Origin of the sequence: Aequorivita aquimaris (genome assembly GCF_001573155.1) — a bacterium.
In the GTDB taxonomy this organism is placed as follows: domain Bacteria; phylum Bacteroidota; class Bacteroidia; order Flavobacteriales; family Flavobacteriaceae; genus Aequorivita; species Aequorivita aquimaris.
This window is the reverse complement of the sequence record NZ_JRWG01000004.1, coordinates 173,015-230,685: the sequence shown is the minus strand read 5'-3', so window position 1 is coordinate 230,685 and position 57,671 is coordinate 173,015. Positions and strand designations below refer to the sequence as shown.

General features: G+C 40.4%; 48 protein-coding genes and 2 tRNA genes (2 of these 50 running past the window's edge). 20 read left to right on the top strand and 30 right to left on the bottom strand.

Annotated features, from left to right (window positions below; genetic code table 11):
• The 6 genes from LS48_RS08410 to LS48_RS08385 all read right to left on the bottom strand — a co-directional run.
• Positions 1 to 1,972 carry the 5' portion of an aminotransferase class III-fold pyridoxal phosphate-dependent enzyme gene (locus LS48_RS08410; RefSeq protein WP_062621931.1) on the bottom strand. Its footprint begins 1,034 nt before the window's first position, so only the first 1,972 of its 3,006 coding nucleotides appear in the window; its start codon is at positions 1,970 to 1,972; its stop codon lies off the left edge, out of view.
• Between the two features lie 297 nt (positions 1,973 to 2,269).
• Positions 2,270 to 3,370, bottom strand: a complete 1,101-nt coding sequence (locus LS48_RS08405) for a DUF4407 domain-containing protein (protein WP_062621929.1) — start codon at positions 3,368 to 3,370, stop codon at positions 2,270 to 2,272.
• Between the two features lie 144 nt (positions 3,371 to 3,514).
• Positions 3,515 to 5,848, bottom strand: coding sequence for a T9SS type B sorting domain-containing protein (locus LS48_RS08400; RefSeq protein WP_062621927.1), 2,334 nt, complete (start codon positions 5,846 to 5,848; stop codon positions 3,515 to 3,517).
• A 228-nt stretch (positions 5,849 to 6,076) separates the two neighbouring features.
• Positions 6,077 to 6,466, bottom strand: coding sequence for a hypothetical protein (locus LS48_RS08395; RefSeq protein ID WP_062621925.1), 390 nt, complete (start codon positions 6,464 to 6,466; stop codon positions 6,077 to 6,079).
• Positions 6,467 to 6,633: 167 nt separating this feature from the next.
• A complete protein-coding gene (locus tag LS48_RS08390; RefSeq protein ID WP_076692443.1) occupies positions 6,634 to 8,223 on the bottom strand; it encodes a T9SS type A sorting domain-containing protein in 1,590 nt (529 codons plus the stop codon).
• A 204-nt stretch (positions 8,224 to 8,427) separates the two neighbouring features.
• Positions 8,428 to 9,897 carry a T9SS type A sorting domain-containing protein gene (locus LS48_RS08385; RefSeq protein WP_062621921.1) on the bottom strand — a complete coding sequence of 490 codons (1,470 nt, stop codon included), beginning with the start codon at positions 9,895 to 9,897 and terminating at the stop codon, positions 8,428 to 8,430.
• Positions 9,898 to 10,062: 165 nt separating this feature from the next.
• Between LS48_RS08385 and LS48_RS08380 the strand changes: the two genes are divergently transcribed.
• Positions 10,063 to 11,145 (top strand): diphosphomevalonate decarboxylase, encoded by a 1,083-nt coding sequence (locus tag LS48_RS08380; RefSeq protein WP_062622127.1) that lies wholly within the window; start codon positions 10,063 to 10,065, stop codon positions 11,143 to 11,145.
• On the opposite strand, the gene LS48_RS08375 is transcribed toward LS48_RS08380, so the two are convergent.
• Together LS48_RS08375 and LS48_RS08370 are read right to left on the bottom strand one after the other, a co-directional pair.
• Positions 11,142 to 14,393 (bottom strand): CHAT domain-containing protein, encoded by a 3,252-nt coding sequence (locus tag LS48_RS08375; RefSeq protein ID WP_062621918.1) that lies wholly within the window; start codon positions 14,391 to 14,393, stop codon positions 11,142 to 11,144. The two genes, LS48_RS08380 and LS48_RS08375, sit on opposite strands and share 4 nt — an antisense overlap.
• Before the next feature lie 107 nt (positions 14,394 to 14,500).
• Positions 14,501 to 15,631: a hypothetical protein gene (locus tag LS48_RS08370; RefSeq protein WP_062621916.1), complete on the bottom strand. Its 1,131-nt coding sequence runs from the start codon at positions 15,629 to 15,631 to the stop codon at positions 14,501 to 14,503.
• Positions 15,632 to 15,847: 216 nt separating this feature from the next.
• Here LS48_RS08370 and LS48_RS08365 point away from each other — a divergent pair, with 216 nt between their 5' ends.
• From LS48_RS08365 to LS48_RS08345, 5 genes are all read left to right on the top strand, one after another.
• Positions 15,848 to 16,786 carry a mevalonate kinase family protein gene (locus tag LS48_RS08365; RefSeq protein ID WP_062621914.1) on the top strand — a complete coding sequence of 313 codons (939 nt, stop codon included), beginning with the start codon at positions 15,848 to 15,850 and terminating at the stop codon, positions 16,784 to 16,786.
• A 118-nt stretch (positions 16,787 to 16,904) separates the two neighbouring features.
• A complete protein-coding gene (locus LS48_RS08360) occupies positions 16,905 to 19,376 on the top strand; it encodes a T9SS type A sorting domain-containing protein (protein WP_131807711.1) in 2,472 nt (823 codons plus the stop codon).
• 70 nt (positions 19,377 to 19,446) lie between these two features.
• Positions 19,447 to 20,895: an MBOAT family O-acyltransferase gene (locus tag LS48_RS08355; protein ID WP_062621910.1), complete on the top strand. Its 1,449-nt coding sequence runs from the start codon at positions 19,447 to 19,449 to the stop codon at positions 20,893 to 20,895.
• A 5-nt stretch (positions 20,896 to 20,900) separates the two neighbouring features.
• Positions 20,901 to 21,797 (top strand): SGNH/GDSL hydrolase family protein, encoded by an 897-nt coding sequence (locus tag LS48_RS08350; RefSeq protein WP_062621907.1) that lies wholly within the window; start codon positions 20,901 to 20,903, stop codon positions 21,795 to 21,797.
• A gap of 25 nt (positions 21,798 to 21,822) precedes the next feature.
• Positions 21,823 to 22,734, top strand: a complete 912-nt coding sequence (locus tag LS48_RS08345) for a geranylgeranylglycerol-phosphate geranylgeranyltransferase (protein WP_062621905.1) — start codon at positions 21,823 to 21,825, stop codon at positions 22,732 to 22,734.
• Here the strand turns inward: LS48_RS08345 and LS48_RS08340 are convergent.
• Positions 22,717 to 23,268, bottom strand: coding sequence for an RNA methyltransferase (locus LS48_RS08340; RefSeq protein ID WP_062621902.1), 552 nt, complete (start codon positions 23,266 to 23,268; stop codon positions 22,717 to 22,719). The two genes, LS48_RS08345 and LS48_RS08340, sit on opposite strands and share 18 nt — an antisense overlap.
• A 132-nt stretch (positions 23,269 to 23,400) precedes the next feature.
• Here LS48_RS08340 and mutS point away from each other — a divergent pair, with 132 nt between their 5' ends.
• The 3 genes from mutS to LS48_RS08325 all read left to right on the top strand — a co-directional run bounded on the left by mutS (position 23,401) and on the right by LS48_RS08325 (position 26,385).
• Complete coding sequence (mutS, locus tag LS48_RS08335; RefSeq protein ID WP_062621900.1) at positions 23,401 to 26,016, top strand: DNA mismatch repair protein MutS; 2,616 nt, start codon at positions 23,401 to 23,403, stop codon at positions 26,014 to 26,016.
• Between the two features lie 98 nt (positions 26,017 to 26,114).
• Positions 26,115 to 26,187: transfer RNA gene (locus LS48_RS08330), tRNA-Gly, on the top strand.
• Positions 26,188 to 26,301: 114 nt separating this feature from the next.
• Positions 26,302 to 26,385: transfer RNA gene (locus tag LS48_RS08325), tRNA-Leu, on the top strand.
• A gap of 534 nt (positions 26,386 to 26,919) precedes the next feature.
• Here LS48_RS08325 and LS48_RS15585 read toward each other — a convergent pair.
• From LS48_RS15585 to LS48_RS08305, 3 genes are all read right to left on the bottom strand, one after another.
• Positions 26,920 to 27,090, bottom strand: coding sequence for a hypothetical protein (locus tag LS48_RS15585; RefSeq protein ID WP_235811020.1), 171 nt, complete (start codon positions 27,088 to 27,090; stop codon positions 26,920 to 26,922).
• Positions 27,091 to 27,247: 157 nt separating this feature from the next.
• Positions 27,248 to 28,015, bottom strand: coding sequence for a TIGR03915 family putative DNA repair protein (locus LS48_RS08310; protein ID WP_062621895.1), 768 nt, complete (start codon positions 28,013 to 28,015; stop codon positions 27,248 to 27,250).
• Positions 28,012 to 29,295 (bottom strand): putative DNA modification/repair radical SAM protein, encoded by a 1,284-nt coding sequence (locus LS48_RS08305; RefSeq protein ID WP_062622126.1) that lies wholly within the window; start codon positions 29,293 to 29,295, stop codon positions 28,012 to 28,014. The genes LS48_RS08310 and LS48_RS08305 overlap by 4 nt, the downstream gene beginning before the upstream one ends.
• Before the next feature lie 103 nt (positions 29,296 to 29,398).
• On the opposite strand from LS48_RS08305, the gene LS48_RS08300 reads away from it, so the two are divergent.
• Entirely contained in the window at positions 29,399 to 30,181 is a 783-nt protein-coding gene (locus LS48_RS08300) for a LexA family transcriptional regulator (protein WP_062621893.1), read from the top strand.
• Between the two features lie 34 nt (positions 30,182 to 30,215).
• Here LS48_RS08300 and LS48_RS08295 read toward each other — a convergent pair whose 3' ends face one another.
• From LS48_RS08295 to LS48_RS08280, 4 genes are all read right to left on the bottom strand, one after another.
• Positions 30,216 to 30,467 carry a hypothetical protein gene (locus tag LS48_RS08295; protein WP_062621890.1) on the bottom strand — a complete coding sequence of 84 codons (252 nt, stop codon included), beginning with the start codon at positions 30,465 to 30,467 and terminating at the stop codon, positions 30,216 to 30,218.
• A gap of 45 nt (positions 30,468 to 30,512) precedes the next feature.
• Positions 30,513 to 30,764, bottom strand: coding sequence for a hypothetical protein (locus LS48_RS08290; protein WP_062622124.1), 252 nt, complete (start codon positions 30,762 to 30,764; stop codon positions 30,513 to 30,515).
• Positions 30,765 to 30,786: 22 nt separating this feature from the next.
• Positions 30,787 to 31,008 carry a hypothetical protein gene (locus LS48_RS08285; protein ID WP_062621888.1) on the bottom strand — a complete coding sequence of 74 codons (222 nt, stop codon included), beginning with the start codon at positions 31,006 to 31,008 and terminating at the stop codon, positions 30,787 to 30,789.
• 153 nt (positions 31,009 to 31,161) lie between these two features.
• Complete coding sequence (locus LS48_RS08280; protein ID WP_062621886.1) at positions 31,162 to 32,397, bottom strand: 3-deoxy-D-manno-octulosonic acid transferase; 1,236 nt, start codon at positions 32,395 to 32,397, stop codon at positions 31,162 to 31,164.
• A 114-nt stretch (positions 32,398 to 32,511) separates the two neighbouring features.
• Here LS48_RS08280 and LS48_RS08275 point away from each other — a divergent pair, with 114 nt between their 5' ends.
• The 5 genes from LS48_RS08275 (at position 32,512) to dsdA (ending at position 36,962) form a co-directional block, all read left to right on the top strand.
• A complete protein-coding gene (locus LS48_RS08275) occupies positions 32,512 to 33,669 on the top strand; it encodes a DegT/DnrJ/EryC1/StrS family aminotransferase (protein WP_062621883.1) in 1,158 nt (385 codons plus the stop codon).
• Positions 33,669 to 34,688 carry a UDP-glucose 4-epimerase GalE gene (gene galE / locus LS48_RS08270; RefSeq protein WP_062621881.1) on the top strand — a complete coding sequence of 340 codons (1,020 nt, stop codon included), beginning with the start codon at positions 33,669 to 33,671 and terminating at the stop codon, positions 34,686 to 34,688. The genes LS48_RS08275 and galE overlap by 1 nt, the downstream gene beginning before the upstream one ends.
• A gap of 102 nt (positions 34,689 to 34,790) precedes the next feature.
• On the top strand, positions 34,791 to 34,982 hold the full coding sequence (locus LS48_RS08265; RefSeq protein WP_045081214.1) for a hypothetical protein: 192 nt from the start codon (positions 34,791 to 34,793) through the stop codon (positions 34,980 to 34,982).
• Positions 34,983 to 35,212: 230 nt separating this feature from the next.
• Complete coding sequence (locus LS48_RS08260) at positions 35,213 to 35,557, top strand: cupin domain-containing protein (protein ID WP_062621880.1); 345 nt, start codon at positions 35,213 to 35,215, stop codon at positions 35,555 to 35,557.
• Between the two features lie 76 nt (positions 35,558 to 35,633).
• The gene (dsdA, locus tag LS48_RS08255) at positions 35,634 to 36,962 is read left to right on the top strand and encodes a D-serine ammonia-lyase (RefSeq protein ID WP_062621878.1); all 1,329 of its coding nucleotides are present in this window, start codon (positions 35,634 to 35,636) and stop codon (positions 36,960 to 36,962) included.
• Between the two features lie 78 nt (positions 36,963 to 37,040).
• Here dsdA and fabD read toward each other — a convergent pair whose 3' ends face one another.
• Genes fabD through LS48_RS08235 form a run of 4 tightly spaced genes read right to left on the bottom strand, consistent with a single transcriptional unit; the run spans position 37,041 to position 39,785 of the window.
• Positions 37,041 to 37,922, bottom strand: coding sequence for an ACP S-malonyltransferase (fabD, locus tag LS48_RS08250; protein ID WP_062621876.1), 882 nt, complete (start codon positions 37,920 to 37,922; stop codon positions 37,041 to 37,043).
• A gap of 37 nt (positions 37,923 to 37,959) precedes the next feature.
• The gene (locus LS48_RS08245) at positions 37,960 to 38,805 is read right to left on the bottom strand and encodes a fructosamine kinase family protein (RefSeq protein WP_062621874.1); all 846 of its coding nucleotides are present in this window, start codon (positions 38,803 to 38,805) and stop codon (positions 37,960 to 37,962) included.
• Positions 38,806 to 38,865: 60 nt separating this feature from the next.
• Positions 38,866 to 39,351 carry a dihydrofolate reductase gene (locus LS48_RS08240; protein WP_062621872.1) on the bottom strand — a complete coding sequence of 162 codons (486 nt, stop codon included), beginning with the start codon at positions 39,349 to 39,351 and terminating at the stop codon, positions 38,866 to 38,868.
• Complete coding sequence (locus LS48_RS08235; protein ID WP_062621869.1) at positions 39,348 to 39,785, bottom strand: 2TM domain-containing protein; 438 nt, start codon at positions 39,783 to 39,785, stop codon at positions 39,348 to 39,350. Before LS48_RS08235 ends, LS48_RS08240 begins: the two co-directional genes overlap by 4 nt.
• A 75-nt stretch (positions 39,786 to 39,860) precedes the next feature.
• On the opposite strand from LS48_RS08235, the gene LS48_RS08230 reads away from it, so the two are divergent.
• Positions 39,861 to 40,952, top strand: a complete 1,092-nt coding sequence (locus tag LS48_RS08230; RefSeq protein WP_131807710.1) for an aminotransferase class V-fold PLP-dependent enzyme — start codon at positions 39,861 to 39,863, stop codon at positions 40,950 to 40,952.
• 50 nt (positions 40,953 to 41,002) lie between these two features.
• Here LS48_RS08230 and LS48_RS08225 read toward each other — a convergent pair whose 3' ends face one another.
• From LS48_RS08225 to LS48_RS08205, 5 genes are all read right to left on the bottom strand, one after another.
• The gene (locus LS48_RS08225; protein WP_062621865.1) at positions 41,003 to 41,971 is read right to left on the bottom strand and encodes an L-histidine N(alpha)-methyltransferase; all 969 of its coding nucleotides are present in this window, start codon (positions 41,969 to 41,971) and stop codon (positions 41,003 to 41,005) included.
• Positions 41,972 to 41,987: 16 nt separating this feature from the next.
• Positions 41,988 to 43,151, bottom strand: coding sequence for an ergothioneine biosynthesis protein EgtB (egtB, locus tag LS48_RS08220; RefSeq protein ID WP_062621863.1), 1,164 nt, complete (start codon positions 43,149 to 43,151; stop codon positions 41,988 to 41,990).
• Between the two features lie 100 nt (positions 43,152 to 43,251).
• Complete coding sequence (locus LS48_RS08215) at positions 43,252 to 43,755, bottom strand: energy transducer TonB (RefSeq protein ID WP_062621860.1); 504 nt, start codon at positions 43,753 to 43,755, stop codon at positions 43,252 to 43,254.
• A 1-nt stretch (position 43,756) separates the two neighbouring features.
• A complete protein-coding gene (locus LS48_RS08210) occupies positions 43,757 to 44,191 on the bottom strand; it encodes an energy transducer TonB (protein ID WP_062621858.1) in 435 nt (144 codons plus the stop codon).
• A gap of 20 nt (positions 44,192 to 44,211) precedes the next feature.
• Positions 44,212 to 45,036, bottom strand: coding sequence for a thymidylate synthase (locus tag LS48_RS08205; protein ID WP_045081202.1), 825 nt, complete (start codon positions 45,034 to 45,036; stop codon positions 44,212 to 44,214).
• Between the two features lie 143 nt (positions 45,037 to 45,179).
• Here LS48_RS08205 and LS48_RS08200 point away from each other — a divergent pair, with 143 nt between their 5' ends.
• Positions 45,180 to 45,545, top strand: coding sequence for a hypothetical protein (locus LS48_RS08200; protein WP_062621856.1), 366 nt, complete (start codon positions 45,180 to 45,182; stop codon positions 45,543 to 45,545).
• Here LS48_RS08200 and LS48_RS08195 read toward each other — a convergent pair.
• The 4 genes from LS48_RS08195 to LS48_RS08180 all read right to left on the bottom strand — a co-directional run bounded on the left by LS48_RS08195 (position 45,542) and on the right by LS48_RS08180 (position 49,866).
• Entirely contained in the window at positions 45,542 to 47,251 is a 1,710-nt protein-coding gene (locus tag LS48_RS08195) for a NupC/NupG family nucleoside CNT transporter (protein WP_062621855.1), read from the bottom strand. The two genes, LS48_RS08200 and LS48_RS08195, sit on opposite strands and share 4 nt — an antisense overlap.
• A gap of 97 nt (positions 47,252 to 47,348) precedes the next feature.
• Positions 47,349 to 47,972, bottom strand: a complete 624-nt coding sequence (locus LS48_RS08190; RefSeq protein ID WP_062622123.1) for a bifunctional nuclease family protein — start codon at positions 47,970 to 47,972, stop codon at positions 47,349 to 47,351.
• A 165-nt stretch (positions 47,973 to 48,137) separates the two neighbouring features.
• Positions 48,138 to 49,106, bottom strand: coding sequence for an electron transfer flavoprotein subunit alpha/FixB family protein (locus tag LS48_RS08185; protein WP_062621852.1), 969 nt, complete (start codon positions 49,104 to 49,106; stop codon positions 48,138 to 48,140).
• Positions 49,107 to 49,125: 19 nt separating this feature from the next.
• A complete protein-coding gene (locus LS48_RS08180) occupies positions 49,126 to 49,866 on the bottom strand; it encodes an electron transfer flavoprotein subunit beta/FixA family protein (protein WP_062622121.1) in 741 nt (246 codons plus the stop codon).
• Between the two features lie 219 nt (positions 49,867 to 50,085).
• Here LS48_RS08180 and LS48_RS08175 point away from each other — a divergent pair, with 219 nt between their 5' ends.
• The 3 genes from LS48_RS08175 to LS48_RS08165 all read left to right on the top strand — a co-directional run bounded on the left by LS48_RS08175 (position 50,086) and on the right by LS48_RS08165 (position 54,636).
• Positions 50,086 to 51,066 (top strand): pyruvate dehydrogenase complex E1 component subunit beta, encoded by a 981-nt coding sequence (locus LS48_RS08175; protein ID WP_062621850.1) that lies wholly within the window; start codon positions 50,086 to 50,088, stop codon positions 51,064 to 51,066.
• Positions 51,067 to 51,104: 38 nt separating this feature from the next.
• Positions 51,105 to 53,597, top strand: coding sequence for a DUF5686 and carboxypeptidase-like regulatory domain-containing protein (locus LS48_RS08170; protein WP_062621848.1), 2,493 nt, complete (start codon positions 51,105 to 51,107; stop codon positions 53,595 to 53,597).
• Positions 53,598 to 53,883: 286 nt separating this feature from the next.
• Positions 53,884 to 54,636, top strand: a complete 753-nt coding sequence (locus LS48_RS08165) for a hypothetical protein (protein ID WP_062621846.1) — start codon at positions 53,884 to 53,886, stop codon at positions 54,634 to 54,636.
• A 248-nt stretch (positions 54,637 to 54,884) separates the two neighbouring features.
• Here LS48_RS08165 and LS48_RS08160 read toward each other — a convergent pair whose 3' ends face one another.
• Positions 54,885 to 57,671: the 3' portion of a choice-of-anchor B family protein gene (locus LS48_RS08160; RefSeq protein ID WP_076692432.1), read on the bottom strand. 402 nt of this gene lie beyond the right edge of the window; the window shows 2,787 of its 3,189 coding nt (coding positions 403-3,189); its start codon lies beyond the right edge, outside the window; the stop codon is at positions 54,885 to 54,887.

Sequence of the window (57,671 nt, the reverse complement as noted above, 5' to 3'; positions counted from 1 at the left end):
CCGCGTAAGCGATAATTTCTTCGTGCAGATAGCGTGTATTGGTATTCAAAACCGCCATTTGCCGTTGTCCGGCTGCAACTACTTTTGGATGCTGATGGCCAACGTGGTTTACGTTGTTTACCGTGTCCAAATATTTTCGGCCTTCAATATCAATCAAATAAACCCCTTCGCCGCGCACGATGTGCAACGGTTTATCATAGGAAAGACTCAAGCCTTTTCCGAGGTGCTCTTTTCTGAAACGAATCATTTTTTCTTCTGAATTCTTTGTTTCGACGGTTTCTAATTCCTCTTCAAAAATAAAATTTGGGTCTGGGCAGATGCTTTTCCAAACTTCAACTTTTGAGGGCAAAGCCACGCCATTGAAGTTTTCATTGTTTTCCAATAAATCCAAGATAAGCTGAAAGTGAAGGTGCGGCGCCCAATTGCCGTTTTCATTTGGGGCGCCAATATAAGCGATGAGGTCGCCCTGTTTGACGGTTTGTCCCACTTTGAGAATATCAAGTGAAGAAAGCGTTAAGTGGCCATAGAGTGAAAAGAATTTTTCCCCTTCAAAAACGTGTTCCAAAATGAGCATCGGCCCGTAATCCTTATCATAATTGTTGTGGTGTATTATTTTTACGACGCCCTCGAAGGGAGCGTGAACAGGGGTTTGGGCGGGCACCCAAAAATCGGTTCCCAAATGGACGGTGCGGTATTGCGGGCCGTTGTTGCCCTCACTTTTAAATGCTGCGGTGGTGTAGAAAGGACGTGTTTCCAAGTATCCGTTGAGCAAAATGGTTTGTGGGTGGTGCTTTTGAAATTGCTTTAATTTGAATTCGGAAACCTCGGGGTCGTTGTATTCCGAAAGATTGCCGAGAAGCGTGCTGCCCACGCTCATATCGAGATTTACAACCTTTTGCGAAGCAATTGTCGGGAACATTGTTTTTAAAGAAATTTGATTCTTTTTTGCCCAAGTTTCAAACTTTTTTTCCAAGGGATGCGCCGGATATCCACAGGTATTTCGAAAGGAATAATAGGCAAAGTTTTCATTCACTTGAAACCACTTTTCCAATAAATCCCACGCAGGTTTTTCGCTTATTACGAAATATTCCTCGTCAGGAAACTCCTCTTTTTTAAGGGAGGCGCTCGTAACGGTGGTAACGAGGCGCATTCCGACCAAAGTATATAAACATTGCAGTTCGTTTTCCGATAGTTTGTAGTGTTTGTTATACCCTTTTACAACTTCCAAAGCCGCTGTAAGCGGGTCGGGAAGGTTCATGGCGGCATAGGCCAAAACTATGGCGAGGTCGTTGACGGTCTGGGTAAAAACTGCGTCGCCAAAGTCAATCAAAGCTGAAACTTTCGGGTTTCGCAAATCGTCAGAGACCAAAATGTTGTAATCGTTTACATCGGCGTGGACGATGCTTTTGGGAAGGGTTCCGTATTCCTTTTGAATTTCCGCAAAACGATTTTGGAAATGCTGTACGATTTCCTTTTGCCTTCCGGAAAATCGATTGCTGTGTTTTGAGGTCCAAGCTGAGTTTGCCAAATCCCAGTCCAGATTTCTGTGGGCGGCGGGATGTTTAAAATCCTGCAAAGCGTTTGTCAAACTTCCGGCGGCATCGCCCAAACTGTTTCGCAAGGATTCGGTTTTGGGGTTGACGGTTACCCATAGCCTGCCGGGAAGCCAACTCAATATTCTTGCAGTACTGCTTTTTTCAAGGGGAGTCAGTGGGTTTCCTGCTTTATTTGGGACAACTTCTGAAAGGGAAACATCCAGTTTTTTTTCCGAAAGATGTTTCAGGATTTGGAGTTGAAAATCTTGTTGCTCGCCATCTTCTTCGGAAGAAATTTTTAGAATAAATTTTTCCCCGGAAGCTGTTTTCAGCAAAAAGTTTTCATCGACATAGCCATCAAGTTTTGAGGCTTCGGCTGAAATGTTATAATATTCTTGGGCGATTTTTGAGGCTTGCTCGGGAGTGGTTTTGGACATAATATACCGGAAAAATATAATTTCAAAATTACTGAATGTTGGGCTAAAGCCCTTCCCAAAATTCCATATTAATTGTTCCCCCAGATGAATCTGGGGGCAATTAGGGGTAAATCTGGAGTAATTACGGAAATGGTATATTGAAAATGGGTTTAAACCTGTACCCCCTCCGTCATTTCATTTTGCTTTATGGCAAAATGAAATGCCACCTCCCCCTATCAGGGGAGGAGCCATTAAATTAATTATAATAGCGCAGTTTTGAGCCTAAAGAAAAGTTCCCCCTTCGGGAGTTAGGGGGCTTTACAGCACGCTTTTCTGTTTTTTGTAGAAGGCATCGGCCTGCATTTGCATCAGCTCTCTTGCCTTTTTTCGTTTGTAATCGTAAAGTTCCTGCTCCTCGGCTATGTCTGCGTACACTCTATTGTTTATATCGCGGTCTGTGGTTACGAGTATATCGCGTTGTGTTTTCTGTTGGACAACCCAGGACTTTAATGCACTTTCCTGTTCTTCCAACTTTAAATCATAAGCGCCTTTTGGAGAAAGGAGTTTTGCCAAAATGGGAGAAGTTTCTATGGCGAGGAAGAGCAAAAAGATAAACAGCGAAGGCAACAGCGGAAGTTTGTTCAACGCATTTACGCGTGCCATCAGACCATCGAAACCGTCGATGATGGGTTGGGTGTCTGCGACCTTTGTTTGGTATTCGGTGGCGAGGGTTGCTATCTGTGCTTCGGCAGCGGATATTTTTTCGGCATTTGTTTTCTTTAAATCTGCCAAAGCTGCAAGTTCGGTGTCGTGTTTTTCGCGTTTTTCTTTGTAAACTGGGCCTTTGCCCAATTTTTGCGTGCCCGCAGTGCCTTCAGCTTCTGAAATGTAGGTGTTATAAAGGGCGTTTACTTCGGTTTCCTTATCGGTTATTTCCTTTTTTAGACCTGTAATTTCCGCTTCCAAAGCATTCACGGAAGGTGTATATTGAAGTGCCAATTGGTCTTTGTTGGCGAGGGTCATTTCATTCTTCTCGGTGAGCAAAACTTGGTTGATTTCCTTTTCAAAAATCTTCATTTCCAAGGGTTTTGAGATAACGATGGCGATGATTATTGCCAAGGCAATTCGCGGGGAGGCCTGAATCAATTCATCAAAGAAGTTGTTTCGTTTTTTGATGGTGGAAACGATGAACCTATCTAAATTGAAAATCAACAATCCCCAAATTATTCCGAAGAAAATGGCGGAAAAGTAATTGTCGAAAACTGTGTAAAGCGCATAGGCGGCAGCAATGGTGGCCATAACGGCGGTAAAGAAAACTGTGGCGCCAATGCCGGCGTATTTGGTGCGTTCGCCGGGCGAACATTCGTCAAGGATGGCGGTATCTGCGCCGGAGCAGAAGATGAAAAAGCGTTGTAGCATAAATTTTTTTGGATTGATGAGACTATATAACGCAATTTGGTTCAGAATGTTACATTTTCAATATTCAATGTTCAATTATGAATGTTCGATGTTCAATATTTAGGAGGCGTATTTTTTGGGTGGGGATTTTGATTTGTATTTCTTTTATCGTTTTAGGGTGAAGTGGCCGCGATAGGTGCTGCCGTTCTTGAAGATAGCCTTAAACCAGTAATCTGAGGAGGGCATTTGCTTGCCGTTATAGGTGCCGTTCCAACCGCTAGTGTTTTTGTTGAGAATGTATAGCAGCTTGCTGAAACGGTCATAGATTTCGATTCTCTGTAATTGGGGAGTGTCGGGGTTTTGTCCGGCAATTTGCCAGGTGTCGTGGTAGCCGTCGTTGTTTGGGGTGAAGAAGTTTGGGAAACCCAATACATACACCGTAATGATAGTGGTGCCGCAACCTTTTTTGTCCTTCACCATTAGCACATGTTCGCCGGGGGTGAGGTTTTCAAAGACCGGGCTTTGCTGAAAGGGGCCGTGGTCTATGGAATAAATGTAGTTTCCCACACCTTGTACGAGGACATTGAGGATAGGATTTTCAATGCTGCCCGTAAGCTCGTAGCTAACTTGGGCTATTTCGGAAGGGAGGACGGTAAAAGTGCGGGTGCTGGTGCATGAATATGCATCGCCGTTTATGGTTTTGCGGCGGGTGACCGTTAGGGTATAGCTGCCGGGCTCGTTTACTTCAATGGAACGAGTGGTTTCGCCTGTGGACCAAAGAAAGGTGGAATTTGTGATGATACCTATTAAACCGGAGTCTATTGTAATGGTATCTGGGTAGGTGTTAAGGCAATAGGTGTAGGTTTCCTCGCCTTCAAACTCTGGGGTGTTGATTACGCTGAGGTTGATTTTGGCAGTGCCGAGACAACCAAGGTCGCCACTGATGCGGGCGTGGATGGTTTGGACGTTTGCCTGGGTATTGGTGAAGGGATTTGGCAGCGGATTGGTTTGTGAAATGGCTTCTTCGTATGAAAGATGGTAGGTTATTTCGGTATTATTTCCGAAGATGACTTGCAATTCGGCGGTGGTTGCGGATAGATTGAAACTGGCGAAACCGGGGGTGCCTGGTGTGGAGCAATTCACCAAAAAGAAATCTGAAACGGTGTTTGTTGTGGTTTTTAGGGTAACTTCTGCGACGCCAATACAGCCGTAATCGGAAACTACACGGGCATAGACTATTTCATTTGGCTGGGTGTTAGTGTATCTTTCGGGGTTTCGTATGGGAGCTATGTTATTTTGGGCTTCATTAAAACTGCGGTGGAAGGAATATACGCGGAGTAACGGGTCTCCATTGATGATGTTTTCTTCCGAATCAAAAAGGTTGAAGGTCGCTAGGCCGTTGGCGTTTGGTTCGCACTGGTACAGGTCGGTATTTTGGACGGTTACGGGGCCTGTGTACTCAATCAACACTTGGTCTGTGGCGATGCAGTTGTTGCCGTAGTCTATTTCAACTTTATAGGTGCCGGGCGTGGTGACGGTAAGTTGGGCGGAGGTTTCACCGGGGATTAAGATATCGTTTTTATACCATTTGTAGCCGAGCGGAGTGGTGCCCTGGGGCGTGGCATCGAGGATGTAGGTTTCGTTTTCGCAAAGGGGATTGTTTGTTACAAAGCTGCGGTCTGGCCCGAGGTTGGCGGCGATGTTAAAACTGCCGCCTTCCAGAAATACCGCGGAATCGTAACGGTAATTGGCCTCGTCTGCGATTACGAGTTTTATGTGATAGGCTTGATTAACGTTTACAGGGGTTTCTGCAACGAGAATCTTTGTTTGTCCGTTGAAATTAATCGGCACGTTTGGGCCGTTCCAGCCTTCAAAATAGGTTTCGTTTATGGGCGGGCAGGCGCCGGGGATGCCGGAATGGACAGTAGTGACTAGTACGGGGGTGTTGGTGCCGGGAACGAGGGCAATGTTTGTGTAATTTCCGCCGAGGGGCTTGATTAAAAAGGCGAAGGCATCGCTATAAATGCAGGTGTTGGGGTCGCCTTCCTGATATTCCTCGGAAGCGAAGAGGTAGCGGAACTGGATATTGTCGGCATTTGGAACAAAATCGAACTCTATTATTGTTGCGTTGGTGGTGTTGGTGATGTTTAGGGCGGCCTCTAGGTCTGGGTCGCCGTTCCAGCCGGGGGCATTGTCGTCGCTGAGGGTTGTGTTGGGGCCAGGGACGTTGTTTAGCTTGCCGGTGCTCATTACAATACCTTTTTGGAAGGGGAAATTGCTGCCGTTTGCGCTAAAATAGCCAAAACTCTTGTCGCCATCGGGGAAGTTGCCGCTTGTGGTGGAGGTAATCTGTACATTGCTGATACAGCCGCTGTCTATAAGGACGTCCTCAACGAGTTGTTGGGGGGTGTAGGTGGTGGCATCTACCTGAATGTTTTGTGCGGGGACGAGCCGGATGCAGCACAAAACGAACCACAGAAAAAAAATATACTTATTCAAAGGATGCTCCTAACTTTTTTATAGCGGGTGCAAATTTATGGTTTCTGGGTGCTGGTTTCAAGTTTCTTTTATTAAAGTTTAGTCTTTTTCACTTTGGGTTGTGCACTTGGACTCCACTCTGGAGAAGCTACTCAGTGTCACAGTGGTAGGTTGTGGGATGTAAAAACCCCAAGGCACCATCCTGACGGATTTTGCAATGGGGTTTATATAAAAAGTCAGAATTTATTTCTAAATGGGTTTAGTGACCTCAAACTTAAGGCCGCTATCAGCATCTGCAAAATAAGTTTTGCCTCCGCTTTGTGAAACTTTAAGCGTCATTTTTGAGCGGGTGGTGCTTATGGTCTGGGTGCTTGGGTTGTAGCTCCAGGTGGCGTTTTTGTTTGTGGTGGTTTTATATGAATAGGTTCCATCATCTTGTTTCTCCTTTATTTCAAAACTGTTGTCGGCATAAAGATTTATGATGGCGTTCTTCATTGCAGTGGCCATTTTTAAGTTGCTACTGCTATTTTCAACATTCGTCACGAGCCAAGTGCCGGTGAGGTCTTTTTGGGTAAGCGACTGACTGTGCACCGAAGTGGCAAAAAGGGCGAGAACGAGTAGCATGATTGCATTTTTCATAGGTATATTTTTTAATGAATTGATTTATTGTGTTTTTAAACTTTTGTGAAGATAGGAATTTTTATGCTTTTTTAAATAGCGGAAGGTTAATATGATGGAAAAAGAGGAATGAAGAAAGCCCCTTGTAGTTGGGGCTTTCTTATTTAACTAATTATTGATTAAAAAAACTATTGTTTGACGATCTTTAGGGTAGCTTGATTCCCATCGTTAGTTTTCAAGGTTGCGAAATAGAGTCCCGCCGCGGCATTGATGTCCACAACCAGGGTTTGGGTGTTGGTATAGTTTGAAGTAGAAATTTGCTGCCCGAGTACATTGGTTATGGTGACATTGGTTTCTGAATAGCTTTGCCCCAGGTTTATGGTGAACTTACCGTTTGTAGGGTTTGGGTAGGCGCTGATGGGTAAAGGGAAGGTGCTTTGTGAAACGCCAAGAATTGCTGGTGTGGTTTTAAATATCCAATAATCGTCTAGGCCTCTGCTGTTTTCACTTTTGTCGCCAGAGATGTTTGAGTCTGAAGAGCAGAACATGGCAAAATTACCATCAGTAGTGGGGAGAATGTAAGAGCCGCTCTCATCGGCAGAACCACCGATGGAGTTTTGTGAGATAATTCCGCCAGCGGAATTAAGTTTTAAGAGCCAATAATCATAGCCGCCGTTGCTGTTTTGGGTTTTATCGCCACTTATGTTGCTGTTACTCCAGCAGGCAACCATAAAGGTGCCATCGGACAGTTGAATTACATCACGAGGGTAATCAATTCCGCTACCTCCGATAGTGTTTTGCCAAAGCATGTTTCCGCTACTGTCCAGTTTTAAAATCCAGGCATCATAATCGCCCTGTGAGTTTTCGGTCTTGTCTCCAGAAATATTTGATTTGGAATATCCGCCAACAAGATATCCGCCATCTGCTAGTTGTATCATATCCCGAAACACATCACTGTCATTTCCGCCAAAGGTGCGGTTCCATTGCAAGGTTCCGCTGGCGTCTAGTTTTACAATCCAGTAGTCATTACCGCCCCGAGTGTTTTCGGTTTTATCGCCCGAGCTTGGTGAGTTTGAAAAACCTCCGATTATAAAGCCCCCATCAGTGGTTTGAAACGCTGCTTGGGGACGGTCAACCAAACTGCCACCTATGCTGTTCTGCCATACTATGTTGCCGCTGCTATCCAGTTTTAATGCCCAGAAGTCGCGCTGTCCGTTGGTAGGGTCAGTTTTATCCCCATTTACATCACTGTCCGAATAACCACCCACGAAATAGCCGCCATCTGCGGTTTCTACTATATAGGTATCAAATTCTGGTTGGTTGCCGCCATAGGTTTTTTGCCAAGTGATATTGCCCGAAGCATCCAATTTTAATAACCAATAATCCAAACCTCCGCGGGAGTTTTCGGTTTTATCGCCAGAAATGTTTGAATCTGAACCGGCGCCTACTATATAACCGCCATCTGAGGTTTGTTGCATGGAAATTAGATAATCATCGCCAGCACCACCGATGGTGTTTTGCCATTGAATATTTCCGGAGCCGTCAATTTTTACGATCCAAATATCAATCTGGCCGTTGCTATTTTCGGTTTTTTCACCAGAAATGTTGCTGGTGGAATAGCCGCCAAGTATATAGCCGCCGTCTGTGGTAGCTTGGAATACTGTTGAAAAATCGGTATCGCTCCCACCAATAGTTTTTTGCCAAATAATGGCTGGATCCTGTGGATAAGAGTCAAAAATGCAGAAAAGTAATGCTAAAAGTGTAATTGAAGTTTTCATTTTTTTTGGTTGCCAAGGATTACTATTGGTATATCGGAAGGGTTGGGGAAATGTCATTAAGGAAGAGGGTAAAAGGAAGACGGGTGCTAGAAAAAATATTTCGATCTTAGAAATGATTTCTTCGCTTTTTTCAGGATAAAAAAATGCCTCCCTGTTTCAGGAGGCACTCCCGGTTGGTTTCCAACCTTACGAGCTATTGAACGATCATTGTTTTATAATCCTTAAAATTTTTGATCCCTCAATGCCAGTGCTTACCCTCACTATATAAACACCGGCGGCGCCAGTGATTTCTTGAGTTATTGAATTGGTAAAGTGGTATTGTTTTTCTGAAATTATCTCCCCAAGTTTGTTATATACCGTTATGCTAACTTCGGGATATGTTTTTCCCAATTTTATGATGAAACTGCCCCGGGTTGGGTTAGGGTAGGATTCAAAAATGAAATCCTCCGGAAGCTCAATGCCCAGAACCTCGTCGTTCCTAAAGATACGGGCGCGTTCGGGCAACCCGTAATTTCCGTACAAATAGGTAGGCGAACCTACAGTAATTATGTTTCCAGCGCCATTTAAACTAACGGAATAACCACAATATTCCAATGAGGTTTCTCCCGCAATGGTATTGCCCACTTGCGCCCAATCTGTACCGTTGTACATATATGTACGTGCCTCGCCCAAACCGCTATTTGCACCTGGCCCTCCCAAAGCCAGCACTTGGTTGTTATTGCTTAGGGCAGCGGAAAAGCCTATGCCCGAACCCAAGGGGCCCTCTATTAAAGCTCCCTGCATAATCCAAGATGAGCCGTTCCACATAAATACCTGTGCGCCCCCATTACCATTGATACCGGCACCCGAAACCACTACCATGTTGCCATTCATTCCGAGGGTAACGTCGTCGTAATCATAAGTGTTGAATAGATTGCCCTTTGGCGTCCAGTCTGACCCGTTCCAAGTGTAAACTTGAATGGCTTTGCCAAAATTCGTGGCAATGGTATTGGCATCATCGCTTAGATCCAAAACGTCGCCTGCTATATCATCTTCCAGACCGTTTATTGCGCTGCCGCGCTGCTGCCAGGAATTGCCAGTTAGGGTGTAAATTCTAACCTGTCCGGAATCGTTGCCGTTGGTGGAATTCCCAATATCGCCCAGGGCCAACGCGTCTCCACTTGAGCTTAGTTTTACAGAACCTTCATAGAGGGTAATGGAATTCCAAAATAAGCTGTTGCCCAATTGTTCCCAATCACTACCATTAAATTCATAGATCTTTACCTCGGCATCTTCCCCTTGTGCTCCACCAGAGGCGCAAATGGCAATTCTATTGCCGTCGGCGCTTAGGCAAACTTCAATACCGAAACCCCGATCCGTGGTGGTCCCTGTAAGTGGATTTCCCTTTAGGGTCCAATCTGTTCCATTGTATCTAAAGACTCGTACGCTTCCTGCCCAATAGCTATTGGAATCAACACTAAAGGGTGAGCTAATTGCCACTGTAAGACCGTCCTGGCTTGTGCTTACGCTCGCCCCGCATTTTTCGTCAGGCTCTTGTCCCGGGATATCACCCCCCAATTGCATCCAGTTTTGAGCGATCAAGGGTGTAGTGCTAATTAGTATAAAAAGAATAAGACACGTTTTTAAGGTACGGTTGTTTAAAAATTTTTTGGCGAGTATTTTTTTTGTTTTCATTATGGCTGTTTTTAATTGGTTTATGAAAAATATTATTAGGCAAAAGCCAACTTTATGCAATGCGGGTAGGTTGAGTGCTACCTATATATCGAATCTGGGTTTACATTGTCATCATTTCCATTACAATTTTTTTTGCATTACATTTGCTTCCTATCCCTAATGTATATGCCGCAGCACAAATTTATTGTTTGCAATTACCAACATTCTCTTACTTCCGGAATAGTAAGCTGGCAGGCTCCAAGTAATATTGCCCTAGTAAAATATTGGGGAAAGTATGGCGAGCAAATGCCCATGAATGCTTCGGTAAGTTTTACATTGAAGCATTGCAACACCAAAACTTCGGTCTCATTTGAAAAGAAGCAATCTGAAGGATTTCAATTTGAGGTCTTTCTCGATGGAAAAAGGGAAGAAGGCTTTGAACCGAAAATCAATAAATTCTTTGAAAGAGTGGAAGCGTATTTGCCATTTTTGAAGGATTTCAAATTTAAAATCGAAACTTCCAACAGTTTTCCGCATAGTAGTGGCATAGCTTCGTCCGCCAGCGGCATGAGTGCCTTAGCACTTTGTTTAATGGAAATGGAACAGCGCATGCAACCGTCAATTACCGATGATTATTTCAAGGAAAAAGCTTCCTTTTTAGCGCGGCTTGGCTCGGGCAGCGCCTGCCGAAGTGTGGAAGGGCCGCTAATAGTCTGGGGAGAGCATCCAGAAATTGACGGGAGCAGTAATCTTTTTGGCACAAAATATCCTTTTGATATTCACGAAAATTTCAGAAACTATCAAGACACCATTTTATTGGTTGACAAAGGTGAAAAGCAAGTGAGCAGCACACTTGGCCACGATTTGATGGTGGACCATCCTTTTGCTGCGGAGCGATTTCGGCAGGCAAAAGACAATCTTTCAAAGTTGATTCCCGTTTTTAAAAATGGCGATCTTCCTGAATTCATTAAAATTGTTGAAAGCGAAGCCCTGTCCCTGCACGCCATGATGATGACCTCCCTGCCCTATTTCATCCTCATGAAACCGAATACTTTAGAAATAATCAATCGTATTTGGAAGTTTCGGGATGAAACGGGTAGCAAGGTTTGCTTTACACTGGATGCTGGTGCCAATGTGCACGTACTTTATCCAAAGCTGGAAAAAGATAACGTTTTGCATTTCATTAAGAAGGAACTTTTGCAGTATTGTAAAAATGGTGAGTTTATTGAAGATGAGGTTGGTTTGGGAGCTACCAATATCCTGGTCTAATTCGTTTCTCCCTTTTTATTGCCTATTAGCAGCAATACAAGTATGAGGGCTACAATTCCAGCCGCCAAATACCACCACCAAGCAACGCGAGCTTTTAAATCTATTGGGGCGGTATCGCCAATAAGAACGAGTCCTGCCCAATATTGAGGGGCGGCAGTACGGCCTTCGGCAGTTTCAATATAACTTAATTTTGCTTGGCGCAGGGCTTCATCTTTTGGCATTCCTTTGGAAAGATTATCATAAAATAGTTTTACAATTTTAGCGCTCGATTCTTCATCAATTTCCCATAGACTGGTCAATATGCTTTCACTTCCTGCATAATTAAAGGCATGTGCCAATGAAATCATTCCTTCACCTGCTTGATAAGTGGGTTTCCCGGTTTCACAGGCCGTGAGAATGGCCAGGTTTGAAGAAAGGTCTATATTGTAAATTTCATAGGAATACAATGAATTTTCATCATAATTTTCTTTGTCTTCAACCTTTTTTGCAAATATAAGTCGGCTTAATTCTGGGCTTAGGTTATTGCTTTCTGCGTGGGTGCCTATGTGAATTATTTTGTGCTCCTTTGCTTGCTTGATAAATAAATCCTTGCTTGCATTTTCATTCACAAAATAACGGCCGTTGAAAATTTTGGAATACTGTTTTACCAATTCCTCACTAAAAGGTTGCGGCAAAAGGGTAAGATATGTTTTGTCCAGTTTTACTGAATCTTTAATGCCCAATTGGTATTCGTCCATCATCTTTTTGTTGAAACCTGGAGCAAAGGCGATAAAATCTGAAGAATAATCAGCTACGTTGCCTTTGTCCTTATAGAGCAACAAACTGAAATTGTATGAAATATCATATTTTGCCAAAAGACTGTTTGTGGCCATTTCCTGAAAATTCTTTATCGGTTTGGGAGTAAGCGTTTCAAAGCTTAGATTGAAAAGTTCCCTGTCCGGTACAATTACTACTTTTGGACTAAGCACATATTTTTCTAGAGGAAACCAAAGCGCCCTATAGAGTTCATAGAGTAACGGTCTGGTTTTTTCAACGGAAAATTCATCATTTTTTATTGTTGAAATGTGGTTTTTGACCGAAGAGTAATTTAAACGCATCATTTTTTTTATTGAGCGAGAAACCACAAAGGCGTACAATTTATTTTCGATAAAAATATAGCGTACAACCGTTGTGTTTTCAGGGATTTTTTGTTGAAGATCCATCAAGGATTCCTCCAAAGTGGCGTAACGCATTTTATAATATTTGGGGAAATGATGCTTGAGCGAATCCAAAAAGTGTTCCCAGTTTTCCGAAGCTTCAAAAAAGGATGAAAGACTGCTGTTTTCAGAATCATTTAAGGAAGACCTCATTTTGTTTTTTAAGGTGTTTTCGCGCTCTAATACCTGTGGTGGAATGTGCTGAAAACGTACATTGTCCCTTAGGTTGAGCCGTGAGCGTATGCGGTTGTATATACTGGATTCATGAAGGGCAATGAGCTTGTCTAAATATTGTGGGTCTTTGGTGGTTTCAAAGAGTTCCAGTCGTAACTTTTCAGCGAAATTTAGAAGTTCCTCATTTTCGGTTATTAGAAGAGTTACGTCTTCGTGGTTGGTAATTATTTTTTTGCGTTGGTCTAGAATTGATATTCCTTCTTCAATTTGCTGCAAAAGTTCTTTTAAAAGAAAAGGGTTCCGGTTTTCTGCCAAATAGTATTTTGAAGCAGCATTTATCAACAAAGCTTGGGGCTTTCTGTATTGGCTAAGTATGGAATCTGTAGTACTTATTTTTCCATTCTCACCCAAAATATTGAAACGCAGTGCTTCATCGCTAAATCTTTCTGCTTCCCTATAATTTTTTAAAAGGTAATGAACTTGAGCTAGGTTTGTTGTATGATAAAACTCCTGCAGGGTATTTTTGAAATCTCCGTTGTGGGTAAAATTATAGGTTTCATTAGCTAAGGCAAGCGCTTTTTCCTTTTTGCCATTTTTAGCGGCAAATAGGGAATATTCCAAAATATTGTCTAAAAAATCTTTTGTATAGGTGTTGCCCATAGTTTTTTGATAGACTATTCTTGCTTTTTCATAAAATAAGGCTGCGTTTTCTATATCTTCTGCGTGTTCATAAATAGTGGCCCGGGTGGAAAGTGCTGCTGCTTCCCAATACAAATCTGCACTACCACTACTTTTTAAAAGCTGTAAAGCGGTATCGGCATTTTCTGCGGCACCTTCAAAATCTCGACTGGCTGTTTTTGCTTCCGCAAGTATGATGTTTGAAATGATGATATTAATATCGTTTTCCTCAAAAAGTTTTTTCTTTTGCTGAAAGGAATATTCAATTAGTTCCTGGGAGCGGGAATATTCTCCCAAAGTATTATAAAAGGCAGCCATATTGTCTATAACAACACATTGGTGGTTTCTAGCTTTATAAGTTCTTGCTTCATCTGTGGAGCGGTTTATGTATTCTTGAAAACCTGCGATTGATTCTTCTGAAATGGCGATGGCTTCTTGGTTTTTTCCCAAGGCATTCCACAGCACGGCGAGGTTCATCTTTACTAATGCGGGACGATAATACCGATTCATGATATCGGTTTCGTCTGTTTTTTCGAGAACATTCACGGCTTCCTGAAAATAATATTTGGCGCTGTCCAGTTTTGCTTCTTGCCACATCATTCCGCCAAGGGCATTGTAAATTTGGTTGAAAAAAACATAATCCTTCTGTCCAGTTTTTAGCAACAGTTTTAATGCTTTGAGGTAATGTGATTTTGCCAAGGGGAAATCACCCAGTTTTGATGCGTAAAAGCCTTGACGATATTCAAGGCCTGCCAGATCGGTGTTATTGGGTTCTTTGTTTTTTTGGGCAAAGGGTATTGCAGTTTTAAGAAGTTCGTATGCTTCTTGGTGCTTCCCGGCATCATCATATATCCAGCACAGTTCGGTTATTGCTTCAACCACATAATGTGGACTGGCGTACTTTTTTATTTCTTCTGTAAGATTTTCGGCTTTTTTTACGGCCAGGTTTTTGTTGCCGCTGTTCAATTTAAAACTTCCTTCAAACTGAATGTAAGAATACAAACTGTCGTAATTCTTTTCTGCTTTATAGAAAGCTATATTTTTAGCCACTTCCGTTCGTGCCTCTGCCAAGGAATCTTGTTCAATAAGGGTTTGAATTTTCTTTACGGCAGTGTTTTTTTCCTGTGAAAATCCAAGGAAAAATGTAAAAAGGAAAAACAATTGAAGGACAAATGAAAGTCTCCGGTTTTTAGGCGCCATAATTGAATAATACTTCAAATAATAAAAAGTGTCCGGGGATATGGTAATGAAAGATACAATTTATTTTCTGGTGGCATATACTATGGTCTAAATTTTCATTGAAATCTTCAATTTTGTTCTTCGTATTCCGTCCAGGTTTGGTTATTTACATTTTGATCTAGATTTGGGTTATAAAGTGAATTATCACTTTTAATGTATTCCCCTTGGTTATTCATCCAGTATTGGTTTGCCCCTGCCTCAACTTTATAAGTTTGCCCGGTATTTGTATTGCTTACGTTTGTATTTCCGTGAATGTAATCTACAAATTGCTCTTGACTACGATCGCTTGCAGCTTGGTTAGCACGCCAGCTTGCCATGTTTTGGTCCATTGCGGCCATTCTATCATTGAAGCGAGCCGTGTTTTGATCGCCAAAAGATTTTATGTTTGCCATTCGCTGTTGGTGGGCGGCATTGCTTTGCTGTGCAATTTGCATATCTTTTTGATTAACGGCCTGTAGCCACTGCGGATTTATCTGCTGGTTTAAGAGACCGTTGATGTAGTGTGTTTTTGCTTCTTCAAAGGCACCTTCAGAAGCTTCCAATACCGAATATGTAATGCCCCAATACCCTCCATATTGATCGTAAGAAACAAAATGGTGCAGAATGGTTAAGAATGAAGTGCCGTCCGGATCACGCCATTCCAGCCCCATAACGTTGAAATTTTTTTGTGAAGGTACGCTCTTATACAATTGATCGTCGAACTGTTTGTCCCAAGCGGCAAACTGCGGCATTGGATATTTGCGCACCAGCTTGCGATTTATTTTGTTGGCATATTCCATAAACCCTTCGTTTATTACTTGGTCAATGGATTTCGGAAGCTGCACTTGCATCCCACTCTGCTGATACATTTGGTTCATTTGCGGATCGCTTGAAAACATATAGCTGCCACCGCGCTCGCCGTGCACTTTTATGCCATTGGGCCCAGTATAAAGGTACTGGCCGCCATTTTGTTTCTGCCAAGATGCAGGAAACGGAATGCGGGACATTACCATTCCGTTTCGGGAATCAATAGTGTTAAAATATTTCAAGGCATCGTTACTTGCAATTTGATTATGGTTGTTTCTATGATTTTCTGATGTGATTTCTTCATTGTAGTATTCTTGGAAGTTGTCATCTTCATCGTAATTTTGCTTTTCGCCATTAAAACAGGAAGCGAAAAAAATTGAAACAATGGCCAGAAAGAGAGGTGATGATTTCATAATAAAGCTATTTTGTAAGTATATCTTCACATCGGGAAGTTTTTTGAAATATCATCAAAAAAAGCTACTCTCTTCATTTATAGTTTCTTGGTGCGGTTTAATACTATATATTCACAAATATTTCTGAATATATATTTGTTAAAATGGTTATCTTTGCCACAGATTCAAGGTTTTAAAACTAAAATCTGTAATTTTATTGTTAGAATAATTAAGCTTATGCGCGGCCCCCTGTTTTACTCAAAAATTTTACTTTTCGGTGAATATGGAATTATTAAGGATTCCAAAGGATTATCAATACCGTATAATTTTTATAACGGTGCCTTAAAAATTGATAAACACCATACTGTTTCTACCCATAAGTCTAACGCAAGTCTTAAGCGCTTTGCGGAATATCTGGAAACCCTCCAAACCGAGAATCCAAAATTGGTTTCTTTTGATATGGAAGCCCTAAAAAAGGATGTGGAAAACGGATTGTATTTTGATAGCAGTATTCCACAGGGTTACGGCGTAGGTAGCAGCGGGGCATTGGTAGCCGCCATTTATGATAAATACGCAAATGATAAAATTACCGTTCTTGAGAATCTAACTCGCGAAAAACTACTAACGCTAAAAGCTATTTTTGCTGAAATGGAGTCTTTTTTCCACGGCAAATCTTCTGGGCTGGACCCTTTGAACAGTTATTTGAGCCTTCCTATATTAATCAATTCCAAAGATAATATAGAACCTGCGGGCATACCTTCGCAAACTGAAAATGGAAAGGGCGCTGTGTTTTTATTGGACAGTGGAAGCACTGGCGAAACCGCGCCAATGGTGCAGATTTTTATGGAGAATATGAAGCAGGAAGGATTTCGGAATATGCTCAAGGACCAGTTTGTAAAACATACTGATGCCTGTGTTGAGGATTTTTTACAGGGTGATGTAAAGTCACTGTTTGGAAACATCAAGCAACTCTCAAAAGTAGTGCTTGACAATTTTAAGCCAATGATTCCGGCACAATTCCACAAACTTTGGAAGAAAGGAATTGACAGCAATGCATACTACCTAAAACTATGCGGTTCAGGCGGTGGAGGCTATATGCTTGGTTTTACCGAAGATATCGACAAAGCCCGCAAAGCATTGAAAGATTATAAACTGGAAGTGGTTTATAGTTTTTAGAAATTTCTTTCCAACATATTTTTTTCTTTAAACCATTTCGGATGGTTAAATATTAATTGTTTTCAATTAATAAATATTTGGTATTTTGGCAACATTATTCAATTCTAAATTTCCAAAAATGAAAAGAAAATTATTATTACTGTTGCTCTCCTTCATTTTCCTAAATAGTTATGGTCAAATAGACTTTGTGGAAAAAGTTGTAATAGGAAATGAGAATGCAACAAATAATCCTAGTTCGGTATTTGGTGCAGATTTAGATGATGATGGCGACATTGATATGATTTCATCATCAATCTTTGATGGTAAAATTGCTTGGTATGAAAATTTAGATAGTCAGGGAGGTTATGGTAACCAACAAGTAATTTCTCTAGAAGCAACAAGTGCAAATGATGTATTCGCAATAGATATTGATGGCGATGGCGATATAGATGTATTATCAGGATCTGGAAATATGAATGAAGGCAAAGTGGCTTGGTACGAAAACATAGATGGACTAGGAAACTTTGGGGACCAAATAGTTATAGCAGAAGAGCCAATGGCATACCGATCTATCTTTTCAGCTGATCTTGATGGCGATGGCGATAATGATATTTTAGCATCTTACACCAATCCAAATGGAGGTAAATTAGTTTGGTATGAAAATTTGGATGGTTTAGGTACTTATGGTACAGAAAACATTCTCAATAACAATGCAATAACAGTAATTGCAATTTTTGCTGCAGATATCGATGGCGATGGAGATATGGATGTTTTGTCAGGAGCAGGAAGCAATAGTCCTCTTGGGTGGTACGAAAATATGAACTCTCAAGGACAATTTGGATCTATAAGAACAATTTCGAATTCTGGGATCGATAGTGATATTCATGCTGTAGATATTGATGATGATGGTGATCTAGATGTACTTTCCACAGGAGGCGAAAGAGTTTCTTGGTATGAGAATATTGATGGTATGGGAAGTTTTGGTGTCAGACAGATTATTAATGATTATATAGGAGGTCTTAATGCGGTTTTCCCATCAGATATTGATGGGGATGGGGATATTGATGTAGTATCAGGTTATTATTCTGATTCTAACCCTGCGATAGTTTGGAATGAAAATATAGACGGAATAGGCAACTTTGGCCCACCCCAGACTGTAAATTCCGATTCCTCAATTATTGTTTCTGTTTATAATGCAGATGTTGATAATGACGGAGATTTCGACATCCTATTTGCTTCAGAAGACAGAATTGGTTATCATGAAAACATAGACGGGATAGGCAATTTTGGGCCACAACATTTTTTTACATATAATGTAGATAGTCCCAGATATATAGACTTGGTTGATATAGATAATGACGGTTTTTTGGATGTGCTTTCAGCCTCTTATTTAGATGGCGAGATTGCGTGGTATAAAAAAAATGGTCGAAATGGAAATTTTGGCATTCAGAGGACAATATCAAAGAAAAACTTTGGGGCAAAATGTGTTCAAGGAGTTGATATGGATAATGATGGCGATATTGATGTTTTGTATTCAACGGATTTTATGGTGGCTTGGCATGAAAACTTGGATGGAAATGGAAATTTCGGCACAAAGCATATTATTTATGAAGATATAACAGGGCCATCAATTTATGAGATAAATGCGGCGGACATGGATGGTGACGGGGATTTCGATATTGTTTATGCATCTTATATAGCTTCTGAATTAATTTGGCAAGAAAACATAGATGGAAATGGGGCCTTTGGCCCAAGAAATATAATATACACGGCTTTTGGTTTCGCTCCAATTTCTATGGATTTAACTGACATTGATAACGATGGGAAAATTGATATTCTGTGCTCATCCATAGGAACATTTGGTGAAGAAGGGATAACTTGGATAAAAAACTTGGGAAATGGAACTTTCGGATCTCCTCAATCAATCACATTAGATATTCTGTATTATGTTGAAGCTGCAGATGTTGATGGTGACAATGATGAGGACATCGTTGCCACTAATAGAAATCAAAATAGTGTTATATGGTTTGAAAACTTAGATGGACAAGGCAACTTTAGCTCAGAAAAAAGTATAACATCAAATTTGATTAACCCGATAACGGCTTATTCGGCAGATATTGATAAAGACGGGGATCTGGATGTGATATCAGCATCCTATTATGATCAAAAAATCGTGTGGTATGAAAATTTAGATGGTTTAGGAAACTTTGGGACACAAAATATTTTAAAAGATGATGCCCATAGGACCAATTTTGTATATGCGGATGATGTTGACGCAGATGGTGATGTCGATGTTTTTGCTATTATAGGAGGGACGAATGAAATAATATGGTTCAAAAATTCCCTTATAATGGGTCTGGAGCAACAAAGCTTTTTTGATTTCTCTATCTATCCAAATCCCTCATCAGATTTCTTAAATATCGTTTCCCAACAGCAGTTGGCAAGTGTCGAGGTGTATAACAGTTTGGGACAGTTAATCTTAACCAATCAAATTTCTCGAGATACAGACAACCCAAAAATTGAAGTTAAAGGATTAACGGTAGGACTTTATTTTATTAAAATGAGAACTGTTAACGGCGAGATTGGGTTACTAAGATTTCTGAAAGAATAAGTTTTTGGGTAAACACCTTATTAGATTTTATTTTTACAGAAAAAATCACAAAATTAATTAAAGATGCTTCATGCTTTTTAACTCCATTGATTTTGCAATCTTTCTGCCCATTGTCTTTTTGCTGTATTGGTTTGGTGCCAATAAAAACTTAAAACTTCAAAATTTACTCTTACTCGTTGCCAGCTACGTTTTTTATGCATGGTGGGATTGGCGTTTTCTTTCGCTAATTATTTTTAGCTCTGCAGTAGATTATTTGGTGGGAATTGGATTGTCAAAAACCGAAAAGCATGAAAAGCGCAAAGCTCTTTTATTGCTGAGTATTTTTGTAAACTTGGGCTTTTTGGGCTTTTTTAAGTACTTCAATTTTTTTTCCGAAAGTTTTGCGGAAGCATTTACACTGTTGGGACATCCTTTTGAAGCCTCCCGATTAAATATTATCCTTCCCGTGGGTATTAGCTTTTATACCTTTCAAACTATGAGTTATTCCATAGATGTGTACCGTCGTAAAATGGAGCCAACCAAAGATGCCATTGCTTTCTTTTCATTCGTCAGTTTTTTTCCACAGTTGGTTGCGGGGCCTATTGAGCGGGCAACTAATCTTTTGCCGCAATTTTTTAAAAAAAGAAATTTTGAATATTCTTTGGCAATGGATGGCCTTCGGCAAATACTCTGGGGGCTTTTCAAAAAAATGGTGATTGCAGATAACTGTGCACAGTTTGTGAATTTGGCCTTCAGCAATCCGCAGGATTATACTGCGAGTTCGCTTGCAATCGGGGTAGTGTTTTTTGCCTTTCAGATTTACGGTGACTTTTCGGGTTATTCAGACATTGCCATCGGCACGGCCCGGCTTTTTGGTTTCAATTTGATGAAGAATTTTTCATACCCGTACTTTTCAAGGGATATTGCCGAGTTTTGGAGGCGTTGGCATATTTCGCTTTCCACTTGGTTTCGCGACTATGTTTATATTCCTTTGGGCGGTAGCCGTGGTAGCGATTGGTTAAAAGTTCGTAATATTTTTATCATTTTTATTGTAAGCGGGTTTTGGCATGGTGCCAATTGGACCTTTATTTTTTGGGGTGCGCTCAATGCCCTGTACTTTCTTCCGCTTTTACTTTTGAAACGAAACAGACAGCATATAGAAGTTGTGGCAAAAGATAGTTTTTTGCCCAGCGTGACAGATTTCTTCAAAATACTTTTCACTTTTACCATCACTTGTTTTGCGTGGATTTTCTTTCGGGCAAACTCACTCAGCAGCGCTTTTGAATATATTTCATTACTTTTTTCGCAATCAATTTTTGAAGTGCCCAATTTTTTGGCATTGAATAAAATGTATGTTCTTTCACTTTTAATTGTAGGGTTTTTGATGTTTGAATGGAAGGGGAGGGATGCAAATTACGCCATTGAAAACTTTGGGAAATCTTGGCCAAAGCCCTTAAAATATGTTTTTTACTATAGTTTGGCTATGCTCATCTTTTTCTTTGGCGGAAAAGAACAGGCCTTTATATATTTTCAATTTTAATAAGGATGAAAAAATTTTTGATAGAATCTTCATTGTTTTCCGTAGCAATTATCGCTTCGGTTTACTTTGTTTTTCTACAAGCCGATGGAAAGAGCGATCCGTTTTATTTAAGAACCACAACGCCAAAGCAATCCTCACTTATATTGGGAACTTCAAAAGCAGCACAGGGCTTGATGCCAGAGTTCATAAACCCTTATTTGGAAACTGATATTTATAATTTTTCTTTTACCGTGGCGCATAGTCCCTTTGGCCCAGCGTATCTCAGCGCCATCGAAAAGAAACTGGATCCAAGAACAAAAGATGGAATTTTTATTATCACGGTAGACCCGTGGAGCATTTCCAGTGATGGAATTGACCCCAATGATGAAAACCAGTTTGGCGAATCAAAATCGTTTATGGGCACGCTGTCTTCCTTTAGTTCAAAGCCGAATGTTTCGTATATATTGAATAGTTATGGCGATAATTACATTAAGATTCTGTTGAATTTTTCCCAAATGGAAGTACATGACGATGGGTGGTTGGAGGTTTTTCCGCCAATGGATTCTACTTCAGTAAAAAATAGAATTGCTGAAAATATTCAGGAGCAAAAAACAAAATTGAAAAACTACAAGTTTTCCCAAACACGATTTGAATACTTAAAAAAAACGATTGAAACACTAAAAACCCACGGCAAGGTATATTTGGTAAGACTTCCAGTTGATAATAGAATTGCAGCGATTGAGGCAAGACTGCTTCCCGATTTTGATAAAAAAATTGATGAATTGGCTAAATCTGAAGCCGTACCATATTTAAATTTAATGAATTCCGATACAAAGTTTACCTTTACGGATGGTATCCATCTTTATAAGGATTCGGCGAAAGATGTTTCTGCTGAAGTAGGAAAGTGGATATCCAAACAGTAAAAACTAAATACTTGTCTCTAAAAAAATGCTCAATAGAAAACAAAAACTCTTCCTTTTAAAGTTTTTTAGCCTGTTTTCTGTGGTTCGTGGTTACAATATTTTAATTATTGTAATCGCTCAATACCTTACCAGCATCTATATATTAGCGCCAGATTTGCCCGTTAGACAGGTTCTTTTTGATGTAAATTTATTGATGCTCGTTTTGGCATCCTCTTCTGCAATTGCAGGGGGTTATATTATAAACAGTTTTTACGACAGTGAAAAGGATTTAATAAACCGTCCGCGTAAAACCATGCTTGACAAGCTTGTGAGCCAGCGTACAAAGCTTTCAGCCTATTTTGTGCTCAACTTTTTGTCGGTCATTTTTGCAAGTTACGTTTCGTTTAGGGCGGTGCTATTTTTCTCAATTTATATCTTTTTTCTTTGGTTGTATTCCCATAAGCTCAAAAAATATCCTTTCATTGGTAATATTACTGCGGCCATACTTGCGGTAGTTCCCTTCTTTGCAATTTTTGTACACTACGCAAACTTTGACGTGGTGATTTTTGTACACGCTACTTTTCTGTTTCTGCTGATTTCTATGCGCGAATTGGTAAAAGACCTCGAAAACCTAAAGGGCGATTTAACACATGGCTATAAAACCATTCCAGTGGTTTACGGTGAAAAAACTTCAAAAAGGATGTTGACGGTTTTGAGCATACTAACGTTGGCGCCAACCATTTTGCTCATCACAAAATTTGAGGGAGAAATAGGCTATATGGATTATTATTTTTACGCAAGCATTGCCGGACTGGCTGTTTTTCTCGCAGTTTTGTGGTATTCAAAAAACAAAATCCACTATATGGTTTTGCACAATATATTGAAATTTGCCATCGTCATAGGTGTATTTAGTATTGTTCTTATTGATGTGGAATTGCTCTTAAATCGTTTTTCCTAAATCTGAAAGTTTAGTGAAAAAATCCCAAACCACAACGCCCACACTTACTGCAATATTTAATGAGTGCTTCGTTCCAAATTGTGGAATTTCAATTACGGCATCGCTTGCACTGACTACTTTTTGCTGTACGCCCTTCACTTCATTTCCAAAAACCACGGCATAGGTCATTTCTTTCTGTACCGAAAAATCGTTAAGGTTAACTGCAAGTTCGGCCTGCTCGATAGAAGCCACAAAAACACCCTCATTTTGAAGTTTTGAAACTACATCGAGTGTGTTTTCAGCATATTCCCAATCCACGCTTTCCGTTGCGCCAAGAGCGGTTTTTTGGATGTCTTTGTGCGGTGGTTGTGCAGTAATGCCACAGAGATAGATTTTCTTTACCAAAAAAGCATCAGCGGTGCGAAAAACGGAACCGATATTGTTCAAACTGCGGATATTATCTAGAATAATGATCAGCGGCGTTTTTTCCGAAGCTTTGTATTCTTCGGGATTCAGACGGTCCAGTTCGCTGTTTTTTAATTTGCGATTTTTCATAGGCGGCAAAGTTAATCGTTAGCTGGCTAAAAGTGAAGTCAATTGTTGATAAAACCCAATAAATCCTAATCACTTCATTTTAAAGAAAAGAGCATTTTAGTTACATTTATCGATTAAAGATTTTTTTGATTTATGGCGAAGAAGGAAACCCCATTGATGAAGCAGTACAACACGATTAAAGCAAAGTATCCCGATGCTTTGCTGCTGTTTCGTGTGGGCGATTTTTACGAAACTTTTGGGGAAGATGCCGTGCGTGCGGCTGGAATTTTAAACATTACGCTCACCCACCGCAACAACGGTGGCGATAGAACTGAGCTCGCCGGGTTTCCGCACCATTCCCTCAATACCTATTTGCCAAAACTGGTTATGGCGGGCTGCCGCGTGGCAATTTGCGATCAGTTGGAAGATCCAAAAATGACTAAAACCATTGTAAAGCGTGGTGTTACCGAACTTGTTACGCCAGGGGTTGCTTTTAACGATGATATTTTACAATCAAAATCAAACAACTTTTTGGCGGCCATTCATTTCGGCACTAAAAATCTCGGGGTTTCCTTTTTGGATGTTTCCACGGGCGAGTTTTTGGTTTCGGAAGGTTCTGCGGAATATGTGGATAAATTACTGCAGAATTTCAACCCTTCGGAAGTGCTTTTTTCAAAACAGAAACGAAAGCTTTTTTCTGAAACCTTTGGAAATAATTACCACGTTTTCCATTTGGAGGATTGGATTTTTCAAAGTGATTATTCCTTTGAAACGCTCACGAAACACTTCGATGTAAAAAATCTAAAAGGTTTTGGCGTCGATCATTTGGAAGAGGGCATAATTGCTGCCGGTGCGGCACTCCATTATTTAAGCGAAACGCGACACACGAAGCTTCAACATATCTCAAAATTGTCGCGAATTGCCGAAGACGAGTACGTCTGGATGGACCGTTTTACCATCCGCAATTTGGAGCTGTACCATTCCAACCAGCAAAACGCGGTTACGCTTTTGGATGTGATTGATAAGACCATTTCGCCAATGGGCGGAAGGCTTTTAAAGCGGTGGATGGCGCTTCCGCTAAAAAATGCTGAAAAAATAAATCGCAGACACGAAGTAGTAAGTTTTCTTTTGGACAATCCAGTTACTCTGGAAAAAATGCAACAATACACAAAACGCATCGGGGATTTGGAGCGACTCATTTCAAAAGTGGCGACCGGAAAAGTGAACCCGCGCGAGGTTATTCAGCTTAAAAATTCCTTGGAAGCGGTCGTTCCCATAAAAGCGTTGGCACTGAATTCCAAAAACGAATCGCTAAAAATTATCGGCGAACAACTGCACGACTGCGAATTGCTTCGGAACAAAATAAAGGAAACGCTTTTTGAGGAAGCGCCAGTAAATATTTTGAAGGGAAATACAATTGCCGAAGGTTTTTCGGAAACGTTGGATGAATTGCGGAATATTTCAGCAAATGGAAAGGAATATTTGGACGAGATGCTGGAGCGCGAAACCAAGCGCACGGGAATTTCTTCACTTAAAATAGCCTCGAACAACGTTTTTGGATATTATATTGAAGTACGAAACACCCATAAAGACAAGGTTCCGCCGGAATGGATCCGCAAGCAGACACTCGTAAGCGCTGAAAGATATATAACGGAAGAATTAAAGGAGTACGAAACCAAAATCCTGGGCGCTGAGGAAAAAATACTCGCCTTGGAGCAGGAGATTTTTGCGAAATTGGTTGAGTGGATGCTTCAGTTTATCGGTTCAGTGCAGCAAAATGCAGCCTTGATTGCGCAATTGGATTGCCTGTGTTCGTTCGCAACCCAAGCCAAAGAGGCAAATTACACACGACCATTGCTGGATGATACGTTTGATTTGGACATAAAGGAAGGCCGCCATCCAGTAATCGAAAAACAGCTTCCACCCGACGCTCCTTATATTGCAAACGATGTTTTTCTCGATCGTGAAAACCAGCAAATAATTATGATTACCGGACCCAATATGAGCGGTAAATCGGCCATTCTTCGGCAGACTGCCTTGATTGTTTTGTTAGCGCAGATGGGCAGCTTTGTTCCTGCTTCGGAAGTGCGAATGGGGTGTGTGGATAAAATTTTCACAAGAGTTGGCGCAAGTGATAACATTTCAATGGGCGAATCAACTTTTATGGTAGAGATGAACGAAACGGCGAGTATTTTGAACAATCTTTCGGAGCGGAGTTTGATCCTCTTGGATGAAATTGGCCGTGGAACCAGCACTTATGATGGAATTTCCATCGCTTGGGCGATAAGTGAATACCTTCACGAACATCCTTCGCGCGGGAAAACACTTTTTGCGACCCATTATCATGAATTGAACGAAATGACGGAGACTTTCGCGCGCATCAAAAACTACAATGTTTCGGTAAAGGAATTGAAGGATAACGTGCTTTTTCTTCGGAAACTGGTTCCGGGCGGAAGCCACCACAGTTTTGGAATCCACGTTGCAAAAATGGCCGGAATGCCGCAAGCAGTGCTTCAACGGGCCAATAAAATCTTGAAAAGGCTTGAAAAAAGTCACGCTTCCGAAGAATTGACCGAAGAAATGAAGGCGGTTTCCAAAGAAGAAATGCAATTGAGTTTTTTTAAACTGGACGATCCCCTGTTGGAAGAGCTGCGCGAAGAGATTTTGGATATTGATATTGATACACTTACCCCGGTAGAGGCATTGATGAAACTTAACGAAATACGACGTATGTTGCAACGGAATGCCTCAGTTAAAATGAAAAAGTAAATTTCAGTAATAATTTATCAAAAAAGACTTTGCTTTTGAAGTAAAATTTTTAAATTTGCTCCCGCTTTGAATGTGAAGCACCGTTCATTAAATATTCTGCGAAAATAGCTCAGTTGGTAGAGCGCCACCTTGCCAAGGTGGAGGTCGCGGGTTCGAATCCCGTTTTTCGCTCAACCTTGAATGCCGATGCAATTCGGCATTTTTTGTTAAGTCCAGATTGTAATAAACAATCTATCCGAGGCTTTTGCAGGCTGAAATTAAACCTGCAAGGAGCGCAGCCGAAATGCTCGAGTGGTGGAATTGGTAGACACGCCGGACTTAAAATCCTGTGACCATTTGGTCGTGCGGGTTCAAGTCCCGCCTCGAGTACTTAAAAGCTTCTTCTTTATTGAAGGAGCTTTTTTTGTGGCGTGATTTTTTTGCAGATATAACTTACTAACATATTGCCCAAGGGGAAGTAAATGGCAAAAAATAAAGTCATCGCCAAGGTTACATTATACGGGGTAAACAATTGTGATAGTATATTGTTTTGGTATACATAGGAAGTTTGAAAAGTATATCCGCAAAGTTCTAGAACCCCGACTGCTAAAAGGCCATAACAATACTGGTTGAAAAAGGAATACTCTTTTATTAATATTGATACGGGCACCATATACAAAGCATAACAGGTGATTATTTGCCACCAATTCTCAAATCGAACAATTTCAAAATAAATTCCTATGCTGTTCATTATAAAACCTGTCACTAAATACAGGATGATGTAAATGCACAATTCCATAAAGGAAACTTTTTTGAATTTTTCTGTTATGGTTTCTAGCATATCTGAAGTAATTGTGAATGCAAAATAAAAAAAAGCCCTTTCAAATTTGAAAGGGCTTTACATTTTTTTTTAGCAAAAAATGCTTATTGACCGTCAGTAGCGTCTTTTACAGCTTCTTCAGTTTCATCAGCAGCATTCTCGATAGCGTCACCAGTTTCCTCAGCAGCATTCTCGATAGCGTCACCAGTTTCCTCAGCAGCTTCTTCTACAGCGTCACCAGCTTCTTCAATAGACTCCTCAGCGTTATCCATCATAGTTTCAGCAGTCTCTTCTGCGTTTTCCTCAGTTTTAGTATCTCTGCAAGAGTAAACTGAAGCAACCAATGCAAGAGCGGCAAGTGATAAAAATAATTTTTTCATTGTTGAAATAGATTAGTGATTAATAGTGTGCAAAAGTAATTAAAAAATTAATTCAAAACTTTTTTTCGGGTAAATATTTCCAATACCTTTTCGGAATATGTTTTATATGCAAACGCATATTCTTTCGGGAAGGTATATTACTGTTTTTAAAGTAGATGCCCCAAAGCTGCTGAAAATTTATTTCGTCAAGTGTAAAATAGGTTGAAGCGTTGCTTGTATTGTTTGTGTTGGAGGAAATTTCCAACTTAACGGTTTGAACATTTTTAAGGTCATAATAGACGCCATATTTCCGTTTAACATCATATAAAAGCCATTTTTGATCGGCATATCTTTTTTTAAAATGATCTGCATTTAAGGGAAGAACATTGAAGTCTGGCTCTATGCTTGCAAAATAAATATCATCTTTTGTGAGCTTAAAACGCACAAAGGCGTCCATTCTGTGTTTTTCACGATCTACTTTTTTTGCAACTTTGTCTATTTCAAGGATCGATGGATCGCTGTAATCATTTTCAATAGGAACTTCGGAAGAAAACGTACGTTTTATAAAGTGTAATATGGCAGTTTCAATTGTTGGAATTTCACTCAAGAAAGCTTTGTAGATTTTTTGCCTCCCTCTTGCCGAAAGTTTTTTTGAAAGCCCTTTCCAAACGCGTGTTGCTTTTATTTTATCTGTTATAATTACTTCTTCAGCATCAAAGAAATTTTGTTGTGAGTGCTCTCGCTTTTTAATGCAAACATTTGTTAGCTTGAATTCAAAAACATAAAAGATAGCGGAAAGAAGTCCATCGAAACTCCCGTCATAAATCAAAATGGTTTTCATGTGGGCTGCAAACTTTGGTTATCAAACAAATTCAACTGGGTACTTAGTTCTTTTCTGAATTTGCTTCCGGAGCTATTCATTATCAATCCTTTCAATTGTGCGGCGGTTCTATCTTTTCCTTCAAAAATTCTGGAATCACAGGTTATGAAGTATTTTGCCCTATTCAATGCAGTGCCAATTGATTTAAGGTTTTCCCAATTAAGTTTTCGATATCTGCGTGCCGCAATAATTTTGTGGACCGATTTTACCCCAAGACCTGGTACGCGCAATAACATACGCATATCTGCCTTATTTATATCAACTGGAAATTGGTCCAAATTGCGCAGTGCCCAGCTTAACTTGGGGTCTATATCCGATTCCAGATTTGGGTATTCGGTATTCAGCAATTCACGTACATCAAAACCATAAAACCGAAGTAGCCAATCTGTTTGGTAAAGTCTATTTTCACGTAAAAGAGGAACCGCAGTGCCGATGGACGGTAAGCGATTGTCATGGCTTATGGGAACGTAGCCGGAGTAATAAACCCTTTTAAGATTAAATGATTTATAAAAAAAGGCTGAGGTGTACATTATTTCAGCGTCGCTTTCCCCACTGGCGCCTACAATCATTTGGGTGCTTTGCCCCGCCGGGGCATAGAGAGGGACTTTTTTCAAAAGTTTTTTTTCGTTTTTATATTGAATGATTTCATTCTTCACCTTTTCCATAGGTTTTATAAAATCTTTTCTGTTTTTTTCCGGAGCAAGTAATTTCAAACCTTTTTCTGTGGGAATTTCAATATTTACCGAAAGGCGATCTGCATACAGGCCAGCTTCCCGCATCAATTCATCGCTTGCGCCTGGAATGGACTTTAAGTGAATATATCCATTAAAATTCTCTTCCTCACGCAACTTTTTTGCAACCGCAATCAAACGTTCCATGGTATAATCTGCGTTTTTAAAAATTCCGCTGCTTAAAAAAAGGCCCTCAATGTAATTGCGTCTGTAAAAATTAATTGTCAAATCTACAACCTCTTGTACCTTAAAAGCTGCGCGCTTTATATCATTACTTTTTCGCGTTACGCAATAGGCACAATCAAAAATGCAATGATTGGTAAGCAGAATTTTTAATAGTGAAACGCATCTACCGTCTTCCGTGTAGCTATGGCAGATGCCCATTCCGCTACTATTGCCCAGGCCGTTGTTTTTATTTTGTCTCTTGCTTCCGCTTGAGGAACAGGAAACATCATACTTTGCAGCATCGGCTAAAATGCTGAGTTTTTCATTTATTCGATTAAAATCCATAGCAAAATTTGGAGTATTGCCAAAAATAAGGAAATACTCCAAATTATATGGATATAGTCCAAAATTTTATTTGGATATTTTCCAAAATATTATATATTTGGGTATGAAAACACAGCTACCCATTGAAGCGCAACGATTTAAGAAATTGCGTGAAGAACTTAGGCATACCCAGCAATCTTTCGCAGAATTGCTCGATATTGGCGCTACTACAGCTGATATTGAAAGAGGCAAGACCAAAATAACTGGAAAAGTGGTTATGGAGCTTATGGCCCAATTCAATATCAATCCCTTATGGATTTACGGTAAAAGTTTTGAAAAATATATAGACACTTCGCGTGGTGATGTAAGTCCGAAAGTTTTGACAATAGATTCCACGGGAAATGATAGTATTTTATTGGTAAACCAAAAGGCAGCGGCAGGCTACCCCAACAATATCCACGATACGGGATGGTACCAAACCTTGCCGGCTTTCAATATTCCATTACCTGAATATAGAAATGCTTCCTATCGTGGTTTTCAAGTAGAAGGTGACAGTATGTTGCCAAATATTAAACCAAATGAGTGGGTGTTGGGCCGTGCCGTACCAAGTATAAATGAAGCGACTGATAGTAAGATTTATATTGTGGTTTTGCGGGACTCGGTTTTGGTGAAAAAGCTTCAGAAAATTCCAAACAATCCGCAGAGCATTCGGCTCATTTCATTGAATGATGAATATTTGCCGATAGATGTAAAAGTGAAGGATATTCAAGAGCTTTGGATGGTAAACAGCAAATTGACCTTCGGGATTGATGAACCAGCAGAGAGTAATTTATTGCGTCAATTGCAGCAATCCATGGAAGAGCTCAAAGCTCAAATGAGAGATACGGTAAACAAAAAAACCGACTAATTGAAGTCGGTTTTTTTGTTTTTAAAGTTGGGGCTTAATTATTTTCGTCAATTTTTATTTTGGTATCCCCGTCTTCATCTTTTTTAATTTTTACTTCTTTTTCGTCGGTTTCCATTTTAATTTTAGTGTCGCCGCCGTCTTCCTTAATCTTTACTTCGGCGCCGTCTGCCTGCATTTCTTGGATGATGGCTTCTTCTTCCGTTACTTCTTCTTTGTTTTCGCGGCAAGAAGTAAAACTAGCAGCTATAAAAGCTGTGCTCAAAAAAAATAATGCTACTTTTTTCATATTTGTTGATTTTAAAAGTTAATTAGGCTGTTTTAAAGATTTTGTTTAAATATCATCTGTTCCACCGGTACCGGTATTTTCTTGAATTTCATTTACACCTTCCTGAATGGTGTTTTCTACAGGGTCTGTGGCATCGTCGTCGGTCATGTCTTTCACCTCATCTTCTACATCGTCCATAGCATCATTTACATCATCTGCAACATCTTCTATGTCGTCAGCTTTTTTGTTTTCACGACAAGAAATAAAACTTGTTCCAAAGGCAACTACCAATGCAAGACTTAAAATTAGCTTTTTCATAATAATGGGTTTTTGGTTTTTTTTAGTCATCGTTACCGATATCCTCAATTTTTTTATCAATTTCTTCATTTACTTCCTTGTCCACTTCTTTTGCGGCCCTTTCAAGAATTCCTTCGTTTTCTTGGGTTTCAGGTTCAACTTCAACCTCTACCTCTCGAATTACCTCTTTGGTTTCGGTCTTTTGCTCACGACACGAACCAAAGGCTATTGAAACTAATGCTAATGCAATAAAAAGTTTTTTCATAATTAGATTGTTTTTAATTGTTAAAACAAAGCTAGCTTTTTAAAATTGTGAAATGTATAATTATATACTAAAAATTGTGAAAATAGTATTAATTCAGTGAAATGTATTTTAAAAATGAATTGATTTTCTTAAAAATATCAGTTTTAAGTGTTTTCAATCTGCCTTAAGGTAATCAATTATTTTTTTGGTTGCGCCTGTGTTTTTATTGACAAAATGTCCAGCAATCATCCCTGTTTTATTTCGAAATGAATCATTTAGAATTAATTTGTTGAGAATTTCGGTGCATTCCGCAGCGTTTGAAATTGAAAACAAACCCGCTAAATCCCGAAGTCTTTTCGCCTCTGGGAATTCTTGAAAATTCTTCCCTATAACTATGGGCACCCCAAATGTAGCAGGTTCCAAAATATTATGAAGCCCCGTTTTGCCCATCGCCCCGCCTACAAACGCTATGTCTGCATAGCTGTATAATTTGCTCAACAAGCCGATACAGTCAATTATCAAAACAGAATAATCTGATATGTTTACTTCGTCTATACTGGAATGAAGCACCGTTTTTTTGACAACCTTTTTTGTAAAATCCTCAATTTTATCTGCTTCTATTTTATGGGGAGCAATGATGAATTTTACGTTTTCGGGAGCGGAATTTATATAATCCAGAAGTACGGCTTCATCTTCGGGCCAGGTGCTTCCGCAGACAACACAGAGCGAATTTCCTTTGAAATCCTCTGCAAATTTTAGGGTATTGTCCATTTCAATTTGGTGCGAAACTCTGTCAAAACGTGTGTCGCCACTTACGGTTGTGTTGCTAAAACCAATACTTTTTAAAAGCGCTTCAGAATTTTTATCCTGCAGAAAAAAGTGATCAAATGTAGCTAATGCCCTTCGCATAAGGCCTCCGTAAGGTTTAAAAAAGATTTGGTTTTCCCTGAAAACACCCGAAACCAATAGAGTGGGAATGTTCTTTTTCTGAAGTTCAAAAAGATAATTGGGCCAAAACTCATATTTCACAAAAAAGCTAAGCGACGGATGAACTTCAGAGATAAACTTTTTTGCATTGGCTGGCGTATCCATTGGAAGATACACCGCTACATCTGCCAAAGCTGTGTTTTTCTTTATTTCAAAACCCGAGGGCGAAAAAAAACTGACCACTATTTTATGGTCGGGTTTTAGTTTTTTTATTGCTTCCATTATCGGTACGCCTTGTTCAAATTCACCCAGCGAAGCGCAGTGAAACCAAATGGTTTTATCGGTACTGGAGATTTTTTGCTGAAGTGTTTTAAAAACGTTCTTTCTGCCATTTACAAAAAGTTTCATTTTATTGCTGAAAAACGCCACAATCTTCAAAAGAAAGGAGGAAAAGAGAATCAGTAAATTGTAGATGGTGTGCATACCGAACAAAAATACCAAATTTCAAGTACCAAATACCAAAACCTAATCTTATAACTTAACCCTTAACAAATATCATTTTCGTAATTTTACCGAATTCAATATTATTTCAGCAGCATGAAGAAAATACAAATGGTTGACCTAAAAGGTCAATATGAAAATATAAAGAAACGCGTAGACAGCTCTATCATGAATGTCATTGAAACCACCGCTTTTGTGAATGGTCCCGAGGTCCACGAATTTCAAAAGGAATTGGAGCAATATTTAGGTGTAAAACACGTAATTCCCTGCGCCAATGGAACGGATGCGCTACAAATAGCGATGATGGGCCTTGGTCTAAAACCCGGCGATGAGGTAATTACGGCCGATTTCACATTTGCGGCAACCGTTGAGGTTATTGCTCTTTTGCAATTAACCCCTGTGCTGGTAGATGTGGATCCTATAAATTTCAATATAGATATAGAAGCCATAAAAAAAGCAATCACCCCAAAAACCAGAGCGATCGTCCCAGTGCATCTTTTTGGCCTTGCGGCGAATATGGACGAAATTATGGCCATTGCCAAAGAGCACGACCTGTATGTAATTGAGGACAACGCACAAGGTATTGGCGCCGATTACACTTCAAAAGATGGTACTAAACAAAAAACCGGAACCATTGGGCACGTGGCTTCCACTTCTTTTTTTCCATCAAAAAATCTGGGATGTTATGGTGATGGCGGGGCAATATTCACTAACGATGATGATTTAGCCCACATAATTCGCGGTATTGTAAACCATGGTATGTATGTGCGCTACCATCACGATGTGGTGGGTGTAAATAGCAGGTTGGATTCCATCCAGGCAGCAGTACTTCGCGCTAAGTTGCCACATTTGGACGAGTACAACGCTGCCCGCAGAAATGCCGCCCGAAAATACAGTGAGGCCTTTGCGGGAATCGAAAACATAATTACGCCAACTGGTTTTTGCGACAATACCCAATCTATTTGTGATGTTTGTGACTGCCACGTTTTTCACCAATACACTTTGAAAATCTTAAATGCTGATCGAGATGCCTTGGTAAACCATTTAAACGAAAAAGGAATTCCTTGCGGGGTTTATTATCCCATTCCGCTGCATCTTCAAAAAGCTTACAAGGATGAGCGTTATAAAGAGGAAGATTTTGCGGTTACAAACCAATTGGTGAAAGAAGTCATTTCACTACCCATGCACACTGAGCTGGACAATGAGCAAATTAATTATATTACAGAAACTGTTATAAATTTCGTCACCAAATAATGAAAAAAATACTCGTTACCGGCGGTTTGGGCTACATAGGTTCCCACACAGTTGTTGAACTTCAAAATTCTGGTTATCAGGTTTTAATTATCGATAACCTATCTAACTCATCTTTGGATGTTTTAGAAGGAATTACAAACATTAGTAAATCTGCCCCGACTTTTGAACGGCTCGATCTGCGCATTAAAACCGATGTTTCAGATTTTTTTAAAAGAAATCAGGATATTGAAGGTATCATTCATTTTGCGGCCAGCAAAGCTGTGGGCGAAAGCGTTCAAAACCCATTGCTTTATTACGAAAACAATCTAAATACGCTTATATATCTACTTCAGGAATGCAATGCTTACGGAATTGAGAATTTTATTTTCAGTTCGTCCTGTACAGTTTATGGTGAGCCCGATTCGCTTCCTATTACAGAAAATGCTCCGGTTAAGCCTGCTACTTCACCCTATGGAAATACCAAGCAAATAAGTGAGGAAATATTAAAGGATACTTGTTCTATTTCAGCATTAAAATCAATTGCGTTACGGTACTTCAATCCTATTGGAGCGCACGAAACGGCAGAAATCGGAGAACTTCCGGCAGGAGTGCCGCAGAATTTAGTGCCGTTTATAACCCAAACGGCGGCTGGGGTTCGGGAACAACTTTCTGTATTTGGAGATGATTATCCTACAGAAGATGGTAGTTGTGTTCGCGATTATATTCACGTGGTAGATTTGGCAAAGGCTCACGTTATTGCCCTGCAGCGTTTACTTTCTGCAAAAAATGAAACCCAGTTTGAGGTTTTCAATTTAGGAACGGGTAGAGGAAGCTCAGTTTTGGAAGTTGTAAATTCTTTTGAAAAAACAACGGGCGAAAAACTGAATTATAAAATTGTGGATCGAAGACCGGGAGACGTTATAGCTGTTTATGCAGATACCCAAAAGGCAAATAAAGTATTGGGATGGAAAGCTGAAAAAACGATGGAAGACGCTCTTGAATCTGCGTGGAAGTGGGAAAAGAAAATCAGAAATATTTAATTATCAGCAAATTACAATAGTTTTTAAAAAAGGTTTAACGCTAATAATTTGGAATTGGCCCCAAGCCTTTGTTTCTTTGCCCAAAACCGATAAACAAAAGTTATGAAGTTAGTTTCAGTGAAACGACAAACAAAAACAGAAAAACGATTTACAGAAAAGATGGGAATGTTCACCACCAGTGTGATCTACATCAAAAAAACCTTTTTGAAAGTGCCATTTAAAACCCTTCACAAATACCGCGAAACCTATTATGGCGAGGTGAAGGACTGCGAAGATTGCAGGATTAGCGCATAGATATTTAAAATTTAAAGTATAATATTAAGGATTGAACCAATCTTTATACAAGTAGAAACACCGGATGATTAATTTCATTCGGTGTTTTCGTTTTTAATTTTGTGTGCATTATTTAGAAAAATAGCCGGTCCAATCATTTTCGGTAAAGTATGCGCTCGGTCATAAGTTTCGGTTTTTGCTATGCTTAATTTTGAAGAAATTTAAAAAAATGAAAATTTAAAAATATAACTATGAAAACAGCATCACTTATTAAAGATCTGCAATACAATGATACCAAACCGGCCATCCAAGTTTTAATTGATACCGAGGCCTGCAAGGAAATTAGAATTACATTTAGGGAGGGCCAGGTTATGAAGGAGCACAAAACATCGTTCCCCATAGTAGTCGAAATTTTTGAAGGCGCAATCGATTTTGGCGTAAACGGAACTATTTGCCATTTGAAAAAGGGAGATTTGGTTGCGCTTGAAGGCGGTGTGCCCCACGATTTAAAGGCATTGGAGACCAGTACGGTACGGTTGAGCCTCAATAAGGCAGATTCCACAAAACGGGTAGAAGATGTTGCACGCAATTCCTGATCTGTACAAAATACGAGGGGATTCAATTAATTGTTACATTTCGTAATGTCCTAATTTCATTTGTAAATTATAAAGGATGTATTCAAAAAATAAAATAAATTCTTTCGTAAAACAAGCTCCCATTTTAAAGGAGATTATAGCTTTAAAACCTGTGGTCTGGCTTAATCCGAACAATAAATTGAAAGTGGAAATGCCCACTTTTTCAATTAAAAAGGGAGATATGGAAGCTGCCGCCAAATTATGGGAACGATTTGCGCCATTTTTTGTGAAAGCTTTTCCCGAAACTGCGGGGAACAACGGTATCCTTGAATCACCGCTGACGGAAATTCACAATATGAAGGAACTTTTAAATCAAGAAAGCACAAAAATACAGGGGCGTCTTTTTTTGAAATGCGACAATGCCCTTCCCATCGCAGGTTCCATAAAAGCGCGAGGCGGATTTTTTGAAGTACTTCATTATGCCGAGGAATTGGCAATAAACGCAGGAATTCTAAGTAGGGGAGATGACTATGGCATTTTCACTTCAGATAAATTCAAGCAATTTTTCAGTAAATATAAAATCGGGGTCGGTTCTACCGGAAATCTCGGGTTGAGCATTGGAATTATTAGTGCCCAACTTGGTTTTCAGGCCATCGTTTATGTGTCTGCAGATGCCAAAACATGGAAAAAGGATTTGTTGCGTTCCAAGGGCGTGAAAGTAGTTGAGTTTACCGGCGATTTCAGCGAGGCCATTCTTGCGGGAAGACAAAAAACAAACGCCGACCCAATGGCGTATTTTGTGGATGACGAAAATTCAAACGAATTATTTCTTGGATATACTGTAGGCGCGCTCAGATTGGCAAAACAATTGGAGGAAGCCAATATCCGGGTTGATGCCGATAATCCCTTATTTGTATATTCTCCTTGCGGCGTTGGCGGCTCCCCGGGCGGAACGGCTTTTGGCCTGAAACAAATTTATGGGGACGATGTGCATTGTTTCTATGTGGAACCAACACATTCCCCCGCCGTTTTAACAGGTTTGGTTACGGGTGAAATGAGCAATATAAGCGTCCACGATATTGGAATAGACAATAAGACCGAAGCCGATGGATTGGCGGTTGGGCGCCCGTCCAATTTTGCCACAAATATCAGTAACCATATTGTAAGTGGAATTTATACCATTGAAGACAACCGTCTTTTTACCTTATTGGCACAACTGATGGACAGCGAAAAAATTTTCCTGGAACCTTCGGCAACTGCTGGCCTGATCGGCCCACAAATGGTTGCACAAATCGATTACGCAGCAAAACACAAAATAAATATGGAAAACGCGACCCATATTGTTTGGGCCACTGGAGGAGACCTTGTTCCCAAGGAGGAGCGGAAGCTGTTCTACAATAGAGGAACGGATAATTTGATCAATTGAGATGAAACAGTTTTTTAAATAAAAAAGTTCTGAATAATTAATTTTACCCAGAACTTTTTATTTTTCGAATCAACGAATTCACACCTCCGCTTTTTCGGTCTCTACAGAACCATCAATTTTTTTAACCAATCCCTGTAAAACATTTCCGGGACCTACTTCTATAAATTTCGTTGCTCCATCCTTTATCATATTTTGAACACTCTGCGTCCACTTTACTGGAGCCGTGAGTTGGAAGATGAGGTTTTCTTTTATTTCTGAAGGATCAGTCACGGCAAAAGTTGAAACATTCTGATAAATTGGGCAAGCAGGTGCGGTGAATTGGGTAGCTTCAATGGCGTCCGCCAGTTCTTCCCGAGCAGGTTCCATCAACGGACTGTGGAAAGCGCCGCCAACGGGCAGTATCAATGCTCTTCGTGCGCCGGCTTTCTTTAAACTTTCGCAAGCTTTTCCCACGGCATCCACATCGCCGGAAATTACCAATTGGCCGGGACAGTTATAATTTGCGGCAACAACAATTCCAGGTGTGGTTGCACATATTTCTTCAACTAAATGGTCTTCCAGCCCTAAAACAGCCGCCATTGTTGAGGGTGTTTCTTCACAGGCTTTTTGCATTGCCAATGCACGTTTGTAAACCAGTAGCAACCCATCGCTAAAGGCAAGCGTTCTGTTGGCAACTAATGCCGAAATTTCACCTAAGGAATGTCCTGCTACCATATCTGGCTGGAATTTATTGCCCATAACTTCCGCCAAAATGGTGGAATGAAGGAAAATAGCGGGTTGGGTAACTTTGGTTTCCTTAAGCTCGTCGGCACTGCCTTCAAACATTGTTTTGGAAATATCGAAACCTAAAATCTCATTGGCTTGTTGAAACATTTCTTTCGCTTTTGAAGAGTTTTCATAAAGATCTTTGCCCATTCCCGTAAATTGGGCACCCTGTCCGGGAAATATATATGCTTTCATTGTCGATTGGTTTAGAAATACAAAAATAGGATTAATTCTATGAATATTTTTTTATTGCTGAATTGACCGGCGATAAATAACCACTTCCGAAAAGGTTGAGGTGTACCAGCAAATAGTATAATTGCCAAAGGGGAAGCCGTTCTTTCCAGCCTTCGCCTAAAGCAAAAAGAGCATTGTAATTGGAGAAAATTTCATCTGAAAACCCACCGAACAATTTCATCATTGCAATATCCATTTCGCGCGGTGCAAAGGCTACGGCTGGATCTATCAAAACCGGCTTGCCAGTTTCTGAAACCATATAGTTGCCGTTCCAAAGATCGCCGTGGACTAAAGCCGGGGGCTCCTTCGGGATTGCTTCGGAAATATTCTTTAAAAATCCCACTAAATTCTTAAACTGAAAACCGTTTTCTGCGGCCATTTTAAACTGTGGCTCCAAACGCTGAGTGATGTAAAATTCAGAAGCCGAACTGCAAAAACCATTTCTCTGCGGAAGACTGCCAATATAATTGTCGTGGTCCAATCCAAATTTCCCGGCAGTTGTTTTGTGAAGGCTCGCAAGGGCTTCGGCAAATTTTTCCGAAAAGTTTTTCGATGGTTTTCCCGAGGGAATATATTCCAATATCAAATAGGCCGTGTTTTGATAGGTTCCTGTGGCAATCACCTTTGGAATTTTAAAATTACTGTTCTCTTTCAGCAATTGCAATCCCTTTGCCTCCGCTTCAAACATAGCGGGAAACTTTGAGGCACTGTTAATCTTGACCACAAAATTTCCTTCGGAACAATTTAGCAGAAATACTTCGTTGATGTCACCGCCCGAAAGGGGTTTGCTATCGTGACAATTGAAGTTATTTTGGGAAGCAATATGTTTTAAGATTGTTTTCAAAGAGCTTTTTTTGGAAGCAAAACCCCAAAGGTTTCAAAAACCTTTGGGGTTTGGAGTTCATTATTTTCGCACCCAAGTTTCGTACGTAAAGGAATAGTCATGCCTTTCGTCCTTGGGGTGTTCTTCTTGGGAAACAAGCTCCCACTTCTCCTCTGAAAATTCGGGGAAATAAGTATCGGCATCGGCAAAGGTGCCGTGTACGCGGGTAAGCTCAATTTTATGGGCAAAGGGAAGTCCCAATTTATAAATTTCGCCACCGCCAATTATATAAGGTTGCGCATCTTCTTTTGAAATTTTCAGGGCCTCCTCCAAATCGTGGACTACCACGGCACCTTCTTTTTTATAGTCCTTGTTCCGGGTGATTACCAGATGGGTCCTGTTGGGAAGAGGTTTCGGAAACGACTCAAAAGTCTTTCGCCCCATAATGATGTAATGGCCGGTGGTGAGTTTTTTGAAGCGTTTAAAATCATCCGGCAAATGCCAAAGCAGGTCGTTGTCCTTTCCCAATTCGTTGTTCTCGCCAGCGGCGGCAATCATGGTAATCATTGTACGTCTGGGGGTAGCGGGTTGTTCAGTTCGTTTTTTTTTGAAGTGTCCGGCGGGGTTGTGGGCAATTGCAGTTCCGTGTCCACTTTTTTCTGCAGTTCAACCATGCGTTCGGCTTGGCGGGCCTTCAGTTTCTCGAGTTGGCGGTCTTCCCATTCCTTGTCCATGAATTTGTTCATCACAAAAACGTTGAAAAGGTGCACGAGAAAGATAAACGTCCAAATTAAAATGGCCCAAATAAACCAATCCTTTATAAAGAAATCCTTCCCATAGCCCAGCAAAGGATTGATGATTATTAAAAGCACCGAGCCCACCAAAAACAATATGAAATGGCGCATCAGGTTTTTTTTCTGTTTGATGCGGCGGCGGGCGTACTCGTACTGCTCGCGCTGTTCGGCATCAATTCTTTCGGATTTTTTAGTTTTTGAAAACATAGTTGGTTACTTTCGTTGTAAATGCAACAATCGCTGCTAAAATCAGTCTTGTAAAAATACCGAAAATTCACCGTTTTGCCATTACTTATGGAAGATTTAAGAAAACACTTTCCCGCTCTGGAATCCTGCACTTACTTAAATACTGCCTCAAACGGCGTAATTCCAAAGCCTGTTATTGAATGGCGTAGGCAGCACGATATGGATTTAATGAACCATGCGAGCGTTTTTCGAGATAAACACAAAATTCATATTGAACAAATCAGAAAGACTGTTGCCGAGTTTTTTAATGCTGCTATAGCTGAAACTGCCTTGGTTCCAAATATATCCTTTGGAATAAATACCGTATTGGAAGGATTGCCAAAAGGTCAAAAAATACTTCTATTAAAAAACGATTATCCATCTATCAATTGGCCGGTGGAGACCCGCGATTTTGATGTTTGCTATGCCAAAATTGATGAGAATTTAGAACGGAATATAGAGGAGGCCGTGGCAAGGCACCGGCCCGATATTTTTATGTTCAGCATCGTGCAGTGGCTGAACGGAATAAAAATAGATTTTGAATTTTTGAAACAGTTAAAAAGCTATCACCCCAACATACTTTTAATTGCTGATGGTACTCAATATTTGGGAACGGAAAATTTCAGTTTTACCGAAAACGCGATTGATGTTGTGGGAGCAAGTGCCTATAAATGGCTAACGGCGGGCTATGGCAATGGATTTATAATGGTGAAGGAAGTTGCGCGTGAAAGGATTTTTCCAAAGACCATCGGGTTCAATTCTGCCGAACGTTTTGAAAGTCTGGCAACGGAAACCGCTTTTATAAAGCATTTTGAACCAGGCCATCAAGACACCTTGAATTATGGCAGTTTGGAGCAGGCTATGTTGTTTCAGGAAAAATTGGGAAGGGAAGATTTATACCAAAAAATCGCTTCCATTTCAGCAAAGGCGAAGGAACGTTTCGCCGAAATGGATTTATTGGGAAATGATACGCTGCTCCGCGAAAAGCATTCGTCCATTTATAATGTGAAAGGGGATAAAGCGCTTTTTCAGAAATTGCAGCATAATAATATTATCAGTTCGCTTCGGGGTGGGGGGATTCGCGTAAGTTTTCACTATTACAATACCGAAGATGAATTGGAAAAACTTGTTGAAATTTTAGGTCGATGAATAGAAAAAATCAGAGGTTATAACATCTATCATTCCACACCCAGCAGCCATCAAACCTTCCGAAAGGCATAATTTTTATAATACCCCTTTTCGTCCGTAAAGGAGGTTTCAATTTCGAGTCCCGATTGTTCCGCGAGCCACTGCACTATCTTATCGTCGTATTTCTGTGAAATTTCGGTGTGGATGGTTTCCCATTGTTCAAAATTTACCGTTAACCCCAACTTTTCGATGCTTGCCTGCATTGCTTCGGTTGCCACCAAAAAACTTTTGGCAGTGCCTGTCTCTGGATTGTACGCTTCCCAATGTTCGAATTTATCCACATCAAAATTTCCGCCCAATTCCCGATTTATTCGGGTGAGAATATTTTTGTTGAAAGCTGCGGTAATTCCGGCTTCATCGTTATAGGCATCGAGGATGGTCTGCGGGTTCTTCTTTTGGTCGAAACCCATGAAAAGCAAGTCATCGGGCAACATGGCGTCTTTCAATTTTGTGAGAAATTCGATGGCCTTTGGGTGTTTTAGATTGCCGATATTGCTTCCCAATACCATAATTACCTTTTTGCGTTTGTTGAAACCTTTCAGCCTTTCGAGGACTTCAAAATATTCGCCCACTTCGGCATCCACCGTTAGGGCGGGCATTTCGGTAGCGAGATTTTCCGAAAGCATTTCCACCGCATTTTCACTGATATCGATGGGTTTGTAAACGAAATTGAAGTTGTGGTCTGCCATATATTTTAGCAACACCTTTGTTTTTTTGCCGTCGCCGGCGCCAAGTTCAATTAAATCCAAACCATTTTCGCGATCGCGAAAGAGCTCTCCGATGGTCTCCGTATGGGAGGAAAGTATCTGAAATTCACAGCCCGTGAGATAATATTCCGGCATGGCCATGATGTCCTGAAAAAGTTTGTCGCCTTTTTTGTCATAAAAATATTTGGACGATAAATATTTGGGAAATGCACTCAGACCTTCAAAAACTTCTTTTTTAAAAGGGGTGTCCAATAGTGTTGCGGTAGTTGCCATAGGTGGGTAGTCGTTTTTATTGTGCCAACCTTAATCCCGTGAATTGCCACCGCAGATTGGTCTGGAAAAAATTTCTATAAGTTGGTCGCGTATGTTTATTGGGAGTTGCCACGGAACCGCCGCGCAACACTTTTTGGTTTACCATAAATTTCCCGTTGTATTCGCCGATGGCGCCGGGGGCTTTTTTATAGCCGGGATAGGGTAGGTAGGCGCTTTCAGTCCATTCCCAACGGCTGCCCCATTCAAAGTTTTGTTGGGCGGCCTCCCATTCAAATTCTGTGGGCAGGCGGCATTCTTTCCATTGGGCAAAGGCGAATGCCTCAAAATAGGAAATGTGCGAAAGCGGTGCGTCAGCATCTATTTTTTGAAGGCCTTGCAAAGTATATTGGTGCCATTCCCCGTCAATATTGTGCCAGTACATTGGGGCTTCAATCTGGTTTTGTTTTACCCAGTCCAGACCTTCGGCGTGCCATAGGTTAAAATCTTTGTAGCCTCCGGCATTTATAAATTCCAGATATTCCGCATTGGTAACAAGTTTGTTTGAAATTTTATAATCGTGCAGAAACACTTTGTGCCTTCCCAGCTCATTGTCATAGCAGAATTCGTCGGAATTTTTATGGCCTATCTCATAAATACCTTCGTCCATTTCAATCCATTCCCGCTGAAATTTCTGGTGTGGATTTTCCGAAAATGAATGGTTGTATTTCAGTAATAACGGGTTATTTCCCAGAATGTATTTTATATCTGTAATAAGCAGTTCCTGATGCTGTTTTTCGTGATGGATTCCTATTAAAAGAATTTTCTCAATCTCTGCGGAAATTTCCCCTGAAAGAAAATCCTTCATTTCATTGGTGACATAATGCCTGTAATCGTAAACCTTTGCCACGCCGGGCCGCGAGAGGTTGCCGCGGTCATTTCTGATTACGCGTTTGCCCACATTTTCATAATAACTGTTGAAAACAAAGGCGAAATCTTCGTGAAAGAGCTTGTAATTTGGTTTGTGCGGTTTCAGAATAAACTCTTCGAAAAACCAGGAGGTATGGCCCAAATGCCATTTGGGAGGAGAAACGTCCACAATGGGCTGTACCACGTAATCCTCAATTTCCAGCGGTTTGCAAATATCTTCTGTATGTTGGCGGGTTTCGAGAAAGAACGAAACCAGTGTATCTGTAGCAATCATAAAAAAAGTGTCGCAATTTTTTTGACGACACTTTAAATATAAATATTAAAATTGTTGAAGACTATTCAACCTACGTTAAACAGTTGTTAAACTAGCTTTTTCAATTCTTTGTTTTCCTCTTTTTATCTTCCCTTTTAGGAGGTTCAACTTTAAAAATTATAGGAAGTGAATACAGCACGCCCACTGCTTCTCCTCTTTGTTTTCCCGGTTGCATTTGGGGAAGGTTGCTCACAACGCGAACGGCTTCATTCTCAATCTCGGGATGTTCTGCACGGGCGCGAACGTCAACCACCTTGCCTTCTTTATTTATTTTGAATTGAACCGAAGTTCTATAAATCTTGGGAGGTAAATTTAAGGCCTCAACTTTCTTCATATTGAAATGAAGGTTCACAAATTCGGAAATTTTGGTGGACATGCATTGTTTCAATTCCTGGTTGCCGTTGCCTTCACATCCTGGATATACAGGAACATTTTCAATCACGGCATAAGGTACATCGGCCTTAGTCATTTCAGATTTTGAAACTTCGGTTACCGTTTCTTCCTGCGCGGATAAAAAAGAAGAAATGAACATTAAAACTAGAGAAAAAACTATTTTTTTCAGCATCTTATTTCCCGGTTTTAAAGGTAAAAGGAACCGTAAATTTTATGGGCCGCGGTTTGCCTCCCATCATTCCGGGTTTTGCCATTTTCGGGATTGCCATAATATTTCGTTTGGCTTCTTCCTGCAATTCTTTGGTGCCTCCGGTAACATTTTTTACCTCAACCAATCCTTGTTCATTGATAATGAACTCTACAATTACTCTTCCCTGCTCATTTTTCTTGTAGGCTTCCGGCGGATATTTAAAATTTTGGGCAATGTGGGTAGCCAGTTTATTGTTGAAACAATTGTCGCGTTCAGCCGCACTTCCCTTTTCACATCCGGGCCAGATAGGGGCAATCTCCATAAGGGTTACCTTATTTTTTTGAACGTCGCCCCATTCTTGTTGGGCGAAAACTGAAGTTGAGAAAAGTATGCAGAAGGCAATAAATAGGTTTTTCATTTTGAGGAATTAAGTTTAGTTTAAATGGCAACAGCGCCTTTTATGTGCGGATGCGGATTGTAGTCCACAAGCGTAAAGTCATCAAAAGTGAAGCCAAATATATCTTTTACTTCTGGATTGAGCAACATTTTTGGCAACGGGCGGGGCTGGCGCGATAGCTGGAGTTCCACCTGTTCAAAATGGTTGCTGTAAATATGGGCATCGCCAAAGGTGTGGACAAAATCACCGGCTTGGTAGCCACAAACCTGCGCCATCATCATCGTCAACAGGGCATAGGAAGCAATATTAAAAGGCACGCCCAGAAAGATATCAGCACTGCGCTGGTAGAGTTGGCAAGATAATTTTCCGTCGGCAACATAAAATTGGAAAAAGGCATGGCAGGGTGGAAGTGCCGCTTTGCCATTGGCCACGTTTTCGGCAAATGGTTTTGAGGTATCGGGCAATACGCTGGGATTCCAAGCGCTAACCAGCATTCGGCGGCTGTCCGGATTGGTTTTTAGGGTTTTTATTATTTCTGAAATCTGATCGATTTCCTCGCTGTTCCAATTTCGCCATTGGTGGCCGTAAACGGGGCCAAGGTCGCCATTTTCATCGGCCCATTCGTTCCAGATGCGTACCCCGTTTTCTTGAAGATATTTCACATTTGTATCGCCATTCAAAAACCACAAGAGTTCATAAATAATTGATTTCAGGTGTAGTTTCTTAGTGGTGACCATGGGGAAGCCTTCACTTAAATCAAACCGCATTTGGTAGCCAAAAACGCTCTTGGTGCCGGTGCCGGTGCGGTCTTGTTTTACGCTGCCATTTTCCATTACGTGCTTTAGAAGGTCGTGGTATTGTTTCATTTCGAAAAAAATAAATTATCGGTCTAAAATACTAATAGGGAAGGGGATGCTCAAATTATTTGCGAAATGCTTTTAAATAAGTTATCAACGATTTTAAAATTATGTTAAAATTTTATTTAATTTTATTTCGAAATCCTTGACCAATGGAAAAACAGTACGAGTTATCAACGGGTATATTGGAGTGCTATCCTTTGTACGCGGTCTTTCACTTTAATTCAGATTTCTATGACCTGGAGGAGGCTGAGGAACTTACCAAAATTATAGATTCCCATTATCGGGGTAGAAAATGTGTGGTAATCTCCAACCGGGAAATGGCCAAAACGGTTAATCCTATTGTTTATGAAAAGGCAAGTTCCAAATCTGTGATGGGGATTGCGATAGTTTCCAACAATGAGGACGTTAAGTTTGAGGCTATGGAAGAACAAGGCCTTTTTAAGGGAGCTTTCAGTTACTTTAAAAGTATTGACGAAGCTGCCGATTGGGCAGAGACCGTGATAGGAGCCTATTAGCCAATTATCATTCCTGCGATGGTTGCGGAAATTAACGAAGCGATCGTCCCGCCAATCAAGGCTTTCATTCCAAATTTTGAAAGGGTTTTTCGCTGTCCGGGCGCTAGGGAGCCAATTCCTCCAATTTGAATACCGATAGAAGCGAAATTTGCAAATCCACAAAGCATGTAGGTTGCCATAATGATGCTCTTTTCATAATTAAGATGAAGCGCATTGGTAACGTTTTTCAGTTCTGCCAGCTGGATGTAGCCCACAAATTCACTGGCCGCTAGTTTAATTCCCAATAATTGGCCCATCATTAACATATCTTCCTTGGCAACACCTATAAGCCACATAAGCGGAGCGAAAATAGTTCCGAGAATTGCCTCAAGTGAAAGGCTTTGATAGGCGGAGTTTGCAGCCACCCATTCATTAACTGAAGTTACTTCGCCCACCCAGCCCAATATTCCGTTGAGCATGGCGATGAACGCCACAAAAACCAGCAACATGGCGCCTACGTTTACCGCAAGCCGCAGGCCTTCAGTAGTTCCATTTGCGATTGCATCCAAAAAGTTGGAGCCGATTTTTTCTGAGGAAACTTTCACATCGGTATTGATGGGTTCGGTCTGGGGGTACAAAATTTTTGAAATTACGATAGCGCCCGGGGCTGCCATTACCGAGGCGGCCAAAAGGTGCTTGGCAAAGGTCAACCGAAGTTCGGGGTCGTCGCCGCCCAAAAAGCCGATATAGGCAGCGAGTACCGCACCCGCAACAGTGGCCATGCCGCCTATCATCACAAGCAGCATTTCGCTCTTGTTCATTTTTTCCAAATAGGCCTTAATGAGAAGTGGCGCTTCCGTTTGGCCCAAAAAGATATTTCCCGCCACGCTAAGGCTTTCTGCACCGGAAATATTCAAAAGTTTGGTGAGCAGCCAGCCCATTCCTTTTACGACTACTTGAATGATTCCGAAGTAAAAAAGTACCGAGGTAAGGGCGGAGAAAAAGATAATGGTGGGTAAAACCTGAAAGGCGAAGATGAAACCGAAGGAGTTTATATCCAGCATTCCGCCAAAGAGAAATTCGCTTCCCGCCTTGGTATAGTCCAGCACGTTTACGAACAATTGGCCCACCCCTTCAAAGCCACTTTTTATAAAATCTACTTTTAAAACCCCAATGGCGATCAACAATTGGAAGGCTAGGCCAATACCTACGGTTTTCCAATTAATGGCCCTGCGATTTGAACTGAAGAGGAAGGCGATAATCAAAAGCGAAACCATGCCCAAAACCCCGCGCCATAGGCTTTGAAAGGAAAATCCTTGACTGGGAATTATTTCTGAAGTTTTCGCAACCGTCTCCAGAGCAGAAACGTTTTGAAGGCCGGAAGTTTTTAACTGATACTTATAATTGTTTTCCGAAAGGGTAAGGCTGCTGTCCGTAACCTGTTCTACCCGAAATCTTCTAATGCTGTCCGCGGGCTTATTGAAAAAAAGAACCAGCAAATTATTCTGGAACATATAATCGCCCTTGGAAACAAGACTGTCGCTAGCCACTTGATATTCAAACAAGCCGTTGTCGAGTTTCAGGAAATCTTTTTCGGGATTGATGTTTAGAAGAGAGAGGCCGTTCTCGTCCTTTACTTCTGAAAATTGCCACGTTTTTTCAATGCTTTGCGCGAAGGTGTTTCCGAAGAAAAATAGCACAATGGCTACGAGTGTGAATTTTTGCATATTCTTTTTAAACTCCGACCCTTTGACACTTTGACTGCGCTCGGTGCAGGCTCGCCCAGGGGACTATATTTTAAATTTTAAAAATCGATAAATGAATCTATTCTCTTTTTGAAATCTCATCGCGGATACTTGCCGCCTTCTCGTAATTTTCGCTTTTTACGGCGTCCTCCAACATTTTGTTCAGTTCACTCAGGCTAAATTTTGTGTAATCTTGGCCTGTAGGCTTAACTGACTCCTTGTCTTCCCCTAAAATCAAATTTTCAATAACAGCTTCTTCCTTTTTTGAAAGCGATTTTTTGGAGGCAGATGTTTTCAGATAAATCCCTGCCTTGTCCAAAATATTTTTATAGGTAAAAATAGGTGCCTTAAACCGAAGTGCCAAGGCAATGGCATCGCTAGTACGGGCGTCGATAATTTCTTCAATCTTGTCGCGTTCGCAAATGATGCTGGAGTAAAAAACGCCGTCCACCAATTTGTGGATAATTACCTGCTTGATGACAATTTCAAAACGATCAGCGAAATTCTTAAAAAGGTCGTGTGTAAGGGGTCGTGGAGGGGTTATGTCTTTTTCCAGGGCGATGGCAATGGACTGAGCTTCAAAAGCGCCGATGACGATAGGGAGTTTCCGTTCGCCATCTACCTCATTCAAAATAAGGGCATAGGCGCCATTTTGCGTTTGGCTGTAGGATATTCCTTTTATGGTCAGTTTTACTAAACTCATTATCGAGGTTTCAAATTCCCGCCCTGCGGCGGACTTAGGGTGACAGGTTCCAAGTTTTTTGGCAAAGAGATTGTCATTAAAGTATAAAAATAAGAAAAAGCTGTTTAAATAGAGGGTGTTTCCTAGATTTAAACAGCCTTTTTCGGGGCACAAATTAATAAAAAATTATGCGTTTTGCGCTTTAAATTCCTTTAATTTTTCGGTGAGTTTCGGTACAATTTCAAAAGCATCGCCCACTATGCCGTAGTCTGCGGCCTTAAAGAAAGGAGCCTCAGGATCATTGTTGATAACTACTTTAACTTTTGAAGCGTTGATACCTGCCAAATGCTGGATGGCACCGGAAATACCAATGGCGATGTACAGATTTGACGCTACGGGTTTACCCGTTTGCCCAACGTGCTCGCTATGCGGTCTCCAGCCCATGTCGCTCACAGGTTTGGAGCAAGCGGTGGCCGCGCCCAATGTTTTGGCAAGGTCTTCAATCATTCCCCAGTTTTCTGGACCCTTAAGGCCACGGCCGCCGGAAACCACTATTTCGGCATCGGCGATCGTTACTTTGTCGGTTGCTTTATCTACGGAAACAATTTCCATATCAAAATCGTGGGCGTCGAGATTTGGTGAAAAAGCTTCTGTTGTGGCGGAAGTTTCATTTTCCTTCAATCCGTATGAATTTTTTCCCAATCCGATTATTTTAATATCGGTTTTAATTTCGGTAGTTGCGAAAGCTTTGTTCGTAAAAACGCTGTGCTTTACCTTAAACGGTGAGGTGCTTTCCGGAAGTGAAATTACGTTTGCCACATAACCGGCTTCAAGATTTACCGCCAAAGTAGGGGCTAAAAACTTACTGTTTGCGCTGGAAGTTAATACGATAACTTGTGCGCCTTCGTTTTTTGCGGCCTGTCCAATTGTATCTGCATACGCTTCGCCGTTGAATTTGTTCAATTTGTCATTGGAAACCTGCAAAATTTTTGAAGCGCCGTATTTTCCCAATTCTGAAACGTCATTCGCATTAATGCTGACCGCGGTAACCGAAGTTCCCATTTGGTCTGCAATTCCCTTTGCGTACGAAACTGCTTCCAGTGCTATTTTTTTGATTTTTCCTTCTTCTGATTCTGTATATACTAAAACTGACATGTCTTTCTTTTTTTGATTCTTAAATTACCTTCGCTTCATTATGAAGAAGATTTACCAATTCATCTACGCTGTCCACCAGTTTTACCGCCCCTTTTGGAGCAGGTTTTTGAAATGACACCGTGTTTGTTTCGGCATTTGCGTCCACAGGTTCCTTTACGTTCAATGGTTTTGTACGGGCCTGCATAATACCGCGCATGTTCGGGATGCGAAGATCGCTTTCCTCAACCAAGCCTTTCTGTCCGCCAATTACCAATGGCAGTGATGTTTTAAGGGTTTCCTTCCCACCATCAATTTCGCGGATTGCGGTGGCTTTGTCGCCTTCCACTTCCAGGCCGATGCAGGTATTTACGAAGTTTGCGCCAATTAATTTGGCAACCATTCCTGGAACCATCCCGCCGTTGTAATCAATAGATTCTCGACCTCCGATTACCAAATCGTAACCGCCTTCTTTTGCAACATTTGCAAGCTGTTTTGCAACTGAAAAACCATCGGTTGCTGGAGTGTTTATACGAATTGCTTCATCGGCGCCAATGGCCAATGCCTTGCGAAGTGTAGGCTCGGTTTCGGCACCGCCCACGTTTACCACATGTACGGTAGCGCCTTGTTTTTCCTTAAACCACATGGCGCGGGTAAGGCCAAACTCGTCGTTTGGATTGATTACAAATTGAACCCCGTTTGTGTCAAACTTGGTATCGCTATCGGTAAAATTGATTTTTGAGGTAGTGTCCGGTACGTGACTTATACAGACTAATATTTTCATCTTTAAAAGTGTTTTTGGATTGTAGATTTCAGCAATTGAAAAAAACCGAAAGGGTTTCAAATTGCTCGTGTGCGAAGTTAAGAATATATTTCCTTTTTTTGTTATGCACGCATAATAAATTTTGATTAAAAGTGAAAAAATAATACCTAAACAGATGGTAATTATAGTATTTTTGCTATCCCTGAAAAATTTCAGTTATTTACATTTCAATTTAGACAGATGAAGACACTACAATTCAGAGAGGCAATAGCCGAGGCGATGAGCGAAGAAATGCGTCGCGACGAATCTATATATTTAATGGGCGAGGAAGTTGCCGAATATAATGGGGCTTATAAAGCCAGTAAGGGAATGCTCGACGAGTTTGGCGCAAAACGGGTTATTGATACTCCAATTTCCGAATTGGGGTTTTCAGGTATTGCCGTGGGCTCTGCCATGAACGGCAATAGGCCAATTGTAGAGTTTATGACCTTCAACTTTTCTTTGGTTGCCATTGATCAAATAATTAACAATGCTGCCAAAATGCGCCAAATGAGCGGTGGGCAGTTTAATATCCCAATCGTTTTCCGTGGACCAACAGCTTCCGCCGGTCAACTTGCGGCAACACATAGTCAGGCTTTTGAAAGCTGGTACGCAAACTGTCCGGGGCTGAAAGTAGTAGTGCCAAGTAATCCGGCTGATGCAAAAGGTTTGTTGAAAAGCGCCATCCGCGATGACGATCCAGTGATTTTTATGGAGAGTGAACAGATGTATGGCGATAAGGATGAAGTGCCCGAAGGAGAATACTTAATTCCGCTTGGGGTTGCCGATATTAAAAGAAAAGGAAATGATGTAACCGTTGTTTCCTTCGGAAAAATTATAAAAGAAGCGTATAAGGCAGCTGAAACCCTTGCTGAAGAAGGTATTGAGTGTGAAATAATTGATTTAAGAACCATCCGTCCTTTGGATTATGAAGCCATTTTTGAATCAGTAAAAAAAACCAACCGTTTGGTAATTTTGGAAGAAGCTTGGCCTTTCGGAAACGTTTCTACTGAAATAACTTACCAGGTTCAAAACCGAATTTTCGATTATTTGGACGCTCCTATCGTAAAAATTAATACTGCCGATACACCCGCGCCGTTTTCTCCTAATTTATTGGAAGAATGGCTGCCTAATAGTGAAGATGTTGTTAAGGCTGTAAAGAAAGTTCTTTATAGAGACTAACTTTATATTCCCTAAAAAAATATCAGTCCCATAAATTTATGAAGTACCTTCTTCTGTCTTTTTTTATTGTCATTGGTGCTTCGGTTTTTGCCCAAACCAAAGTTAGCGGTGTTATTAAAGATGCCACTGATTATCCGGTTGCCTTTGCCAACGTAATTTTTAAGGATTCACAGGAAGGAACTATCTCTGACGAAAACGGACGGTTTTATTTGGAAAGCGATAAAACTTACAAGTCAGTTATATTTTCATTTATTGGCTATGCGACTAAGGAAGTTGAGCTTACTTCGCGAAGCACTTACAATATGGAAGTGGTTATGGAAGAGAGTGCCGACGCACTGGATGAAGTGGTTGTTTACAGTGGAAAAACTTCAAAAAAGAACAATCCAGCTATTGATATACTTCGGAAAATTTGGGAAAACCGAAGGGAGAATGGCGTTAAAAAATTTAAACAATACCAATACGATAAATACGAAAAACTTGAGTTTGACCTAAACACAATAGACAGCGCACTTATAAAAAGTAGGATTTTCAAGGGAATGGAGTTTGTTTTTGAACAGACAGATACTTCAAACATTACGGGAAACACTTATCTACCAATATTTATAAACGAAGCGGCTTCAAAGGTATATGGTGACAATCTCCTGAATGAAGAAAAGGAAATACTGCAGGGAAACAAAAACTCTGGTTTTGAAAATAACCAAACTCTTATTGCTTTTGTAAAAGATCTTTACAGCGAATATGATGTTTATGACAATTATTTAAAGTTTTTTGATAAAGCATTTACCAGTCCCCTATCCCGAACTGGTATAGACGTTTACAACTATGTGCTTCGCGACAGCGCCTATCGTGACAACAAATGGTGTTATAATATTGTATACTACCCTCGACGAAAGAATGAGCTTACCTTTAAGGGTGATTTTTGGGTAAATGATACTACTTGGGCTATTAAGGAAATAAATCTGCAGGCCTCAAAAAGCGCCAACTTAAACTGGGTGCGCGATGTGTATATAGAACAGGAATTTGATGTATTGAATGATTCTATCTTTTTGATTACACGAGATTACTTTATGAGTGATTTTAGTTTTCAAAAAAAGGAAACTGCAAAAGGAGTTTATGGTAAGCGCACTACGCTTTATGATAATTATTCCTTCAATCTTCCTAAAGGGAAAAAATTTTACAACGAACAAGTAGATCCATACCAATATGAGGTCTACAACAGGCCTGATGAATTTTGGGAAGAAAACCGCATGGAAAAGCTGAGTAAGGATGAAAAGGGAGTTTATAAAATGCTTGACACCTTAAAGACAGTTCGGCGTTTTAAAGCGCTTTATAATGTGGGCGCAACCTTGGCCAGTGGTTATTACGAAGTAAACAATTTTGACGTTGGTCCGGTATTTTCAATTTTCGGCTTCAATGAAGCAGAAGGTTTGCGTATTCGTTTAGGAGGAAGGACCTATTTTAGCCAAAATGATCCTTGGCGACTGGAAGGTTTTGGAGCCTATGGTTTCAAAGACCAGCGATTTAAGTATGGAATTTCAGGGAAATGGCTTTTAGATAGAAAATCAAGGTTAACGGTTTTTGGTGGCAACCGCCGCGATGTGGAACAGACAGGGGCAAGTCTAACCAACAGTAATGATGTTTTGGGACGCAGCCTTGCATCTTCTTCGTTATTGTCTGTGGGGGCTAATGATAGGCTGTCACGAATAAATCTCAGCACAATAGGTTTTGATATTGAACCTTGGAAAAACTTTATTTTAAGACTAACGGGCTCTTACCGAACCCTAAAATCTGCTACCGATACTTTCAGTATTGATTATAAAGTAATGGAAGACGGCGTTTTCACGGGAGAAGTGAAAAGCGAATTAAAACAGGCCGAGATACAGTTAGGCTTTTTGTACGCTCCAGGGAGAAAGACCTCTGGGTATGGCGTGGAACGCACAGTCATTAATGAGGGGGATTTTCCGTCATTCTATGCAGGTTATAGTTTTGGTTTAAAAGACGTAATGGGCGGTGATTTTGAATATAAAAAGGTGCAGGCGCTTTATACACAGCCCTGGAACATTGGGGGGTTAGGACGTTTACTCTCAACAGTTGAGGTCGGCACTACCATAGGAGCCGTACCATTAAGCTTGTTGAATCCCATCCCAGGAAACCAAACTTATTTTAGCCTTTATAACAGTTTTACACAGTTGGATTATTATGAATTTGTAAGTGATACCTATGCATCTCTTCATTTACAGCATAATTTTGGAGGAAGGATTTTCTCAAGAATACCACTTCTTAGAAAGCTGGATCTTCGTGAAGTAGTTGGTTTTAGGGCTGTATATGGAACTATTTCACAGGAGAATAAAGACTTGAATGCTTCAAATATAGTTTACCAAGCCCCTGAGGATATTTATTGGGAATGGAGTGTGGGCGTTGGTAACATCTTCCGGGTTTTTAGATTAGACTTCAATTTCCGAGGGAATTATCTTGACAATCCTGGTGTCCGGGAATTTGGCATTACTGGAGTTTTTGGGTTTTCTTTTTAATTTTTCTTCACTATATATTTTGTAGACATTTTTCTTTTATACATATTAAGGCAAGGACGGATTGCTAATCCGTGCTATGGGGTTTTTAGATTTACATTTAGTTTTTTCTTTTTAAAGCTTACTCCTTAGAGAGGATAAAGGGGTATTATATTGTATTATATTTTAATAATACGCTATAAATACGCTATAGATATATTATAAATATGTTTTAAATACGCTATAAATATACTTTAATCATATATTTTAAATAATTTTATATATATTTAGATGTCTGATAATAAACATTATGGCAAAACAAATTGGATTAATTCGGTTAAAGGGTACTATAGGAGATACCAACTTTTATTCAACCCCCAATGGTGGGGATTTGGCACGAAGTGCGGGTGGTGGATTTAAGAGTAATGACATTAAAAAGAAGGATTCTATGGTGCGTGTGCGGGAGAATGCGAGTGAGTTTGGAACGTGTAGCAAGATAAAAAAGGCTTTTCGGATTTCATTAGCACCTTTTCTTTGTGTGCGTAAGGACGGCTTGCTGCACGGTAGGATGATGACTTTATTCACTATGATAAAATCTATGGATCGTGTGAGTCTTAGAGGTAAAAGAACTGTGGGGAATGGATTGGCAACACCTTTAGGCTTGGATCTTCTCCGCAATTTTGAATTTACACCGGCTTGTAATGTTATAGATACGCTTGGAGCGTCAGTCAATTATGATTTTGCTACACGAAGCTGTGCGATTACGAATTTTGATGTTAGGCATGTAAGTTTTCCAAGTGGCGCTACGCATATGGCACTTAGTTTGGGATTGCTGCATTTTGATTTTAATGCTTTAAACTACAAATTGAAGATGAGTGCTCCGTTTTATATTGACAAAACTTATGATGAAAACTCTTTTGAGCTTAGTGTTGAGGAGCCTGAAATTGCTGGGATGCACATAGCAGTTCTGGGATTAAAGTTTTATCAGGAGGTGAAGGGGACTTATTATTTATTTAAAAGTGCAAATGCTGTGGGGGTGGAGGTGCTAGGAGTGGAAGTTTAAGTTTTGGGTTGCATGTTGTTTTTTGTGGGTTTAGAAGCCGATGGTGGAGTGAACCGTTATCCTATGTTTGCGCGGGGTGCCAATCTTCTGAAGGTATTTGTTATCAAGATTGGAACTACACAGACATAGATTGATTTAATTTACCAAGTTTTAAAATTGCTGTGTATGGGTTTGATAAAATAAAAAAAGACCGCCTGAGAGCGGTCTTTTCTAGGTTAAGTGAATAATTGATTGTGGGGATTTATTGTTTATTGTTTGACAATTTGTTTTGTTACTTCTCCTATTTCTGTACTTATCTTAACAAAATAGATTGCATTTTGAAGATTGCTTAAGTCTATTTGGTAATGGGTAGTTGTGGATAGGTCTATATTTCGGAGGATTCTTCCACTTATATCATATATCTCAACAGTGTTGACCTTGGCTTCAGGAGATACAACATTTAAAATATTGTTAGTGGGATTTGGATATACCGATACGTTGGCAAGACCTGCGCCTTCGTCGCCCAAAATTTCGTTGCTTTTAAATTGGATGGTAAATCGACGGTCGTATGTGCCTTTTCCTACTTTAAAAGTATAGTCATCCTGAGATAAATTGGTACGCGTGTTAAGTTCATTGTCTATTAAAAATATAGAAGCGTTTTCTAAGCTAGCTCCCTGAAAATCTTTTACAGAAATAGTGTACTCAAGGTTTTCGTCTAAAAGAGAAGAGAAGCCCATAAGTATTTTAGCGCCATCCTCAAAAGTTTCGCGACTTTGAATGCCCAATTCTTCTGAACCATCTTCTAAGTGGGTATAGAGTGACAATACCGTAGCCAATCTTCTACTATCATACCCAGCGTCAATACCACTTGTGGCATAGGGTGAAAAGGCTATAAGTGTATTATTGCGCATATTGTATTGTTCGTTTTCAACACTGATCCATACACGGTCTATACCGTCCTGTGACGGCCTTGGTGCCGTATTATTGTTATCAATAACCCGCATACTGTTGCTGAAACTTGCTATACCTGCCGCAGTTGCTTTTATACCAAAACCTTGTCCTGTAGAAATATATTCACTTGGAGGGGTTTGTGTTGGGTCTGATGGAGCATAGGTTCCGCCCGAAAGGTTATACATAGAAATATCTTCCATGCTAAAATTCATTGCATAGGCACCCGGAAGGGATGGGCTAGGAGGTGTATTTGGATTCCAAAAATAGACCTCGTTTACCATTGTGTTTGCATTAATGAAATCTGCGGCACTGATTGCAGAAGGGTACGGATTTGCTAGTACGTTAGGGCTGCTGTTTCTGTTACCGTTATATTTTACTGTGAAATTTACTTCGCCTGTGTTCAAAGTGCCTTGTTCGAAGGTCATGTCATAGGTTTTATTTCCGTCATTGCCGTTCAGTTGTGGACGGGAAATATAACCTTCTCCTGGATTTATTGTTCCTGAATATAGCACCCAGTTATCCCTATTATCATCGGCAAAGTTTTCGGCAAGAGGAAACTGATCTTCAACATCTGGATTGGGAACAAAGTTTTCAGTAAGGTGATTTAAGAACATATAAGAATCGGCAAAAACACCATCCCGAGTTTCAACTGTCATGGGGCTTCCCATTACCAAGAATACGCGGGGGAGCATAAAAGGGGTTGTGTAGTTTACATTAATAGTACCGTTGTTGGTGACCACTGCACTATCGTCAGATTGTACCACGCTACCTTGATGTTCTACAATTAGATTACCGTTTACGGTAATATCTTTTGTGATGTTAATATAATCTTCTGCGGCAACTGTTAGGGTTTTGTTGGCGTCAACTTCACAAGTACATGCATTAATGCTTCCTTTGGAGGATGTATCGTAGTTGCTACTTATTATCGCATTTGAGCCAGGACCTGGGGCTCCATTACTCCAACTGCTTCCTGAGTAAATTGTTGTTGGCGCAGCAACAGTAACCACGGCAGTACATGAAGCTTTGTTTGCATAGTCGTCTTCTACGGTTAGGGTTATATTAAATGTTTGTCCAACATCTTTACAGGTAAATGTTGTTTGCCCTGCAGTTATAGTTCTTTTTGTAATTCCAAAATTATCTGTTGAACCATTATCAATATCGTCCGCTGTAATTGTAACACTGCCAGTATTTTTATCTAAGACCGCTGTGTAGTTCTGACAGTTGGCAATGGGTGAAATATTATCGTAGAGTGGATCTTTGATAATAAAGAGTCCCCCGTCTCCATTTATATTCCCATCTCCGAAGCCGGTCGCAATTATATTTCCACTTGAAAAATATGGGTAAACGTTCCACGTACCGTTGAAAGCGGCGTTATTATTTTGTGGAAAGCAATCGAAATAATTTATTTCAGTCATACCTGGGTTCTGGTTATACAGACCATCCACTTTTATAATTCGAACACCCGCCGCATAATTGGCTAAGTAGTATCTATTTCCATTAATATATCCATTATGGTCAATAGCTGGAGTTGAACCAGAATATGTGTAAAATAATGTTGGATTGTCAAGGTCTTCGACATTAAAGACCAAAGTGCGAGTATTTAAACCAGCTAATTCTTCATCTTTTTCATCCCCTGCAATAAAGAAACGTTTATCCTCCGTAAACCAGCCTTGATGGGTATAATACTTATTGGAATACGTAACAGATGATATTACCGAAGGGTTTGATTTGTTAGTGAAATCAATAATGTTTACTTTATTATTTCCGCTAAATGCACCAATCATAATTTCTCTGCCTTGATAATCTGGGTCTGGGCCATCGTAAATTACCACTTCGGCATCGTGGCAATAGCCTAATGTAGAATATAGTTTTACCACAACGGGATCATTAGGTATGCCATCATTATTATTGTCTAATTTTACTACAATCGGTCCCCCACTGTTATAACCTGGTGAACCTAAAATATAGGCATAGCCAGAGGCTTCATTAACAACAATATTATGTGCACTTCCCCTTCCACTGGAGCCGGTGCCGTCCCAAAACAAATTACCATCGGTTTGTGATTTTGTAAAGGTAACCGGAGAGCTACCGGTAAGCGTTCGCAA

Bases quoted from the DNA above. Each gene is read 5' to 3' on its own strand.
- LS48_RS08405 (WP_062621929.1), bottom strand. From the start codon at position 3,370: ATGCTACAACGCTTTTTCATCTTCTGCTCCGGCGCAGATACCGCCATC.
- LS48_RS08395 (WP_062621925.1), bottom strand. From the start codon at position 6,466: ATGAAAAATGCAATCATGCTACTCGTTCTCGCCCTTTTTGCCACTTCG.
- LS48_RS08390 (WP_076692443.1), bottom strand. From the start codon at position 8,223: ATGAAAACTTCAATTACACTTTTAGCATTACTTTTCTGCATTTTTGAC.
- LS48_RS08385 (WP_062621921.1), bottom strand. From the start codon at position 9,897: ATGAAAACAAAAAAAATACTCGCCAAAAAATTTTTAAACAACCGTACC.
- LS48_RS08380 (WP_062622127.1), top strand. From the start codon at position 10,063: ATGCCGCAGCACAAATTTATTGTTTGCAATTACCAACATTCTCTTACT.
- LS48_RS08375 (WP_062621918.1), bottom strand. From the start codon at position 14,393: ATGGCGCCTAAAAACCGGAGACTTTCATTTGTCCTTCAATTGTTTTTC.
- LS48_RS08370 (WP_062621916.1), bottom strand. From the start codon at position 15,631: ATGAAATCATCACCTCTCTTTCTGGCCATTGTTTCAATTTTTTTCGCT.
- LS48_RS08365 (WP_062621914.1), top strand. From the start codon at position 15,848: ATGCGCGGCCCCCTGTTTTACTCAAAAATTTTACTTTTCGGTGAATAT.
- LS48_RS08360 (WP_131807711.1), top strand. From the start codon at position 16,905: ATGAAAAGAAAATTATTATTACTGTTGCTCTCCTTCATTTTCCTAAAT.
- LS48_RS08355 (WP_062621910.1), top strand. From the start codon at position 19,447: ATGCTTTTTAACTCCATTGATTTTGCAATCTTTCTGCCCATTGTCTTT.
- LS48_RS08350 (WP_062621907.1), top strand. From the start codon at position 20,901: ATGAAAAAATTTTTGATAGAATCTTCATTGTTTTCCGTAGCAATTATC.
- LS48_RS08345 (WP_062621905.1), top strand. From the start codon at position 21,823: ATGCTCAATAGAAAACAAAAACTCTTCCTTTTAAAGTTTTTTAGCCTG.
- LS48_RS08340 (WP_062621902.1), bottom strand. From the start codon at position 23,268: ATGAAAAATCGCAAATTAAAAAACAGCGAACTGGACCGTCTGAATCCC.
- mutS (WP_062621900.1), top strand. From the start codon at position 23,401: ATGGCGAAGAAGGAAACCCCATTGATGAAGCAGTACAACACGATTAAA.
- LS48_RS15585 (WP_235811020.1), bottom strand. From the start codon at position 27,090: ATGATGGATAACGCTGAGGAGTCTATTGAAGAAGCTGGTGACGCTGTA.
- LS48_RS08310 (WP_062621895.1), bottom strand. From the start codon at position 28,015: ATGAAAACCATTTTGATTTATGACGGGAGTTTCGATGGACTTCTTTCC.
- LS48_RS08305 (WP_062622126.1), bottom strand. From the start codon at position 29,295: ATGGATTTTAATCGAATAAATGAAAAACTCAGCATTTTAGCCGATGCT.
- LS48_RS08300 (WP_062621893.1), top strand. From the start codon at position 29,399: ATGAAAACACAGCTACCCATTGAAGCGCAACGATTTAAGAAATTGCGT.
- LS48_RS08295 (WP_062621890.1), bottom strand. From the start codon at position 30,467: ATGAAAAAAGTAGCATTATTTTTTTTGAGCACAGCTTTTATAGCTGCT.
- LS48_RS08290 (WP_062622124.1), bottom strand. From the start codon at position 30,764: ATGAAAAAGCTAATTTTAAGTCTTGCATTGGTAGTTGCCTTTGGAACA.
- LS48_RS08285 (WP_062621888.1), bottom strand. From the start codon at position 31,008: ATGAAAAAACTTTTTATTGCATTAGCATTAGTTTCAATAGCCTTTGGT.
- LS48_RS08280 (WP_062621886.1), bottom strand. From the start codon at position 32,397: ATGCACACCATCTACAATTTACTGATTCTCTTTTCCTCCTTTCTTTTG.
- LS48_RS08275 (WP_062621883.1), top strand. From the start codon at position 32,512: ATGAAGAAAATACAAATGGTTGACCTAAAAGGTCAATATGAAAATATA.
- galE (WP_062621881.1), top strand. From the start codon at position 33,669: ATGAAAAAAATACTCGTTACCGGCGGTTTGGGCTACATAGGTTCCCAC.
- LS48_RS08265 (WP_045081214.1), top strand. From the start codon at position 34,791: ATGAAGTTAGTTTCAGTGAAACGACAAACAAAAACAGAAAAACGATTT.
- LS48_RS08260 (WP_062621880.1), top strand. From the start codon at position 35,213: ATGAAAACAGCATCACTTATTAAAGATCTGCAATACAATGATACCAAA.
- dsdA (WP_062621878.1), top strand. From the start codon at position 35,634: ATGTATTCAAAAAATAAAATAAATTCTTTCGTAAAACAAGCTCCCATT.
- fabD (WP_062621876.1), bottom strand. From the start codon at position 37,922: ATGAAAGCATATATATTTCCCGGACAGGGTGCCCAATTTACGGGAATG.
- LS48_RS08240 (WP_062621872.1), bottom strand. From the start codon at position 39,351: ATGATTACCATGATTGCCGCCGCTGGCGAGAACAACGAATTGGGAAAG.
- LS48_RS08235 (WP_062621869.1), bottom strand. From the start codon at position 39,785: ATGTTTTCAAAAACTAAAAAATCCGAAAGAATTGATGCCGAACAGCGC.
- LS48_RS08225 (WP_062621865.1), bottom strand. From the start codon at position 41,971: ATGGCAACTACCGCAACACTATTGGACACCCCTTTTAAAAAAGAAGTT.
- egtB (WP_062621863.1), bottom strand. From the start codon at position 43,151: ATGATTGCTACAGATACACTGGTTTCGTTCTTTCTCGAAACCCGCCAA.
- LS48_RS08215 (WP_062621860.1), bottom strand. From the start codon at position 43,755: ATGCTGAAAAAAATAGTTTTTTCTCTAGTTTTAATGTTCATTTCTTCT.
- LS48_RS08210 (WP_062621858.1), bottom strand. From the start codon at position 44,191: ATGAAAAACCTATTTATTGCCTTCTGCATACTTTTCTCAACTTCAGTT.
- LS48_RS08205 (WP_045081202.1), bottom strand. From the start codon at position 45,036: ATGAAACAATACCACGACCTTCTAAAGCACGTAATGGAAAATGGCAGC.
- LS48_RS08200 (WP_062621856.1), top strand. From the start codon at position 45,180: ATGGAAAAACAGTACGAGTTATCAACGGGTATATTGGAGTGCTATCCT.
- LS48_RS08195 (WP_062621855.1), bottom strand. From the start codon at position 47,251: ATGCAAAAATTCACACTCGTAGCCATTGTGCTATTTTTCTTCGGAAAC.
- LS48_RS08190 (WP_062622123.1), bottom strand. From the start codon at position 47,972: ATGAGTTTAGTAAAACTGACCATAAAAGGAATATCCTACAGCCAAACG.
- LS48_RS08185 (WP_062621852.1), bottom strand. From the start codon at position 49,106: ATGTCAGTTTTAGTATATACAGAATCAGAAGAAGGAAAAATCAAAAAA.
- LS48_RS08180 (WP_062622121.1), bottom strand. From the start codon at position 49,866: ATGAAAATATTAGTCTGTATAAGTCACGTACCGGACACTACCTCAAAA.
- LS48_RS08175 (WP_062621850.1), top strand. From the start codon at position 50,086: ATGAAGACACTACAATTCAGAGAGGCAATAGCCGAGGCGATGAGCGAA.
- LS48_RS08170 (WP_062621848.1), top strand. From the start codon at position 51,105: ATGAAGTACCTTCTTCTGTCTTTTTTTATTGTCATTGGTGCTTCGGTT.
- LS48_RS08165 (WP_062621846.1), top strand. From the start codon at position 53,884: ATGGCAAAACAAATTGGATTAATTCGGTTAAAGGGTACTATAGGAGAT.